The following is a 46,321-nucleotide window of genomic DNA, read 5'->3' as shown; positions in this document are numbered from 1 at the left end:
GGGACTGGGTTCCTGCCTTCGCAGGAACACAGCGCGCTTAATGTCCACAAATGGCCATATCCTGTCGTTGAGATGGGTTTCAGGCTGGCAGGAACATCTCCGGGTCGAGCATCATCAGGCTGTCGGCGCCGCCCTCTATCTTGCGGCGGAGCGAACCTGCGTCGGGCAGTACGCGTTCCGCGAAGAAGCGGGCCGTCACCAGCTTGGCTTCCAGGAATTTGCCGTCTCCGCCGCCTGCCGCCAGCTGGGCCGCAGCCGCCCTGGCCATGCGCAGCCACATCAGGCCGGTCGCGACGATGCCGAGGATGTGCATGTAATGATGCGCGCCCGCCCCGGCATTGTCCGGGTTCTTCATCCCATTCTGCATCAGCCACATGGTCGCCGCGCCGAGCTGGCCGCTTGCCTTTTCAAGGGCTTCGGCAATGGCTGCGAGCTTCTCGTCGCTCCTCGCCTGCGCGACTTCGTCCGCGACGATCCCGAGGAACGCCTGTAACGCGCGGCCGCCGTTCATGGGCAGCTTGCGGCCGACCAGATCCATCGCCTGCACGCCGTTGGTGCCTTCGTAGATCTGGGCGATGCGGGCGTCGCGGACATATTGTTCGACGCCATTTTCCCAGATGTAGCCATGGCCGCCGAACACCTGCTGGCACATCACCGCGACGTCGAAGCCCTTGTCGGTGCCATAGCCCTTCAGCACCGGGGTCAGCAGCTGGACGAGGTCGTCGGCGGCCTGCCGTTCCTCCTGCGTCGCGGCATGGAGGGCGAGGTCGACCTGGAGCGCGCCCCAGAGCATCAGCGCGCGCAGCCCTTCGGTCAGCGCCTTCGCCTCCATCAGCATGCGGCGGACATCGGGGTGGACGAACAGGGTGTCGGCCTTTTCCTGCGGCTCGGCCGGGCCGGTCAGGGCGCGGCCCTGACGGCGGTCATGGGCATAATGGGCGGCGTTCTGATAGGCGATCTCCGCCTGACCCAGCCCCTGCATGCCGACCCACATGCGCGCGGCGTTCATCATGATGAACATGGCGGCGAGGCCCTTATTCTCCTCCCCCACCAGCCAGCCGGTCGCGCCGTCATAGTTCATGACGCAGGTGGCGTTGCCGTGGATGCCCATCTTATGTTCGAGGGAGCCACAGGAAACGCTGTTGCGGTCGCCCAGCGAGCCGTCGTCGTTGACGATGAACTTGGGCACGACGAACAGCGAAATGCCCTTGCTGCTGTCCGGCGCGCCGGGTGTCTTGGCGAGGACGAGGTGGATGATGTTCTCGGCAAGGTCATGTTCGCCCGAGCTGATGAAGATCTTGGTCCCGCTGATCGCATAGCTGCCGTCGTCGCGCGGGGCCGCCTTGGTCTTGATGAGGCCAAGGTCGGTGCCGGCATGCGGTTCGGTCAGGTTCATCGTGCCGGTCCATTGGCCCGATACCATGTTGGGGACATATTTCCGCTTGAGTTCCTCGCTGCCCCTGGCGAGCAGGGCGGACACGGCGCCGCTGGTCAGGCCATGATACATTTCGAAGCTGTGATTGGAGGACAGCACATATTCGCCGACCGCCGCCGCCACGACATTGGGCAGGCCCTGGCCGCCATATTCGACCGGCGCGTGGAGGGTCGTCCAGCCGCCCTCGACATAGGTGTTGAAAGCCTGTTTGAAGCCGGTGGGGGTGGTGACGCTGCCGTCCGGGTTACGGGTGCAGCCCTCCCTGTCGCCCACGGCGTTCAGCGGAAAGAGCACTTCGGCGGCGAGCTTGCCGCCTTCGGTCAGGATCGCCTCGACCAGATCGGGCGTCGCATTTTCGAAGCCGGGCAGGTTGGCGTAGCGGTCCAGCCCCACGACATGGTCGAGCACGAAGCGGGTGTCGCGAACGGGGGCGCTGTAGCTGGGCATGATCTTCTCCGGGCGTTTCTGTTCTGGGGGGTTATTGGTCGAGCGCGGTCACGAACTGCAACAGTTCGGCGATGGCGGCGTCGATATCGTCCTTCTGGCGGGTGAGGAGGTCGATGCGCGCCTTGCATTTGGCGATGGTGACGCGGCGCTGTTCCTGATGGCCCTCGTCCGCATCGTAAAGGTCGATCATCTCGCGAATGTCGGAGAGGCTGAAGCCGACCCGCTTGCCCCGCAGAATCCAGGCGAGGCGGGCGCGGTCGCGGCGCGAATAGATGCGGGCAAGGCCCTGCCGTTCCGGCGCGATCAGCCCTTCATCCTCATAGAAGCGCAGGGCGCGGGCGGTGACGTCGAATTCTTCCGACAGGTCGGTGATGGTGTAGCTCTGCCGATCGCTATGGTCGGGGAGTTCGATGCCGGCGATGCTGGTGCGTTTGTCCATGGCGGTGATGTAGCGGCGCTTTACGTTTACGTCAAGGTTAGTGTGAAGCGTCCCGTCCCTTTGTCCTGGTGACAGGGCGGGCTGTCGCCGCTAAGGCTTGCCGCCATGATGGGGGCGGTCAGACAATCCGGAACGGCGAAGGGCCTGCAGGCTGCGCTGGCTCTGCTCGTGCTGGCGATGCAGCTGGTCGCGCCTTCGGGTTTCATGCCGGTGCGGACCGAGCGGGGCGTCGTGGTGACGCTTTGCACCGGGCAGGGTGCCGTCAATGTCGTGGTTGATCGGGGGCAGGCTCCCGGCAGGGACCAGCAGGACGATGGCATGGCGGGACAGCAGCATTGCCCCTTTGCCGCTTCGGTGCAGCCGCTGGTGCCGCCGCTGGTGCTGGCCGACTTGCCGCTTCTCGCCTGGCAGCTGGCCTTCGGGCCGATTGCCTTTGCGCTCAAGACCGGGTTGATCGCCCGGCTGGCCGCGCCGCCGCCGCCTTCCCTGGGGCCGCCCGTCATCTTCTGAAAATCCGCCGTTTTTCGTGCTTTTTCAGTAAGGTTGTCTTTTCATGTCCGTTTTTTCCGTTTCGCGCGGCGTTTCGCTGTGCGCGCTTGTCTGCTCGTTGTCCGCTCCCGCTCTGGCCGATGAGGCGGTGGAGCAGAGCCGCATCATCGTCACCGCCAGCCCTGTGGTCGAGGAGGTCGCGGCGAAGGTCGTTCGCACGCCCGGCGGGGTCGATGTCGTGTCCGCTGAGGCATTCGGCGACAGGCTGGCCGTGTCGTTGCGCGATGCGCTGAGCTTTTCGCCCGGCGTCTATACCCAGCCGCGCTTCGGGCAGGAGGTGCGGATTTCGATTCGCGGGTCGGGGCTGTCGCGCGGTTATCATATGCGCGGGCTGACGCTGTTGCAGGATGGCATTCCCATCAACATGGCCGACGACAATGGCGATTTTCAGGAGCTGGACCCGCAGGTTTTCCAGCATCTGGAGGTCTATCGCGGCGGCAACGCGCTGCGGCTGGGCGGATCGACGCTGGGCGGCGCGATCAATGCGGTGACGCCGACCGGGCGAACGGCTCCGGGGGTGGAGATGCGGGTCGATGGCGGGTCCTTCGATACGCTGCGGGGCAAGGCGGCCTTTGGCTATGCCGACGCGCGGGGGGATGCCTGGGCGGCGATCACCGCCGATCGCTCGGATGGCGATCGCGATCATGGGCGGCGCAGGGCGTTGCGTTTCAACGGCAATGTGGGATTGAAGCTCAGCGACCGGGTGGAGACGCGCTTCTACGCCAGCGTGCAGACGATCCGGCAGAAGCTGTCGGGGGCGCTGAATGAAAGCGATGCGCTGGACCATCCGGCCAAGGGCAATTTCACGGGCGATCAGGCGCGCAACATCGATTCGATCCGCTTGCAGAACCGGACCACGGTTCAACTGGATGGCGGGCAGCTGGCTTTTGGCGTCTATTATAACGCCAAGGCGCTGAACCATCCGATCTATCAGGTCGTGGATCAGAAATCGGAGGATCGCGGCATTTTCGCCAGTCTTGATCTGGCGGGGAAGCTGGGCGGGATGCCGGTCGAACTGACGCTTGGCACGCAGGCGCGCTTTGGGCGGGGCGATTTCCGGCAGTTCGTCAATCTGAACGGCAGGCCCGGCGCGCCGACCTCCCGCCAGAAGGCGCGGGCGCAGACGATCAACAGCTATGGCGAGGCGCGGATCGCGCCGGTTGCCGGGCTGTGGCTGATCGCGGGTGGCATCTACACCCATGGCGAGCGGCGGCTGGACAACCGCTTCGTTCCGGCGCGGAGCGGGGATGTGTCGTTCGATGCCTTCGCGCCCAAATTCGGGTTGTTGTTCGAGCCGGCGCAAGCGGTGCAATTCTATGCCAATTATAGCCGCTCGGTGGAACTGCCGGGCTTTATCGAACTGGGGCAGGCGCCCGCGGGCGGGGTTCCGGGCTTCACGCCCCTGAGCCCGCAGAAGGCATGGACGGCGGAGATCGGCACGCGCGGTACATTGGGCATCGCGCATTGGGATGTCAGCCTGTATCGCGCCGACCTGAAGGGCGAGATGCTGCAATATAATGTGGTGGCGGGGCTTTATCCGGCGGCGACCTTCAACGCCGACCGGACGCGGCATCAGGGGATAGAGGCGGGGCTGGACCTGACGCTGGCGCCCTGGGCGGTGCTGCGGCAGGTCTATCAATATAGCGATTTCCGCTTCCGTGATGACGCGCAGTTCGGGAACAACCGCCTGCCGGTGGTGCCGCGCCATTTCTATCGGGCGGAGCTGAAGCTGGGGACGGATCGGTTCAGCGTCTCGCCCGCCGTCGAATGGCTGCCGCAGGGGGCCTGGGTGGATTATGCCAACAGTAAGCGGGTGGGGGATTATGCCACGCTGAATCTGGGCGCGCGGGCAGAGGTGCGCAAGGGGCTGACGCTTTTCCTGGATGCGCGCAATCTGACGGGGGAGCGCGCGATCGGCGATATCAGCGCATTGGTTCGCTACGTGCCGGACAATCCGGCGACTGTGCCGAATGAAGGCAGCGTCGCCTTTTATCCGATCGAACGCCGCGCTTTCTACGGCGGGGTGCGCGCCCGGTTCTAACGGGGGCTGGAGCCGACTCGGTAATAGGTCTAGGGGCAGGCGGATGTTGCGTCTTTCCGGATTGAAGCTGCCCCTCGACCATCCCGCCGAGGCGATGCCCGCCGCCATTTGCGAGCGCCTTGGCATCGCGCCGCAGGAATTGCTGGGCTATGTCGTCGCGCGCCGGGGCAATGACGCCCGGCGGAAAAATGCGATCCAGCTTGTCTATACCGTCGATGTCGAGGTGACGGATGAGGCGGGGGTGCTGGCGCGCTTCATGCATGATCATGACGTCCGCCCGCGCCCGGACACGGACTACAGGTTCGTGACGAAGGCGGCGCCGGGCTGGTCGGGCAGGCGGCCGGTCGTGATCGGGGCGGGCCCCTGCGGGCTGTTCGCAGGACTGATCCTTGCGCAGATGGGATTCCGCCCGATCATCCTCGATCGCGGCAAGGTGGTGCGGGAACGGACCAAGGATACATGGGGCCTCTGGCGCCGCGCCGAACTCAATCCCGACAGCAATGTGCAGTTCGGTGAGGGCGGGGCGGGGACCTTTTCCGACGGCAAGCTGTATTGCCGGGTGAAGGACCCGCGTTTCCTGGGTCGCAAGGTCCTGGAGGAATTCGTCGCGGCCGGCGCGCCCGAGGATATCCTGACCGAAGCGCATCCGCATATCGGCACTTTCCGCCTTGTGTCGATGGTGGAAGCGATGCGGCGGCAGATCGAGGGATTGGGCGGCGAATATCGCTGGCAGCATCGGGTCGATGAGCTGGAGCTGGAGCGGCAGGCCGACGGCACGCGGAAGGTGCGCGGCCTGCATCTGGCGGACGGAGGGTTCATCGAGACGGATCATGTCGTCATGGCGGTGGGCCACAGCGCCCGCCCGACCTTCGAGATGCTCCACCGGCGTGGCGTGCATATCGAGGCCAAGCCCTTTTCCATCGGCGTGCGGATCGAGCATCCGCAAAGCTGGATCGACCGGGCGCGCTACGGCAATTGCGCGGGGCATCCGGTGCTGGGGGCGGCGGCCTATAGCCTTGCCCATCATTGCGGCAATGGCCGGACGGTCTACAGTTTCTGCATGTGTCCCGGCGGGCGCGTGGTGGCGGCCACTTCGGAAGAGGGCCGCGTCGTCACCAACGGCATGAGCCAATATTCGCGGGCCGAGTTCAACGCCAATTCAGGCCTCGTCGTCGGCATCGATCCGGAGCGGGACTATCCGGGCGGGCCGCTGGCGGGGATCGAGTTGCAGCGGCATTGGGAGTCCATGGCCTTTGTCGCGGGCGGATCGACCTATCATGCGCCGGGGCAGAAAGTGGGGGATTTCCTGGCCGGTCGGGCTTCGACCGCGCTGGGGGATGTCATTCCTTCCTACCAGCCGGGCGTCACCATGACCGACCTGTCGCGCTGCCTGCCCGAATTCGTGCTGGAGGCGTTTCACGAGGCGATCCCGGTTTTCGGACGGCAGATCGCCAATTACGATCATCCCGACGCGGTGATGACGGGGGTGGAGACGCGCACATCCTCCCCGATCCGCATCACGCGGGGGAAGGATTGCCAGAGCATCAATATCGCGGGTCTTTATCCCGCCGGGGAAGGGGCGGGCTATGCCGGCGGCATCCTTTCCGCCGCGATCGATGGCATCAAGGTTGCCGAGGCGGTGGGCCTGAGCATCGCGGCGGGCTGATTCCTGCGGAATCCGAGTCGATGGCCCCCCTGTCGCGGGGGCGCATTGCAAAACATAATGATCAAAGCGGTTTGGGAAAGGGCGTTGGCACAGCGTCGAAATACTGCGTCAAATTGGGACGAGATGGCCGATTTTGGAATATTGTGTATGTTGATGAGATCATTGTTCTATATTGATTACTCAATTTGTCATCTTTGTAATATATAACAGCTGCCGCTTTTCGGCCGGCCAGATGCCGCCGCAGCCGCTCCAACGATAAATCGATATCCTTAGCAGAGGAGGCTCCTATGCAAGCCAAGCCCTTGATTTTGGCGCTTTGCTCATCCCTGCTGCTGTCAACAGGGGTTAGTGCCAGGCAGCAAGGCCACCAATTGACCGTCATTGCTTCGCCTGAAAAGGAAATGACCTATGAGAGATGGCAGGATCGGACCGCGAACCGGCTGACCAGCAGCATCCGCCGCAGCGCCAGTCTTGATTCCGACCATGGCGCGACCGGCTTTGCCCGGATCGAGTTCCGCCTGAATGAAGAAGGCCGGCCCCAGGCCATCGCTCTGGCCCAACCCTCATCCTCGCGCGCGATCGACCGGATATCGATGCGGGCGGTCAAGGCCATGGGCCGGTTGACGCCGTTGCCGCCGCAAATCGGCGCGGCTTCGAAGTTCGAGGCCTGGATCATCGTCGCCAACGATGCCTGGCAGCGGGACGACATGCTGAACGAGCTGCGCACGGACCATCGGGCGCGGACCGTGGCACAGGCGGAGGGCGAACAGTCTGTTCTGATTGCGTCGCGCTGAATGCCGCCCCTCCCCCGGATGGCGTGGTGCGATGCGGAGTCTGGAAGGACGGCCGGGTTGGCGACAAGATGCGGCGCGGGTTGGCCGGCACGCATCCGCCCCTTTTCGTTCTTCCAGCTTCCGCTTCCGCTCAATGGACATGGACGGCAGTATAGGGGAGCTGGAAATAGTTGAGTCCGCTGCCTATGGCGCGGCCCAGGCGCGAGCGGCTGTCGCGGAAGAACAGTTGCTTGACGTTGAGGCCGACGCCGAAGAAGATGTCGCGTTCCGGCCTTATGCCTGCGGCGCGCTCGGCATTGGTGAAATTCTTGCCGCGATAGCCGATCTGTAGTTCGATGAAGCGCAGGGGACTGTCGCGCAGCCCCTGAAAGCCAGCCAGTTCGAGCGACAGCAGGAAGCGTTGCTGCTCATAATGGCGCTTGCCCTTGAAGGTGTAGACCTGTGAATTGGGCATCATCAGCAGACGGAAATCCAGCTTCTCCTCCAGCCCCGGCACGGTGTGGCGGAGTACTGAAAAGGTCGCGCCGCCGGTGTTGAAAATGACGTCCTGAACCGAAAAGCCGCTGTCCTTCTTGTGCGCGTCCCACATCTCGCCATAGAGCATCAGTCCTATGGAGAGCAGCCCCGCCGGCGCCGCCGCCCGGGCCCGGTCCTGGGTCTTGCGCGCCATCCGCGCGCCCAGAAATTCAGCGAACAGATAGGCGTTGAAGGCATGGGTCAGCTTGTCGATGCCCAGATTGTTGGTGTTCCGGCCGAACCAGCCCTCATCCTTGAAATGGAAATGGGTCGTGCCGTCCGTCCAATAGGCTTGGGTCGCGGTGATATAGGCGAAAAGGCCGATCGTTTCCCATTTGGCGGCGCCGATGCGGCTGCCTAGGGAGGCGTAGCGCCGTTCCCTGTCCGCATCGGGTGGCAGCGGGCCCTGCGCATCGACCGGCCCCTGCACCGCCTCCTGCGCTGCGCCATCGTCGGGCGGTGACGGAGATGTCATCGTGGTCAGATCGAAGCTGGTGGCCAGGAAGGCGGGTGGGTTGGGATCATCGGGACGGATGCCCCGATCACCGCCGCTCTGGGCGACCGCAGGGGCAAAGCCGATGCACAGGAACAGGGCGGGCAGGAGGATGGTCCATGCAGGGCGCATTATTTGTTCCCACTAAACCACGCCCATTTCGTGAATACGCATGAGCCGTTGATTTAACGGAACAATTTAATGCTGACGGATAGTTCAGGGCAATGAGCCCAAAATGGGTAATGAGCGCCCATTAATATTTATATCATCAGTGAAATCGTGATCTGCATCAAGATAGGGGCATTTGCCGCTTCTGTCCTGGGTCCGGCCGCGAGGCCGCATCGCCGAGGGATGAGGCGCGGAAGAGAGCCTTCCGGCCGCGCCTGCCTTGCCAAATGATCGGTAAATATATCCAACGTTATATACTGATGGATGGGGATTTTATTCCTTTGTACCAAAGCGATACATGACTATCGACTATGGTTAAATCTATTGAAAGATGTATTGCTAATAGGCGAATATACGACTCGTGGAACAAGTTTTCTGATTGAGAACTGCAGCGTGGCGGGGGGCTATGCGGAGGGTATTTCGTCATCTTCCAGAATGCGCTGTCGCGCTTTCCTCTATATTGGGGCTGTTCTCTGTCGAGACGGGAGCGCAGACGCTGACCATCACCGCGACCGGGCAAATCCCCGCGTCATGCGGTCTTGGTTCCGGCAGCGGGTTCATCAATGCCAATCTGGATGCCAACGGCTCCCTGAGCGCGACCGCGACCGTCAACTGCAATACGAAATATCTGCTGCGGGCCACCTCTGCCAATGGTGGGCTGAAAACCGCGACCCTGGCACCTTCGGCCAGCTTTTCCAGCAAGCTGGATTATCAGTTCGACATTTCGGTGCCGCTCGATAATTCCAGCGGATCGGTGAGCGGCGGCTGCGTGGCGAGCAAGCTGACCGCTGGCGGTTCGGATTGCGCTCTTTCGCCGGCGGGCGCGGGGCTTTCGTCGGTGAACGGCACGTCCACCGGGAAGACGGCGACGCTGGGGATCAGCTGGATGCTGCCCGGCGCCACGCATCTGGTCGCGGGTAGCTATGCCGACACCATCACCATTTCGATCGCGGCGCAGCCATGACCAGGATCATGCGCGGCGCGCGGACAACTGAGACAGAAGGCGGACCCGGCCACCCGGCATGCCGCAGCCTGTGCCGGGAGCGGGGGGAGTTCCGTTCCCACAACCCTGAAGTGCGAAAGGAACCTTCCATGATGAAGAAATTGCTTATGGGGGCGGTTGCCCTTGCCGCGATGCAGGCGGTGCCCGTGCTGGCGCAAACCGGTCAGGCGCAGTCGGTGCAGATCGACGTCACCGGCACCGTCGGGTCGAAATGCTCGACCTTCAGCCTTGATCCGATCTCCTTCACGGCGATCAGCACCAGCAATTCGAGCGGCTTCGCCACGGGTGGCGACACGTCGAGCCCCGCGACCGCCAGCGTCTGGTGCAACAAGGCCGGCGCCCAAGTCAGCTATGAACATGTCGCGATGAAAGCGAACACCGTCACCACCAGCAACGCGGCCTTCACCGATACCGTGGATTTCACCCCGACAGTGAAGTTGGGCACGACCACCATCGCATCCGGCGGGACCACGGTGGGCATCGTCGCCGATACGCTGACCGTCAGCGCCACCACCAACGCCACCACCGCGATCCCAGTGGCGGACAGCTATACCGGCACCATCAAGGTCACATTGACGCCGGGCGTCTGATAGAGTGAAGGGTCGCACCAGGGGATCTGGAAACATGCGCGTTCTGACGGCAATCTGTGTCTTGTTTCCTGCCTGCGCCGGAGCCATTCCGGCGCAGGCCGCTCCTGCGTCCGCGACCGCGCAGGTGAAGGGCGTGATCAAGGGGAAGTGTGCCCTGCCGTCGGCGGCGCCGATCACCTTCTCCACCGTCGTCCCTGCCAATGGCAAGCTTGATCCGGCGCTCGCCAATCTGAGCTGGACGATATCGGGCCTTGCCTGCAATGCCGGGTCGGCCATTTCCATTTCGGCACGCTCGCTGCGGCTCAATGCGCCGCGCGGCAGCCTGACGCCGTCGCAATCGCAGGCGGTGAACTATACCGCCACCGCTTCGGGCTGGTCCCCCGGCGCGGCGACCGTGACGACCGGCGACACCACGTCGCTGGGCACCACCGCTCTCTATACCGGCGTGGCGCAATCGCAGGCCGCGCCGAAATCAGGGACCATTATCATATCCGTAAGCAACTTCACCGTATCCACGAACAAGGGCAGTTCGGCGAACAGCGCAAAGCCGGTGGATGGCGCGTATAGCGCGACGATCATCCTCAACCTGGCGCCGTCGATCTAGGGCCGGAATAGGGGGAGGGGCATGACCATGACGAACGGATGCAGGATGAAACTGGCGGCCCTGGCACTGGCGACGAGCAGCGCGCTTGCGATCCCGGCGCGCGCCACCACCGTTTCGCCCGTGGTCGTCGATCTGCAGTCGGCGGGACGGGGCGTCGTCGCCAATGTCAGCGTCAACAACACCGGCGCCAGCCCGCTGCCGATGGAAGTGCTGATCCAGCCGTTGAAGGCGGGGCCGGAAGGCTTCAGCCCCGCTGGTCCCGATGATGAGAACCTGATCGTCGTGCCGCCCAGCACGATCATCCCCGCGGGCCAGACCCAGACGTTCCGCGTCCAATGGGCGGGCGATCCGGCGTTGGCGGAGAGCCGCCATTATTATGTCGGCTTCAACCAGCTGCCCGTGAAGCTGCCGGAGGGCCAGTCGGCGGTGCAGATCGTCTATAATTTTCAGGTGCTGGTGAACATCGCCTCCCCGGCTGGCAAGCCTGCGCTTTCCATCCAGTCGGTTTCCATCGGCGATCATGAGGGCAAGCCCGCGCCCGTGCTGCATGTGCAGAATGACGGCGACGCTTATGGCTATCTGAGCCAGCATCGTATCGCGATCAGCGAGAAGGATGCGGGCGGCAAGGAGATATTCTCCCGCACCATGAGCGGCGCGGAGTTTCAGCAGCTGGTCGGCTATGGCCTTGTCGCCGCGCATCAGAAGCGGACGCTGACCATCCCGGTCGAGCTGCCTTCGAAGAGCGGACAGGTCACGGCCACCATGCTGGAAGAGCGGCAAAGGTGAGCCGGTGCCGCGGATCGGCGCGCGCGGGTTGCTGCGCAGGACTGCACTGCTTGCCGTGGCGATGGGCCTGAACCGGGAAGCCCATGGCGCCACGCCGGTCATGCCGTTGCAGGCGGCGCTGGATGCCGCGCCCGCGACCGGACAGGGCGCCGTGCCCACGCCCCCCCCGGTGGAACGGCAACGGATCAATCCGACGCGCCGGACGCTGCGCTTCGTCGTTCCGCTGACGGACGGCCCCACCTATCTGGGCGATGTCGACCTGGCGGTTTCCCCCAATGACGATCTGTCGGTCGCGGCCCCGCGTTTCCTGCAATTGCTGGAACCGCTGCTGACGGACGCCGCGCTGGAACCGCTTCGTCAGGCGGCGGCCCGATCACCCGATCTGGACGGGGCGGTGCTGGGCAAGCAGGGCATCGTGCTGGTCTATGACAGCCAGCGGCTTGCCCTCTACATCGTCATTCCGGTCGGCGCCCGCCGTCCCCGCAACCTGACGTTGCGCGGTGCCAGCGGCGAGCGCGCGGTCACGCTCGAACCGGCGCATCTGTCCGGCTATGTCAACATCCGCGCCTCGGCCGATGCCGTCTATGACGGACCCGAGGCGGGCCTGCTGGCGCCCATAGCCGGGGTCGAGGGCGCGGTGCGACTGGGCGGTCTGGTCGCGGAAGGGGAGGGCTATGCCTCGGCCCGTAGCGGCGAACCGGCCTTTCGCCGTGCCGGTTCCCGCCTGCTTTATGACGATCTGCGTCACGACATGCGCTGGATCGCGGGCGATCTGCAACCGACGGTGCGCGCCTTTCAGTCCACGCCGCCGCTGGCTGGCCTGTCGGTCAGCCGTCTCTACAGCCAATTGCAACCCCAGCGGGAAGTCCGCTCCAGCGGCGCGCAGAGCTTCACCATCGCCGCGCCCGGTACGGTCGAGACTTTCGTCAACGGCCGCTCGGTCGAGCGTCGCCGGATGCAGCCGGGCACCTATTCTCTGTCCGATTTCCCGTTGGCGGACGGCGCCAATGACGTGCAACTGGTGATAGAGGATGACACCGGCGCGCGCCGCACCATCGATTTCAGCCTGTTTTCGGACCGCTCGCTGCTGGAGCCGGGGCTGACCGAGTTCGCGCTGAACGGCGGCGTGCTGTCCCGTCCGACGCGCGCGGGCCTGGACTATTCCGGGCATGCCGTCGCATCGGGCTTCATTCGCAGGGGGCTGTCGCAGCAATGGACGGCGGGCCTCAATGCGCAGGGCGATGCGCGGGCGCAGCAGGCGGGGCTGGAAATGCTGTTCGGGTCGCGGCTGGGCCTGATCGGGCTGGACCTTGCCGCTTCCCGCCGGAGGGATGGCCGCAGGGGCGTGGCGGCGGCGGCCACCTATCAGATATTGAAGCAGGGGCAGGACGGTTTCCGGTCGCAATCGTTGCGCGCCGCGGTCGAATATCGCAGCAGGAACTTCGCCATCGTCAGCGATTATGCGCTGACGCCGCAGTCGTCGCGCCGATTGCAGATGTCCTTGTCCTACAATAATAATTTCGGACGTGATCGCTATTTCGGGGCGGATATCCGCTATACCCGGCAGGATTCCACCCGGCCGCAGGATTTCAGCATGCGCGGCCTGTTCGGCGTCGCCCTGACGGTTTCGACCCGGCTGGACGGGCAGGCGGAATATCACCGTTTCGACCGCCGCGATGTCGCGCTGGTGCGAATCGGTGTCATCCACCGCTTCGGCCAGCGGGGACAGGCGAGGGCGGAACTGACTTCGCGTGGGCAGGTGCAGGCGTCCTGGCAGGATTCCGGCGGGCAGGGCGTGGGCGCATGGTCGCTGTCGGCGGATGTCGATCGCACCGGCATGGGGTCCACCGCCAATCTGGGTGCGACCTATCTCGCCAATCGCGCGGAGATCGGCCTGAGCCATATCGCCGCCTGGCAGGATGCGGGCCAGACGCTCGACCAGCGCAGTTCGCTGCGCGTGGGCACGTCGATCGCCTTTGCCGATGGGGTGTTCGCGGTCGGGCGGCCGATCACCGACAGTTTCCTGATCGGGACGCCGCATGCCAGCCTGAAGGACAAGCAGCTACGGCTCGACCCGCAGCAGCAGGGTGAAACCGCGCGTTCCGGGCGGCTGGGGCCGGGGCTGGTCCCGGACCTCAGCCCCTATTCCGACCGCACCGTCACCTATGATGTGCCGGATGCGCCGAGCGGCTATGATCTGGGGCAAGGCAATGTCCAGATTCGCGCGCCGCACCGGTCGGGTTATCGCATGGTGGTGGGCTCGGATTATCATCTGCTCGTCTTCGGCAAGCTGATCGATGCGCGGGGGGAGCCGATTTCGCTGCTCGCGGGAAAGGCGACCGACCTTGGCAATCCGAAGCGGGAGCCGGTGACGATCTTCACGGGGCGCAACGGCAAGTTCGGCATGCAGGGGATGCGGCCCGGCCGGTGGCGCATCGAAATGCCCACGGAGCCGCCGACGATTTTCGAGTTCGACGTGGGCGAGGGCACGAACGACGTGTTTCAGCTTGGCGAGGTCCGGGCGCTGGAAATGGGTGGAGGACGGAAATGAGGGGGAATTGGGGACGGCTTGCGGCCGGGGGGCTGGCGCTTTGCTGGGCGCAGGGGGCGATGGCATGTGGGGCCGGCGACGTGACGGTAAGCTTTTCGCCTACCACGGTGGCCGTGGCGAGTTGGAGTCCGTTTCCCAATGGTTCGCAGATGACTGCTCAGACCACCGTGACTGTCACGCGGACTGGCAGCAGCAATATCCGGTCCGCCCGGTTGATGATCCTGGATAGCGAGGCGACATCTCCATTGCGGGTTGGCACATTGAATGGCTTTCCGGGGCCGATCTATTCCTTGACGGGTGGTAATGTCTTCCAATCGCCAACGTCTTCGACGCCGACTGCGGGCAACAGCCTCCCCTTCACTTATACATCGAATTCCAATTCGAATGTACAGAATGCAACGACCACGCTGACCATCCCAATTAACACCGCTGGTGATGATTTCACACCCGGAACCTATAGTCAGACAACTACCTATTTCGTCCAATGCTATAATAATTCAGGTAGTTTTGTGGGCGGCGGCTCCACGGGCGCAGGTCCGACATTGAACGTCACCGTGCCCAACCTGTTGCAGGTAATCACCGCCGGGCCGCAGACGATCAATTTCGGCAGTTTCACGACGACGACGCAAAGCCTCGCCATTTCGCTCAAGAGTACTGGTGCGGTGAACGCCAATGTCTCGACGCAGAACGGCAATCAGATGGTGCTGACCGGCGCACCGAGCCCCGTGCCAACCAATTCGACCATCCCCTACAGCATGACCTTCGATGGGCAGAATGTTCCCGCGGCCGGGGTTTCGCTGGCCAATCTGGCCCGCGCCGGCGTCGGCGGCGGCAACAAGTCCCTGGTGCTGACGCTGCCGGCGTTGCCCTCCGGCAAGTTGGCCGGGACGTACAAGGATATCATCACGCTCACGCTAACACCCGGTTCGTGAATTAAAATCCCCGCTCGTTTCGTTCTCACCATGGAATGGCCGGGATCAGCGTGAAGCAGGGAACAGTCACGCCGACACGTCCGTTGCAGGAGCGAGGCGATGATGGGGAAGAGGACATGATCTGTAACGTGGGCGCCGCGTTTATCATCGCGGGGTTGAGAAAATGATTGCCGCCCTGTTTTTTGCGTCCGCCCTCACGGTGGTCGATGGGGACATGCTGCGCGTCAATGGCGAGCGCATCCGCCTGCTGGGCATCGAGGCGCCGGATGTCGCGGGCCGTTGCCGCAAGAGGAAGACCTGCGCGCCCGCCAATCCCCGGCACAGCAAGGAGAGCCTGAAGCGCTCGCTGCGCGATCCCATCACCATTGTTCCCGTGGCGCGCGATTCCCAGGGGCGGACCGTCGCCATCGTCTATGCGGGGGGCCTCAACATGTCTTGCGAGCAGTTGCGCAAGGGCATGGCCGTTTACAGGCCCGCATGGGACATGGGGCGTCGTCTCGCCAGGGAATGCCGCTTTGCATCGAAGCGATAGGGGATGAGGGCCGGTGTCCCGGCCCTTATCCATGTCAGCCGATGAGCTTGTCCGCGATCGTCCTCGGCGCGCCCTTCAGCAGAATGCCCTCCGCCATGCTGGAGCCCAGCACGACAAAGGCATTGCCGTCGGACGGGAGGACAGCCCTGACGGTTTCGGAATTGACGTAGACCGTCTTCCTGTCGGGCGTTTCGAAGGGGACCAGCTTGGCCATCATCCCACCTCCATATCAAGGGCCTGATCGGTGGGCAGCTCGCGGGCGATCAGCGCGTTGCGCAATTGCTGTTTTTCCGCTTCGACCCTTTTGGCGGCTTCTTCCGGCGTCAGCTTCGCCGTGCCCCAGTAATCGCCGTGATTGGTGCCCTTGCCCGCTTTGCCGAGGGTGGCATCGATCTGATGCGCATTGACCAGCGTGGGGCCAGCCTTGAAGTGGCGGCGGGTGCTGCCGATCGATTCGGGAATGACGCTGTAGCCCGGACCCCAGTTGATGGAGGACGGACAGCGCTTCGTCCGGCCTGAGCGGCTGTTCTTGCATCGGATGTGCGCCTGTTCGCGGGTCTGGAACGCGGCATAGAGTGGGGCGCGAATCTCGCCGATTTCAGCGAAGCGGCCGCGGATGACCTTGTTCCGGGCGTTGGTGCGCTCGGCAAGGGTACCGCCCGCCGTTCCGCTGGTGATGTAATATTTATGCGCGTCGGCCACGGCCTGAATATAAGGATTGGGATCGAAAGCAGGCACGGGGGACGAAGATGGATAACCCCCCTGCCCAAAGGCAGCCGCTGCAGTCGACAGGCACAAGCCGGCGATGATCATTTTCAACAAATGCATTCATTCCCTCCAGTTCATTTCGCGACCGTTCCGTCGTTTCGAAGAGTTCGGGAAGAAAAGCAATGATTTATCGGGCCGGGATGGAGCTATTGTCGCGCGCCGATGCAGGGAGAGCGGCTCAAGACCGGAATTGTCGGCCAGCCTTTTCTGTATGGGCTCATTTCAACTCGAACGGCACTCTGAGCGTGGTGCGAAGATCTGCCGCGTCGTCGGTCGCGCCGATCTCAACGATCCAGTCGAGCGTGGTGCGCTGCGTGGCGCGATAGCTGATGCCGAACAGCAGGCGACCGATCTGAAGGTCGCGGGTCTTGCTGGTGATCGGCGCGCCCAATGTCTCGATGCCATTGGTGATGCTGATGGGGCGGATTCGGCTCTTCGTCGCGAACTGCCAGCTATGGGCATAGGCAAAGCTCATCGACAGCCGCGGGTTGAGCGACAGGCCAAGGCCGATCGTCGCGCTGGGCGCTCCGCCCGGTTCGACCCGGTCGATCTGGGCATCGCCGATGCGCGTATCGACATTGCGGCCAAAGTTGAACGTATAGCCAAAGACGCCGAACAGAGTCGCCGGATCGCTGGGCATCAGCAGCGTCAGGCTGGGTTGAACGGCCCAGAAACCCGATCCGGTCGCTGATTTTTCCGCATTGCCCAGCGCATCGCGCGGCAGGCCGAAGGGGTCGGACCCGGTCGGCGTAATCAACTGGAGCCCGGCGACCATATAGGGCCAGCCATGACGGGCATCCGCAATCTGATAGCGCGCCTGCAATTCGATATCGCCCAGCCCCGATCCATGGGTGGAGGTGTCGATGGTGCCCGCGCCCGATTGCGGGGGATTCTGGACCAGCGGCACCAGCACGGCGGTATCCCGGCGATAGACCCAGGGCAGGCGCGCCGATAGTTCGAGCCGGTTGGTCAGGCCGAAGCGCGTGGTCGCAGCCGCCGTCATGATATCCTGATGGCTTTCATTGATGTCGAACACGCCGACCAGCACCGACTGCGGGATTTCGATGCCGCGAAAGACGAAGCGGTTGCGGTCCGAGCGGATATATTCGACCGTCGGTTCGATCACGAGGCGGCCGGGACGCGACAATATTCCCCCCTGATCGGCCAGAACGGCGACATGCGGCGTGGTGTCGCTGTCGGGCGGCTTGACCCCAACCTCTGGCGCGGGCGGTTGATTGCCGACAAACTGGCTGCCCTCGACCAGCGGCAGCAGCGGCGCGGTCATCGGCAGCCCCTCGGCCCGCATCCGGTCGAGCAGCGCATCCTCCAGCCGGTTGAGACGCTGCTTCTGGGCATCGAGCGCGCGCTGCTGCGCGTCCACGGCGCCCCGTTCCTCGGCGATCTGGCGCCGCAACAGGAGCAGATCGGCCGTTTGCGGGTCTGGTGGCAGAGGGTCGGCCCGCGCCGCCACGGGGACCGCCATAAGATCAAGGGTCATGAGCCAAAAGCATCCGCGCCGCATCTCAATAGCCTCCCCTTGCTGCGGCTCCGGCCAGCAGGCTATCCAGGCGGAGCATCATGGCGCTGGTCGGTATGGCCGAATGGCGGATATCCAGGTCGACTGTGACCATGGTGTCGATCACCCGGTCGCTGGCCGTATTGGTCACCAGTGCGCCCGTCACCGTGCCGATCATCTGCTGCAATTCCAAGCCGTTGCCTGCAAGCACGACTGTCGATTGGGTGTCGGACTGCACCAGATGCACCGCGCCCCAAGGCGTGTCGACCGCTGGGCCATTGGGAAGGATGGCGATCGGTTGCCCATTGCTCGCGCCCGGGGTGGACGGAGCGTCCTGCGTGATGCGGATCAGGGACGTTCCGTTGGGGCCGGGGACCAGAAGCTCGGTCACTGAAGCATGCCGTTCCATACCCCCTCCCGTGTAGATCGCCAGATGCGCGCTATCATCGATGGTCAGCACGGTGCTCAGCGCAGGACGACCATCGATCATCGTCTCGATCATGATGCCAAGGCCGATGTCCATGCCGTTGGGCAGCAGGAAACCGCCCCGGATCGCATCCAGCTCGCCATCGGCGGCCATCCGCGCACCCCCGAACGGATCGGCCTGCGCCATCGCCGGTGCGCCGCAAAGAAGGGCCATGGTGCCTAGCAGGAGAGTCCATCCACGCATCGCCGCTCCCCGCTACATTTCGACCGGAAAAGGCGGGGCGCGGACCAGCGCGAGCGCCTGGATACTGACAGGCTCCATTGCCATCGTCGCCCGGCTGCGCGCGACCAGCGCCCATTCGGCCTCCCGGCCGAAACTGTGCTTTCCCCGGTCGACCGCGTCGACCAGCGCGAAGAGGATGCCGTTCCACATGGATTTGAAGCTGCCAACGTCGATCAGGCGGATGCCGAGCGAGGGATCGCCCACCAGCACCTTCCCGCCCTCCACACCCTTGATGACCACAAAATGGCGGTAGCCCCGCACATCGATCAGGGCGATGCCGGGGACGCGGGTGCGAGCGACCTCGTCCAGCGTGACGACATAGCCTTCCGCCCGGATGCCGCGTGCATTGAGATAGCGTTTCATGTCGAGCAGCGAGAAGCCGAGGCGGCGGATCTGTTCCCGATCGCCATTTTGCCACATGCCCATGAACACGGACTGCTCGCTGGCGGCGCCGTCATAATGATAGCGCAGCAGGGTAGCGAGCGCGGCCGACCCACAGCTGAAATCGTAGCGTTGGCGCACCACCGTCAGGAAGCGCCGCTCAGCCATGCTGTGGACCGGTACGGCATAATCGCCGCCGGTCAGCGCCAGCGTGCGGCCGGGGGCATCGATCATCGCGGGGCCGCAACCCCCCAGCAACATCGCCGCGCCGAGGGCTGTTGTCCTATGGCTGAATGGCGACATTGACCGTCATCGAGCTGTTGATGGCGACATTGTTGCCGGTGTTGATGTTGAACAGCGCCAGCCCGTTGAAATTGTCGAGCGCGCCATTGCCCAGATTGACCGTGCCGGTGGTGAAATCGCCGGTGATGCTGTTGCCCTGAACCGTGCCGGTGCTGGTGATCGTCGTGCTTTGTTCGACCAGCCGCATATCGGCCATGCCGCGCGTTTCCGCCAGGATCGTGTCATCGACCGGCTGGGCGCGGGCGGGGACGGCGGCAAGGCCATGGAGCAAGGCGACCCCTATCGTCGCCGCGGCAAAGCGGTTCACGGCCCTTCTCCCTTTTCCCGGCGCAGACAGAAAAACCGGCCGCCTCAAGGGGGATGAGGCGGCCGGCGCGCATGTTATGGGGTCAGCGTCAAAGTGCCGACCGATGCGCTCACGTTCACGCTCGCATTTTGCGAGGCGTAGAAGCCGGTGTTGACGTTCATCGCGTTCAGGCCCGCGAAGTTGGAGAAGGCGCCATTGTCGAAATCGGCGTCCCATCCCATCAGCTGCGATCCTGCGCCCGCGCCGCCGGCACCGGCTGTGCCGCCGCTGCCGCCTGCGCCACCGGAACCGCCCGCGCCGCCAGTTGTGGCGCCGCCATTGCCGCCAGAGCCACCGCCCGAACCCGAACCGCCAGACCCGCCGGAACCGGCCGGTGCCCAGTTGTTCAGATAGACCTCACCGCCCGTCACCGTGGCGGCCAGATTGGTCGGCGTGGTCATGGTCGTATAGGTATAGGTGGCCGTGCCGCCATTGTTCGCAGAGCCGGCGCCGCTCGAATCGCTGTTGTTCGAGCTGTCGGTCCAGGTGGAATTGTCGGTCGCGGTGGTGGTGGTGGTGGCGGTGTTGCTCCAGGTTACCGTCGATCCGTTATTGGCGTTGATGCCGGCGGCCTGGCCGTCTCCATCCTGGGCCAGGACCGGCGTTGTCAGCGCAAGGGCACCGAAGGCAACGCTTAAATAAAGGAAGCGCTTCATGACATCTCCTCCAAGCTTGTCGGGCGGCCACCGATGTCGCAGCTGTTCCAGAGCGGGAGTTTTCGGGTGCACGGCGAAATCGTGACGGCTCGTTTATAAACCGCCGATCGGCGGGAAATTAGCCCCAGACGGGAACTCGCCTTGTCCCCAAATGCGGTAAATCGTCACCCCCATATGCGGGGCAAGCTCAACTGATATGGACAAGGCCGCTGAGGATCGCGCGGACCAGGTCGGCCTGGCGATGGGTGCCTGTCTTGGCAAAGACCTGTTTCAGATAGGCGCGCGCGGTCTGCGTCTGGATGTGCATGCGGTTGGCGGCATCGTCGATCGTCGCGCCTCCGACGAGGTGCATTGCAAGAGTGGATTCTGTCGCGGTCAAGCCATGCGCCCTGCACAGTGCGTTGACCATCGCTTGCGAGTCCCGGCCGGGGTCAATCAGATAGAGCGCCACGGCCGGCTTCCCCCACAGGTTTTGCTGGCTCCCCAGCGATGCCACCACGGCGATCAGAGGCTGGGTTCGCGCGCGATGCAGCAGCAGCAGGTGAAAGCTGTTGCCCCCTCCTGTATCATGGCGGATCGCGGATTGGAGCCGGATCGCATCTTCATAATCGGTCGCCGCGATGGCGTGACCGACGCGCCGAATTCCCTCGCCGCAATCCAGCATCTTTTGCGCCCGCGCATTGGCGAAGCAGGGCAAGCCATCAGCATCCAGCAGAATGATGCCGAAATCGAACCGGTCGATCGCCTGCGCCAGCCCGTCACGCTGGGCCTGTTCATGTTCCGCACGCCAGAGCAGGGCGAGGAATGGTTCAACCCAGTTCCTGATGTTTCCGGACACTTGCTCGTCCCAGCTATGCCATCCATCCTTGAAGCAGCAGGCTGTCAACGCAATCGCGCGTAGCGGGGCAACGCGGCACATGAAGGTTATGCGCGCCATCCCTTCGTTGTCGTGCGGCGCGGCGTGTGGCCATTTCACCAATTTGCGCCAACCATTGCCGTTTGATTCCGGCGATGCCGCCAGATCCCGGTCAACCGATGCTGCCATCGCTGCGGCAAGGCTGTGCGACATGTTCAGGGACGTCAGTATGCGCGGCGGATCGCCATCGGGACCATGCAATGTCAAAATACCCATCGAACTGTCCAACTCGCTCGCGACCTGAGCCAGCAGGGCTTCTGTCTGCGCACCGTTTCGATGCGGGGCCGCAATCTGATCCACGATTCAACCCTCCAATCGACTCGTTCTGATGCCGACGAGGAAAACTATCGGGAGGTCCGCTGAAATGCAGAGTTCATTTGGCTAGTTCGCTGACTTTTGCGGCTTAACCTTGGGTGAAGATGCGTAGAAAGCAGCGCGGATCAGGCTGATGCCGTCGGTTGATCGATGTATTTTCAACTACTGACTTACTCAAAAATACGGGGACAACGCGCGGGCCGCGACCGATTTTCGTGAGCGATCAGCACGCTCGAAACAATGTTGTTGCATCAATGCGCTAGTGGATTGATTTTGACATTTGCGTCCCGCCATCCGGATAGCACGGTAGCAAATGTCAGAATCGGACCACTAGGCACTGACTGATTTCGATCAGCACGATTTTGCGGAACCGCCGAAGCCGTTTGGAGCTTCGTTCATAGTGCCGATCGGCATATATGAGAGGACGCAAAATGGCAGAGCAGAACCAAGGCATGGGCAGCCAACAAGGCGGTCAGCAAAATCAAAATCCGGGTCAGCAGAACCAACAGGACGCCGGGCGCACCCAGCAGGGTGGACAGGGCGATAATGATGGACAGCGCGAGCGGAAGCCTGGCCAGCAAAATCAACAGGACGATCAGAAGCGTCAACAGGGCGGCGGGCAGCAGGAGCGCCGGGACGATCAGGGCGGCCAGCAGCGTTAGAGCGGTTTTCGATCTGATTGGATCAGATCGCCGCTCTAAAACCCCCTTGTTTGCCGCGATTTCTTAACCAGCGATCGATTCCGATCGCTTGGAAATCGCTCTAATCCCGCTTTCGACTGAACACGAAGGATGGGCCGTCACGAAGAGGCGGCCCATTTTCCATGCCACTCTGCTGTCGGCGGGCACTGCGGGCTCCCCGATTTGCGGAACCGCAGCGTCGACCCGCGCGTAATAAGAAGGCCCACCTCTGGTTTACCTGTTCGCGAAGGGGCGGGGCGCCGTTCTGACAGGATAAAAACCATGTCGCTCACGGGCCTGACAGCTATCATCGTTCTCATCGCCGCCGCGTTGCTGGGCGCGCTGCTTTATGCGCTGCACAGAGGCCGGTTGGGCCGCAACGCCGCATTGCTGGGCGCCATCGTCATTCTGGCGTGCGCATCGGTCGTGCTCATCTATCCGTCTGTCCTCACCACGACGCATGCCGGATAGATGCCGTGGACATGCCCGTGGATCAGTACCGTTGTTCCGCTGATGATTAAGGGCAGGCGGTGGGGGAATGAACAAGCCCCGCGCCGAGAAGGGGGCGGCGCGGGGCTTTTCGATCAAGGGGGATCGAGAACGCCAGCGTAACGTCTGATGCGGTGATTCGCCTATCTAACGGAGGTGATAATCCCGATTAGTTCATGCCGGGCCACGGGCCATCCATGTGCCATGGAGCCGCTGGGGCGCAGAAATGCGGGAAAAATGGCGAAAAAGCCTGGGATCAATTGCAACATGAAAACACCGCTGGCGCGGGGAGGTAAACAGCCAGTTACTGATTTTGCTTTGGAAATCTTGGATGCCCGACGAGGATTCGAACCTCGATTGACGGAGTCACGGTCCGCAAGATGATACGGTTTTCTGGCCGCATGTTGCATCCGTGTTGCAAGCGAGTGGTAGGGCGGGATTGTTGTTCAGGACGTCCCGCGAATGCTCCTTATTGCAGTTGTACAAATTTCTGTACATATTGATGTGCAAAGGAGAACGTCATGGACGTGGTAACATATTCGGATGCTCGCGCTAATCTGAAGGGCGTGATGGACCGCGTAATCGAGGACCGCATTCAGGTGGTCGTCACCCGGCAAAAGGCGGAAGCTGTCGTCATGGTGTCGCTGTCAGACTGGAACGCGATGGAAGAAACTTTGCACCTGCTTTCGACCCCGGCCAATGCCAGTCGTCTGAGGGCCTCTATCGGTCAACTGGAAGCCGATGAGGGTACGGAGCGGAAATTGCATCAGGCATGAAGATCGTCTTTTCCGATCAGGCTTGGGAAGATTACCAGCACTGGGTGAATAATGACCTCAACACACTGGAACGGCTGAATGGCCTGATCGAGCAATGCAGGCGCACCCCTTTCAAGGGCACCGGAAAGCCGGAGCCGCTGAGGGGCGATTTGCAAGGTTGGTGGTCGCGCCGGATAAACCAGGCTGATCGGCTGGTGTATCGCGTTGAGGGGAGCGGTGCGGCGCAAGGATTGGAAATCGCGCAATGCCGCTTCCATTACGACTAGCTGATGCGGATGCAGGCCCGCTGCGAGCTGGGCAAGGCGGAGCATGAAGCCGATCTGGCGGTGCGGAGCCTGATCGCAGTTTGATTGATGGCAGCGCCGCCCTCACATGTGCCAATGTTTTGAGGCAGCCGGCGCTGCGCCAGGCGATACCGTCATGCGGATAGGGTAAAAAGGGCCAGCTACCGATTCGACGTGGAGAGGACATGGTCCGCACATTCACCCGCGAAGAATTCTATGACCTCGTCTGGTCGAAGCCGATGACGCATCCCTCGATCGGATTGATCTGCCCCCTGCTGGGTGGCCCAGAGACTATGATAGCCTGGACCACGAAAGGGACGATGAATGCCGAGCAAGAAGCACAAGCCGGAAGAGATTATCGGCAAGCGGCGTGAAGTTGAGATCGTGCTGGCGCAGGGGGCCTCGACTGCGGCTTGTCGGAATGCCGCGTCTTCTGCGGCCGCTTGGCTATTCACTTGGCGGGTGAGGCCGGGGTCGATGGCAGAGATGCCAACATTCACGTTGGACAGCCCACCGAGCCGCTGTGCGCGCTTGTCGCGCCGCAGATCGTCGCGCGCCAGGCGGGCCGCTGCATCGGTCGCGCGAGCGGCGGCGATGGTAAGGCGCTTCGATAGCGTGCGTGCCACAATGCGAGCATTATGAATCAGCCGGGACTCGCGCGCAAGAGTCTAAGAAGACCCTGTTTTCTGCGGATTTCTCTCGCTCGTGGCTACATATTTGCCGAGCTGAGCGCCCTGCCGATGGGCTGGATTGCTTCGATCCAGTTGACCGCGATTGCTTCGGCGCCGGTGCGGATGCCTTCCACGGCAACATGGGTTTGCAGAAGATGGCCGACATTCTTGAGCCAGCCCACCTCCCAGAGCGCGCCGTTACGCGCTTGGACATAGAGGCTGACCGCACCCGCGACCAACACACCCTCGAGGCGAAAGTATGAACCGATATTCATATGGCGCAGATAAGCCGATCTCGATGACAACGCCATGACCGGTCCCGCAGCGCGTGCGATTAAGCGGATAGAATGAGCCTGGCCCATACGGAGGCGATAGAAGGCTAGATCTTCTGCGGCGGGTCGGCCGGGACCGGTGGATCGCGGCGGATGAATGAGGCCGCCGGGCGGATTTGGCTGTAGCCCCAAATGTCGGCTGCCGGCTCAGTCGACCTGCGGTCGTATGTGCGGGGCGGAACGGGTTTGGGCCATCCCATCCGTGCGTGGTATGATGGCAGCACTGGAATCTGAGCAGTCAGGAGGACAGCATGACGGTTTCAAGCGCTATGCGAAGCTGGAGCGACGTCGTAACCGTCACGCCTCGGGAGACGGTGTGGCACGTCGTTGAACTGCTCGCTGACAAGCGCATCGGCGCGGTCCCGGTGTTGGACGGGGAACGGATCATCGGGGTCATGTCAGAACGTGATTTGATCTGCGCACTTCGAATCCATGGCCCGGTGATGATGGAATGGACGATCGATAGGGTGATGACCTCACCCGCGCTCACCGTCGCCTCGGATACGACGGTCCTTGTCGCGCTGTCTATGATGACACGGCGCCGCGTTCGTCATCTCCCGGTGGTGGAAGGTGATCGGGTGATTGGGTTCGTGTCGATTGGCGATCTTGTAAAATCACGGCTTGACCAGATCGAGCAAGAAGCTGGTGCGATGCGCGCCTACATCCAAGGCGACTACGAACGGCACATTAACCCCTAGCTGGACGGACATCCGAGGGCGCTGTCTGCTAGGGTATGTGGGGCTTCAGCCGATGCCTCTGGTTTCAGGAAGGAGCGAAAGCCGAGGCGCGCGAGGAATCCTCCCGGGCCGTCCCGCTTTGGTACAGGTTCCCTCTCATCCTTTCAGGGGCTATTGAACGGGCACGCGATCGGCGCAGGCTCAGTTCACGGCCCCGGCTGCCAGCGACTCAGCTGAGCGGGGGAAACCCGTCGGGGTCGACCATCCTCGCGCTGCAAATCTCCAGCCATCGATACGCTGGGCCTTTTGTCCGTGACACGACCGCCATGAGCAGATTTGTCCCGTCGGCCTGGAGTGGTAGGCTGGGCAAATGTTGGTGGACACCCGAGCCTGATCCATGCGCCTGCCCGACCTCTCATTCCCCGATTGGATCGAGCACGCCTTCAGCCATGAGGTGCGTCTACATGGCAACGGGTGGTTCTTCGATATGGACGCGCCTTGGTGGGACCCGGCGCCCGGTGTCGCTGTCGACTATCTAACCCGCCTATTTGCTGACCCGCTGCCCGCGCTCCAATGGTTCAGCGATGCGCAGATTGCCCAAGGGCTGACCTATCTCATGAACACGTCGGCGTCGGGCGATAGTGGCTGGCTCTATAGCCGGGAGGTTCCCGCCGCTGAGCGCCAGCACTGCATCGAGGCCATCGCGATCCTGTTCGAGCAGATATTCGCCCCGCGCGCCGCGCCGGTGCTGAGCCACATTGATGAGCCGGGCGGTAATGCGCTGAACATACCCTGCTATATGTGGTTCGATGTCATGCCGTCCGTGGCGCTGGCGGATGATCCCGACAAGGAAAGCCTGCACCGCGCGCTGCTGGGCACAATGGAGCGTATATTGAAGCTGGAGAACATCGCATGCCAGGAAGCGGCGCTGCATGGCCTTGGGCATTTGGCCTCTGCCTATCCCGATGAGGCGGTCGTGACCGTCGATCGCTATTTGAACAGCGGCGGGGATAAGCGGCCGGAACTGGCTGCCTATGCCCGCGCTGCCCGTTGCGGATGTGTCCAGTAGGCGGCGCGTTCGCCCGGACAACGCCTGTCACCTGCTTCCTAAATCAGCAGCGGCTCTTGCTGCCGACCTCCTTGCCAATCAGGGCGCCAGCACCTGCGCCGATGATGGTGCCAGGCAAGCGGTCCCCGCGGGTGTCAACCGCGCGGCCGAGCAGCGCACCTGCGCCAGCTCCGATAATAGCGCCCGTGGTGCCGCTGGTGCGGCAACCGCTCCGGTAATAGCGCGGGCGGTCATCCCGATAATAGCCGCGGTCACGATAGCGGCGCTGGTAGTAGCGGCCGTCATCGTCGTCATGGTGCTTATACCAGCCCCGGTGCCATCCATTGTCCGCGATTGCGACCGACGGCACCGCTGCGCCCAAAATGGCGGCGAGGCTCAATGCCAATGTGATCTTCTTCCCCATGACCATCTCCCCGATGTGTCAGGCGGTCATGGGTCGCGCGGCGTGGCTGTTCGCTGAATGGCCGATTTACCCAACGTTCATGTGAGGAACGATCCAGCTTATGCGCTGACGAAGATGGTGGGGCGGGGCTTGGGTCGATATGCCGGAATGAACCTTACGCAATTCTGGGATTTTGTCAGTTGCTGATCGCTCAAAACATAGGCGCCATCGGGGTTTTGAAGAACTGACCGAAAAATGGTGACGCAAAGATAAAGTCAGACCTCACTTCAGATTACCGATTTTCAGGCATGAATTCGCAAGGGCCGACATGCCGGGATAGATGGGCCTTGTCGTTTGGCGGGGAGGGTGACTGAGCCATTGGGTCGCGCGAAGTCAGGATCTAGGCTGGCAATCTTTGGGCGAACGAGACGTTTCAATTTTCTGGCGCGAACGCTGCGAGATCTCCGGGTCGGCGTAGCATCTTATCAACCTCGCTGGCGTGGACCTCCTCGGCATAGATCATCTGCCGCGCATATTCCTCCAGCGCGACCGATCGTCCTTCGACCAGCGCCATCAACTCGCGGTAGAGCGCCAATGCGCGCCTTTCGGCTTCCAGCGATTCCCGCAGGATCGTGGCGATGTCCGTCGTAAGGCTGTCGAGCAGCGGGCCGATCCCCAGAGAGGGATAATCGCCGAGCATCGTGATCATTTCCCCGGCCTGCTGAGCGTGCAGCAGGGACTCGTCGGCCTGCGTGCGTAGCTAGGAGATGATCGGGATGCGACCGAAGCCGAAGACCAAAAAGGAATAGTGGGTGTAGCGGACAACCCCTGCCAGTTCCTGCTCAAGGATGCGGTTGAGGACGGCTACGGTGGCGGACCTGTCGATGTTTTGCATCGCTAATCCTTTCGGCTTTGGGCCCCGCGCCACCATACGCTTGATTGTGACGCGCGTATACTCTGTCCGTGAGAGCGATTAGGGAGCGTTGCCCCCGTGAGCGCGGCATGAGATAATGCGCTGATCCATGATGGAGTGCTGTCATGTCACAAGAGCCGCGCCAGCCTGACCCCCGCGAGATGACCAATGAGGAATTGTGCCACGCCTGGGAGGCCGTGAACGATCACGACAACCGAACGCCAGATGATCAGGCGATCCTTGACGAGATGGAGCGTCGACACATCGCATATTAGAGCAGCGGAGGCTCCGGCGGCAGCCCAGTTCGCCCCACCGCTCGCAATTCCGCCGCGCATCCGACAGCCCGCTGAGCACCCCGATCACCATCGCCAGCTCGATACAGAGGATTTGCGATGCCGAAACTTGAGCGGGGCACATATGGCTAGCCCGCGATGATGCGCCTTGACCACGGCTGCCGCATATCTGGAAATGTCGACTGCCGCCTTTTAGCGCGAGGTCTTCACAGGCGTTATGCCTGATCCTGTCCGTTTTGGAGGGAAGGATGCGTGGAGCAAGAAGCAGATTGATGAGGCAATTGATCAGCTGGGCAACGTGAAGCCGCGTAGCGACTGGCGAAGCCGCCCCCGCCTGTACGCGGGTCAGTACCGTCCCTCCACTGATGATTGAAGGATAGGCCGAAGGAGAATGAATAAGCCCCGCGCCGAGAAGGGGGCAGCGCGGGGCTTTTCGGTCAAGGGGGATCGAGAACGCCAGCGTAACGTCCAGCGCCGCGATTCGCCTATCTGGCGATGGTGATAATCCCGATTAGTTCGTTCCTCGCCATGTTGCATCCGTTGCATGAAGCCGCCGGGAGTGCCCGGAATTTCTTGGAAAATGGCGGAATTGCGTGGAATTTCTCTGCAACGTGAAATCGCGCAATGTGCAGCGATCTAGGCAGGATAAGTTACTGATTTATTTTGGAAAGTCTGGATGCCCGACGAGGATTCGAACCTCGATTGACGGAGTCAGAGTCCGTAGTCTTACCTTTAGACGATCGGGCATCAGCAGCAGGCCAGTGGTTCACCGGAGACGCGCAGATAGGCGGGGATTCGGGATTGGTCAAGAGGCTTTGCGGCAGGGTTTCGTCCAGAATTTTTCTTGAGAAAGCGATGGGCAAAAAGAAAGCCCGCCGGACTTCGCTGTCGCATCCGGCGGGTTCTTCATCATGGCCGTTCGGGCCATGAAGGGCTGGGAGCCGCTTCCCGAGATAGGAAGCGGCTCCCTTTATTTCAAATCGCTCAATCCATGTCCTCGGTGGTGAAATCCTCACCCTGGACGGCACCCAGCGGATCGTCGCCAATTGCGGCTTCCGGACCCTGACGCAGTTCTGCGGCATGTTCTTCGGCAGCGGTCTTGGGCGCGATCAGGTCGACCTGGCTGGAGGCGCGCAGCGCGGCCCGCATCGCCGCGTCACGCGACGAGGCGGCAACGCGCATGCGGTTCATGCCGGCGCCGGTGCCCGCCGGGATGAGACGGCCAACGATGACGTTTTCCTTCAGGCCCACCAGCGTGTCCTTCTTGCCCTGAACCGCCGCTTCCGTGAGGACGCGGGTGGTTTCCTGGAAAGAGGCCGCCGAGATGAACGAGCGGGTCTGGAGCGAGGCCTTGGTGATGCCGAGCAGCACCGGCTTGCCAGCGGCGGGCGCGAAACCCGGCTGGAGCTTGGCGTTGATCTCGTCCATTTCCTCGCGGTCAATCTGCTCGCCCACCAGCAGCGTGGTGTCGCCGGACTCGATGATCTCGACCTTTTGCAGCATCTGACGAACGATCGTTTCGATGTGCTTGTCGTTGATCTTCACGCCCTGCAAGCGATAGACTTCCTGGATTTCCGCGACCAGATATTCGGCCAGCGGCTCGATGCCGAGTACTTCCAGAATGTCGTGCGGGTCGGGCGAACCACCGATCAGGTTGTCGCCGCGCTTGACATAGTCGCCTTCCTGAACGTCGATCACCTTGCTCTTGGGGATCAGATATTCGACCGGCTCGCCGCCATCCTCGGGATTAATGGCGATCTTGCGCTTCGCCTTGTAATCCTTGAGGAACTGGACGCGGCCCGACACCTTGGCAATGATCGCATTGTCCTTGGGCTTGCGGGCTTCGAACAGTTCGGCGACGCGCGGCAGACCGCCGGTGATGTCGCGGGTCTTCGCCGCTTCGCGGGAGACACGCGCCAGCACGTCACCGGCCTGCACCTGCGCCCCGTCATCGACCGACAGGGTGGCGCCGACCGCCAGCATATAGCGCGCGGCTTCGCCCGAATTGTCGTCCAGCAGGGTCAGGCGCGGACGCAGATCCTCCTTGGTACGGGCAGCACCGCGATGCTCGATGACGACGCGCTGGGCGATGCCGGTCGCTTCGTCGGTCTGTTCGGTCAGCGTCTTGTTGTCGATCAGGTCGACATATTTCACGATGCCCGGCTTCTCCGTGATCACCGGCATGGTGAACGGGTCCCACTCAGCGAAGCGGTCGCCCTTCTTCACGGTGTCGCCATCTGCGAACAGGATGGTGGCGCCGTAGGGCAGGCGGTGCGTTTCGCGCTCGCGGCCTTCGGAGTCGATGATCGCGATCTCGCCGTTGCGGGCGAGCGACAGCCGACGACCGTTCTTGTCGGTGATGGTCGGCATGTCGCGCAGTTCGATCGTGCCGTCCGCCATCGATTCCAGGTTCGACGTTTCGTTGAAGTTCGCCGCGCCGCCGATGTGGAAGGTACGCATGGTGAGCTGGGTGCCCGGTTCACCGATGGACTGCGCCGCGATGACGCCGACGGCTTCACCAATATTGACCGGCGTACCACGGGCGAGGTCACGGCCGTAGCACTTGCCGCACACGCCCATCCGGCTTTCGCAGATCAGCGGGCTGCGGATTTTGACGGCCTGCGTGCCGATCGCCTCGATCTGGGTGATCATCGCTTCATCGAGCAGGGTGCCGATCGGGATGACGATGCTGCCATCCTTGCTGTCGACAATATCCTGCGCCGTGGTGCGGCCCAGGATACGCTCGCCAAGCGAGGCGATGACCGAACCGCCCTGGACGATGGCCTTCATCTCCAACGCCTTTTCGGTGCCGCAATCTTCCTCGACGATGGTGCAGTCCTGCGACACGTCGACCAGACGGCGGGTCAGGTAACCCGAGTTCGCCGTCTTGAGCGCCGTATCGGCCAGACCCTTACGCGCACCGTGCGTCGAGTTGAAATACTCGAGAACGGTCAGGCCTTCCTTGAAGTTCGAGATGATCGGCGTTTCGATGATCTCGCCCGACGGCTTGGCCATCAGGCCGCGCATGCCGGCGAGCTGCTTCATCTGGGCCTGCGAACCACGGGCACCGGAGTGCGCCATCATGTAGATCGAGTTGATCTGGGCCATGCGGCCGGTCTGCGGGTCCTTGGGCTGGGCGCGGATCTCGTCCATCATGGCGTTCGCGACCTGGTCGCCGCAGCGGCTCCAGGCGTCGATCACCTTGTTGTACTTTTCCTGCTGGGTGATCAGGCCGTCCTGATATTGCTGCTCATAGTCGGCCACCAGCGCCTTGGTTTCGTCGACCATCGCGGTCTTCGAATCCGGGATCACCATGTCGTCCTTGCCGAACGAAATGCCAGCCTGGAACGCGTGGCGGAAGCCCAGCGCCATGATGGCGTCGGCGAACAGCACCGTGTCCTTCTGGCCGGTGTGACGATAGACCTGGTCGATGACGTCCCCGATTTCCTTCTTGGTGAGAAGGCGGTTGACGACGTCGAAGGGCACCTTGTGCGACTTCGGCAGGCATTCGCCCAGCAGCATGCGGCCCGGGGTCGTCTCGAAGCGCTTCATATACTGCTGACCGGCTTCGTCGGTCTGCGGCACGCGGCTGATGATCTTCGAGTGCAGGGTCACGGCCTTGGCATAGAGGGCCTGATGGACCTCCTGCATGTCGGCCAGCAGCATGCCTTCGCCCGGCTCGCCTTCGCGCTCCATGGACAGGTAATAGATGCCCAGCACCATGTCCTGCGAGGGAACGATGATCGGCTTGCCGTTCGCGGGGCTCAGGATGTTGTTGGTCGACATCATCAGCACGCGCGCTTCCAGCTGGGCTTCCAGCGAGAGCGGAACGTGGACGGCCATCTGGTCACCGTCGAAGTCGGCGTTGAAGGCCGAGCAGACGAGCGGGTGCAGCTGGATCGCCTTGCCTTCGATCAACACGGGTTCGAACGCCTGAATGCCGAGGCGGTGGAGCGTCGGCGCGCGGTTCAGCATGACCGGGTGCTCGCGGATCACCTCGTCCAGAATGTCCCAGACTTCCTTGCGCTCCTTCTCGACCCACTTCTTGGCCTGCTTCAGGGTCATGGACAGACCCTTGGCGTCGAGGCGGGCGTAGATGAAGGGCTTGAACAGTTCGAGCGCCATCTTCTTAGGGAGCCCGCACTGGTGCAGCTTGAGTTCCGGGCCGGTAACAATGACCGAACGGCCCGAATAGTCGACGCGCTTGCCGAGCAGGTTCTGACGGAAGCGGCCCTGCTTGCCCTTGAGCATGTCGGACAGTGACTTGAGCGGACGCTTGTTCGCGCCGGTGATGACGCGGCCGCGACGGCCATTGTCGAACAGGGCGTCGACGGCTTCCTGCAACATGCGCTTTTCGTTGCGGACGATGATGTCCGGCGCGCGCAGTTCCATCAGCCGCTTCAGGCGGTTGTTGCGGTTGATGACGCGACGATAAAGGTCGTTCAGGTCCGAGGTCGCGAAACGGCCGCCGTCCAGCGGCACCAGCGGACGCAGTTCCGGCGGGATGACGGGCACGACGTCGAGGATCATCCACTCCGGACGGTTGCCCGATTCCAGGAAGCTTTCGACGACTTTGAGGCGTTTGATGATCTTCTTGGGCTTGAGTTCCGACTTGGTGACGGCCAGCTCGTCCAGCAGCGCCTGCTTCTCGCCTTCCAGGTCGAGATCCATCAGCATCTGCTTGACCGCTTCGGCGCCGATGCCGGCCGAGAAGGCGTCTTCGCCATATTCGTCCTGCGCGTCGAGCAGTTCGTCTTCGGTCAGAAGCTGGAACTTTTCGAGCGGGGTCAGGCCCGGCTCGGTGACGATGTAGGATTCGAAATAAAGGACGCGCTCCAGCTGCTTCAGCTGCATGTCGAGCAGCAGGCCGATGCGCGAGGGCAGCGACTTCAGGAACCAGATGTGCGCGACGGGCGCGGCCAGTTCGATATGGCCCATCCGTTCGCGGCGGACCTTCGACACCGTGACTTCGACACCGCACTTCTCGCAGACGATGCCCTTATACTTCATGCGCTTATACTTGCCGCACAGGCACTCATAGTCCTTGATCGGACCGAAGATGCGGGCGCAGAACAGGCCGTCACGCTCAGGCTTGAACGTGCGGTAGTTGATGGTTTCCGGCTTCTTGATCTCGCCGAAGGACCAGCTGCGGATGCGCTCGGGAGAGGCGAGGCCAATCTGGATCTGGTCGAAGGTTTCCGGCTTTTGGATCGGATTGGCGAAGTTCGTCAGTTCGTTCATATCTCAAGTCCCTCTAGAGGGTAAAATTCTGGGGCGAAGGAGGGGGAGGGGCACTGTCTTCGGGAGACAGCGCCCGGCAACCCTTATTCCGCCGCCTGCGCGAAGCCGTCGTCGTCCTCGACCTCGTCCATCGCGGCGAGTTCGACGTTGAGGCCCAGCGAGCGCATTTCCTTAACCAGCACGTTGAAGCTTTCGGGAATGCCGGCCTCGAACGTGTCGTCGCCCTTGACGATCGCCTCATAGACCTTGGTGCGGCCGACCACGTCGTCCGACTTCACCGTCAGCATTTCCTGCAGCGTATAGGCGGCGCCATAGGCCTGGAGCGCCCACACCTCCATTTCACCGAAGCGCTGGCCACCGAACTGCGCCTTGCCGCCCAGCGGCTGCTGGGTGACAAGGCTGTAGGGGCCGATCGAACGCGCGTGGATCTTGTCGTCGACCAGGTGGTGCAGCTTCAACATGTAGATGATGCCGACAGTCACCTTGCGGTCGAAACGGTCGCCTGTGCGGCCATCGTATAGGTCCGACTGACCCGAGGAGTGCAGCCCCGCCAGCTCCAGCATCGCCGACACGTCGGCTTCGCGGGCGCCGTCGAACACCGGGGTCGCCATCGGCACGCCACGTGCAAGATGCTCGGCAAGGTCGACGATCTGTTCGGCTGTGCGGCCGTTGATCTGATCGGCATATTGCGGCCCATAGGTTTCCAGCAGGCGGGTCTTGACCGCGTCCGGCATCTCGCCTCCTCGCGCGTTCGGATTGGCTTCACGCCAGTCCTCCAGCGCATGCTTGAGCTGCTGGCCAAGGCCACGGGCAGCCCAGCCCAGATGCGTTTCGAAGATCTGACCGACGTTCATGCGCGACGGCACGCCCAGCGGGTTCAGCACGATGTCGACATGGGTGCCATCCTCCAGGAACGGCATGTCCTCGATCGGCAGGATGCGCGAGATGACGCCCTTGTTACCGTGACGGCCGGCCATCTTGTCGCCCGGCTGCAGCTTGCGCTTCACCGCGACGAAGACCTTGACCATCTTCAGCACGCCCGGCGGCAGCTCGTCGCCGCGTTGCAGCTTGTCGACGCGATCCTCGAACTTCTCGACGATCAGCTTCACCGCTTCGTCATATTGCGCCTTGACGGCTTCGATTCCGGCCTGGCGGGTGTCGTCCGCGACCGCGAACTTCCACCATTCATGCCGTTCGACTTCGGCCAGCAGGGCCTCGTCAATCTCTATGCCCTTCTTGATGCCCTTCGGCGCTGCCGCAGCCGTCTGGCCGATCAGCATTTCCTGGAGGCGGTTGAAGGTCGCGCGGTTGAGGATGGCGCGTTCGTCCTCGCGGTCCTTGGCGAGGCGGTCGATTTCCTCCCGCTCGATCGCCATGGCGCGCTCGTCCTTGTCGATGCCGTGGCGGTTGAAGACGCGGACTTCCACGACCGTACCGGCGACGCCCGGCGGCAGACGCAGCGAGGTGTCGCGCACGTCGCTCGCCTTTTCACCGAAGATCGCGCGGAGCAGCTTTTCTTCCGGGGTCATCGGCGATTCACCCTTGGGGGTGATCTTGCCGACCAATATATCGCCCGGCTCCACTTCGGCGCCGATGTACACGATGCCCGCTTCGTCGAGGTTGCGCAGCGCTTCCTCGCCGACGTTGGGGATGTCGCGGGTGATGTCTTCCGGCCCCAGCTTGGTGTCGCGGGCCATGACCTCGAACTCCTCGATATGGATCGAGGTGAAGACGTCATCCTTCACGATCCGCTCGGAGATCAGGATGGAGTCCTCGTAATTGTAGCCATTCCAGGGCATGAACGCGACCAGCGTGTTGCGGCCCAGCGCCAGCTCGCCGAACTCGGTCGACGGGCCATCGGCGATCACGTCGCCCGCTTCGATCAGGTCGCCTACCTTCACCAGCGGGCGCTGGTTGATGCAGGTGTCCTGGTTGGAGCGCTGGAACTTCTGGAGCGTGTAGATATCCACGCCCGACTGGCCCGGCGCGATGTCGCCGGTGGCGCGGATGACGATACGGGTCGCATCGACCTGATCGACGATGCCCGCCCGCTTGGACGCGACGGCAGCGCCAGAATCCCGGGCGACCGTGCCTTCCATGCCGGTGCCGACGAACGGCGCCTCGGCGCTGACCAGCGGCACGGCCTGACGCTGCATGTTCGATCCCATGAGCGCGCGGTTGGCGTCATCGTTTTCCAGGAACGGGATCAGCGAGGCCGCGACCGACACCAGCTGCTTGGGGCTGACGTCCATCAGGGTGATGTGGTCCTTGGGCGCCATCAGGAATTCGCCCGCTTCGCGCGCCGAGATCAGGTCTTCGGCCAGCGTGCCATCGGCGCTCAGTTCGGCGTTCGCCTGCGCAATGGTGTGCTTGGCTTCTTCCATCGCCGACAGATAGACGACCTCATTGGTCACCTTGGTGTCGATCACCTTGCGATAGGGCGTCTCGATGAAGCCATATTTGTTGACGCGGCTGAAGGTCGCGAGGCTGTTGATCAGACCGATGTTCGGGCCTTCCGGCGTTTCGATCGGGCAGATACGGCCATAGTGGGTCGGGTGAACGTCGCGGACTTCGAAGCCTGCGCGCTCGCGCGTCAGACCGCCCGGCCCAAGTGCCGACACGCGGCGCTTGTGGGTGACTTCCGACAGCGGGTTTGTCTGGTCCATGAACTGCGACAGCTGCGAGGAGCCGAAGAATTCACGCACGGCTGCCACGGCGGGCTTGGCGTTGATGAGATCGTTCGGCATCACGGTCGACACGTCGACCGACGACATGCGCTCCTTGACCGCGCGCTCCATGCGGAGAAGCCCGACGCGATACTGGTTCTCCAGCAGCTCGCCCACCGAACGGACGCGGCGGTTGCCGAGATTGTCGATGTCGTCGATCTCGCCCTTGCCGTCCTTCAGGTTCACCAGTTCCTTGACCACGGCGAGGATGTCCTCGACGCGCAGGGTGGTGACGGTGTCCTCGGCATCGAGGTCGAGGCGCATGTTGAGCTTCACGCGGCCCACGGCCGAGAGGTCATAGCGCTCCGGATCGAAGAAGAGGCCGGCGAACAGCGCTTCGGCGGTTTCCTTCGTCGGCGGTTCGCCGGGGCGCATCACGCGATAGATGTCGGACAGCGCCTGGTCGCGTTCCTCCGCCTTGTCGGCTTTCAGCGTGTTGCGGATCCAGGGGCCGGTGGTGACATGGTCGATGTCCAGCAGTTCCAGACGATCGATGCCCGCGCGATCGAGCTTTTCGAGATTTTCCGGCGACACTTCGTCACCCGCCTCGATGTAGATCTCACCGGTGCTCTCGTTGATGAGGTCATAGGCGCTGTAGCGGCCATAGACTTCCTCGGTCGGGATCAGCAGCGTTTCCAGCCCGTCCTTCTCCGCCTTGTTGGCGGCGCGCGGCGAGATTTTATGACCGGCGGCGAACACGACTTCGCCCGACTTGGCGTCGACAATGTCGAAGGCCGGCTTCTGGCCGCGCCATGCTTCGGCGGTGTAGGGAATCTGCCAGCCGCCTTCGCCACGAACGAAAGTGACCTTGTTGTAGAAATAGCCGAGCATATCCTCGGGCGTCAGGCCCAGCGCATAGAGCAGCGCGGTGACCGGCAGCTTGCGCTTGCGGTCGATGCGGACGTTGACGATGTCCTTGGCGTCGAATTCGAAGTCGAGCCACGAACCACGGTAAGGGATCACGCGGGCGGCGAACAGATACTTGCCCGACGAATGGGTCTTGCCCCGGTCATGGTCGAACAGCACGCCCGGCGAGCGGTGCATCTGCGACACGATGACGCGCTCGGTTCCGTTGACGATGAAGGTGCCGTTGCCGGTCATGAGCGGCATGTCGCCCATGTAGACGTCCTGCTCCTTGATATCGAGCACGGAGCGGGTTTCGGTGTCCTGATCCACCTCGAACACGATCAGGCGCAGCGTGACGCGCATCGGCGCCGCATAGGTGATGCCGCGCTGACGGCATTCCTCTACGTCATATTTCGGCTCTTCCAGCTCATAATGGACGAAGTCCATCTCGGCGGTGCCGGCGAAATCGCGGATGGGGAAGACCGAGCGCAGGGTCTTTTCGAGGCCCGACACATAGCCGATCTTCGGGTCGGAGCGCAGGAACTGCTCATAGCTCTCCCGCTGGACTTCGATCAGGTTCGGCATCTGCACCACTTCGTGGATGTCGCCGAATACCTTTCTGATGCGCTTCTTCGCGCCGGTATTGCTGATCGTGGGGAGAGCTTTGGTCGCCATTGCGGTTCCTGCCTGTAGTTCGTCGAATTTTTTCGCATCGCAGCGAAAATTCAGCCTGACGTGAGCGGTTTCGGGGGTGATTCGCCCCGCTGCCGCCACGCAAAAAAGTGCGGGCCGGGACTGTCCGATCCGCACTGTCAGCATGTTGTAACCCGCCGTTTTCGCCCCATTCCGCCGGTTTCGCGCGCTAATCGAAGCCGGTCCCCGGGCGATCCAGGGGACGGTCCCCGCCTTGCCCGAAGGCGCCGCGCGGACCGGATTTGAATGCCCCATATAGGCCCGCCGCCCGGTTTTGTGAAGGGGGTAGGGCGGTTGATCCAGTTTAGTTGCCGGGCTGGGTCGTTGCTGTAGAGAGATGGAATGATTCTGTCGCCTTTCAATCCCTTCCAATAGTGATCGCATGAGGGGGAAGGCATGGTTTCTTGGCGTGGCGCTCGCGGGGTTCGTGGTCCCGGCCCATGCAGGGGACCCTGCTCTGATCGTCACCGCCCGGCGCGTCGCGGAGGTGGAGGACAGGGTGCCGATCAGCCTCATTCGCGTGGACCGCGACGATCTGGCGCGGCGAGGCATCGACACGCTGGGTGATCTGGCCGGGGTGGTGCCCAATCTCAGCATACCGACCGTCGGCGCCTTCGGGGCGCAGCAGCCGATCCTGCGTGGCGTCTTTTCGCCCATCGGCGCATCCACCGTCGGCCTCTATGTCGATGATGTGCCGGTGCAGATCCGGTCGCTGGAGGTGGCGGGCAATCCCGATCTGCGGCGGTTCGATCTGGACCGGGTAGAGGTGCTGCGCGGGCCGCAGGGAACGCTGTTCGGCGCGGATTCCATGGGCGGCACGATCCGTTATCTGACCCGTCAGCCCCGATATGACGGCCTGGATGCAGAGGTCAGCGGCGAGGTGGCGGCGGTCAAGGCCGGTGGCCTTGCGCGCGAAGTGCAGGCGGCTCTGGGCAGTGCCATCCTGCCGGGCAGGATCGGCGCGCGGGTGAGCGGCTATTATCGTCGGGATGCGGGCGTCATCGACCGTGTCGATCCGGTCAGCGGGTCGCGGATCGTGGAGGATGTCGACCATGTCGCGACCCTTGGCCTGCGGGTCGCGGCCAAGGCGGCGCTGGGCGACCGGTGGGAGATTGTCCCCGCGCTGTTTTATCAGAAGACGGCGCGGGCCGACCTGCCCTTTTATGAAAGCAGCCTTGGACCCTTTCGCCAGTCCGCCAGCCTGCATCAGCCCGGCCGTGACCGGTTCCTGCTGCCCAGCCTGGTCGCGCGGCTGCATCTGGACGGTGCGACGCTGACCAGCGTGACCGCCTGGCTGGATCGCCGGAACCGCCAGATCGTCGATTATTCCGGCTTCTTTGGCGAAATCGTGCTGGGCGGGGCGGTGCCCGGCATTCGCACGCCGGGGGGCAGCTATAGCCGCACCACCGTTGCGCAGCGCAATTTCACGCAGGAAGTGCGTCTGGCGTCCGATGCGGATGGGCCGGTTCGCTGGTTGATTGGGGGCTTTTACAGCCAGTCGCGAATCATCATGGAACAACGGGTGGTGGAGCCGGGCATCACGGACCTCGCCCAATCGCAACTGGGCCTGTCGATCGAGGAGATTTTCGGCCTGCCGCTGCTGCCCGGCGGGCAAAGCTACCACAGCCGGCAGACGATTCGCGAGCGCACGGTGGCGGCCTTCGGGCAGGCGGCATGGGTGCTGGCGCCCCGCTGGGAGGCGACGGCGGGCCTGCGCGTCTCTCATAATCCGTTGCGTTTCCGCCTGATGTCGGAGGGGCCTTTCGCCGGTGGCAGCAACGCCATCGGCCCGAAGCGGCAGGACGATACGCCCGTCACGCCCTATGCCAGCCTGTCCTGGCGGCCGGCGCGCGATAGTCTGGTCTATCTGAGCGCGGGCAAGGGCTTTCGCAGCGGCGGCACCAATGGCGCGGTTCCGGCGGGGAGTTGCGCTGCCGATCTGTCCGTGCTGGGGCGCATGGCCGCGCCGGACAGCTATGGGTCGGATTCGCTCTGGAGCTATGAGGCGGGCGTGAAGGCGGGATTGCCGGCGCGGGGGCTGCACCTGTCGATTGCCGTTTTCCGCATCGACTGGCGGCATATCCAGCAGTCGATCACCTTGCCCAATTGCGGCTTTTCCTATGTCGACAATCTGGGGTCGGCGCGCAATCAGGGCGTGGAACTGGCTGTGCAGGCGAAGCCGTTGCGCGGGCTAACGCTGGATTTTGGGCTTGGCTTTGTCGATGCGCGCTTTCGCAAGGATGTCGGACAGCCCAGGGCGGACGGGGTGGGGAGTATCGTCGCGGTGGGGGACCGGGTGCCTTATGTGCCGCGCTGGACGGGGGCGCTGGCTGCGGAATATGGTTTTGGGCTACCGGGGCGGCTGGACGGCTTCCTTCGGTCGGAATGGCGGCATGCGGGCGGTTATCGCCGTGCACCCTCGGTGCAATCCGTCGCCTATGATCCGCGCGTCCATGTCGGGGCGGGGAGCGATTTGCTGCAACTGCGGGTCGGACTTGGACGCGATGGCTGGGAGCTTTCGCTGTTCGCCGATAATCTGCTGGACGGCCGGGCGGTGCTGTATCGCAATGCCGATCTGGTGCCGGTCACGGGATCGCCCTTGCGTGAAATGGCGCAGCGGCCGCGCACGATCGGCCTGTCAGCCAGTCTTGGCCTCTAAAGGCCGCACCCCGACGATCAATGGCGCGGCGAGGAGAGCCAGCCCGGCATAAGTCAGCACCGGCAGGCCGTAGCCGTCGCCCCATACGCGCATCTGATCCGTCAGCGCCGGGGCCAGGGCGCCGATCAGGCTGATGATCGCGGTGTTGAGGCCGAGCAACCGGGAAAAGGCAGAGGGCTCTACGACATCGGCCAGCAGCATCGATCCCGACTGGCCGGGCAATGCGCTGGCCACGCCCCAGATCAGGACGAAGGCCGCTATCCCTGCCATGCCCATTGCCTGCGGGCTGAGCAGGGCGACCGTCCCCAGCGCCAGCAGCAGCGCGGTCGCGATCAGCATGGGCCGGGCGCCGATCCGATCCGCCAGCATCCCGCCCAGAAGCAACGCGGGCAAGCCGAGCAGATTGGCGATGCTGTACGCGGCGACCGCGCCCGACTGCGTCATGCCCTGCGCCATCAACCCGTCGACCGCCGCGAACAGCACGCCATTGATCGCGAGCTGCAACAGGGTGCTGGCGAGGATGAGCCGACAGACATTGGCGGTGGGCCGGAAGCCCGGCCCATCCTTCCGTGCCTGCGCGTCGATCCGTCCGTTCGGCACGAGCAGGACCAGCGGCGAGCAGGCCAGCGCCATCGCCACGGCGCAAAGCAGCATGGCCGCGCGCCAGTCCCAGATCGCCATGGCTCCCCCGACAAAGGGCGGTACCACAGCCCCAGCCAACACCGCCGCGCCCAGAAAGATCGCCAGCGCCATGCCGCGCCCTGTTCCATGATGCCGGGTGATGATCGCGATGCCGGGCACGATGGTCGACGCGCCGACGCCCAGGCCACAGGCCGCCATGGCCGCCGTCAGGCCGAGAAGATCCCGCGCCCCGGCGGCGATCCCGAACCCGATGGCGCTCAGCGCGATGCCGGTCAGCAGCACGGGTCGCGCTCCGGCCCGGTCGAGCGCCCAGCCGACGGCGAGGCTGGCAAGGCTCATGGTCAATAGAAAAGCGGTGGCGGCGCTGCCCGCCCGCCCGCCGAAATCGGCCGCCAGAGCGGGCAGGAAGACGCCGAACGACATCAGCGTGCAACCCTGGATCAACAGGGTGATTGCCGAAAGCGCGAGAACATCGTTCGTCAGGGCAAGGGAAGCGCGGCGGAACACAAGGGCAGCCTTATCGGTTTTTTCCGCGATTTGAACCGGCTGATGTCCGATTTGTGCAATGCGGCAAGAGGCGGGCGCGTATATTCGGTCCGGGCAGATGGGGAGGTTGGGGCAGGCTGTGATCCGTACGGAGGAAATCTACGACGCGGCGACCGATGATGCGGTGTTCGACCAGCTGGCATCCACGCTGGCCGAGGCGATCGGCGCGCGATCGGGAGTTCTGCATTGGGGCCTGGCACCCAATCACGTCGCGGAGATTTCCTATTCCGGCTATTTTTCCGATGCGCAGATGGCGCTTTACGACCAGGAATTCCACGACGACGACATTTGGGGCGGGGCGCTGGACCGGGCTGAAACGACCAACCGCATATGGAATATCGAAGCTTTCGTGCCGACCCAGGCCTATGAAGGCAGCAGGATTTATAATGAGTGGATCAGGGGCATGGGCGACGACACCTTTCGTTGTCTGGGCGGGGTGATCCGGAGGGACGGCACGGCAGGGCATATCGGCCTGCATCGCGGCCGCACGCAAAAGCCCTTCAGCGAGGACGACGTGCAGGCGATGCAGGACAGCATCGGTCATATCGGCCGCATGTTCGCGATCCGCAGCAAGCTTGATCGCGCGCAGCATCATGGCCGATCGCTGCATGCGACGCTTGATCTGGTGGGGCATGCCGTCTTCACCATGCGGGCCGATGGGGTGCTGATCGACTGCAACCGCCCGGCCGATGCGCTGCTGCGCCGCGCCGACGCGCTGACCTTGCGTCAGCGGCAGTTGAAGGCGTGTGATCCGCGCGATGATGAAGCCTTGCAAACCGCGCTCAGGGCGGCGTCGGCGCGGCAGGGCGGTCAGGCGGGCGCGATCTTCATCCATCGCGAGCAGGGCCTGCCCTATGTTCTGTCGATTGCATCGGTACGGGTTGGCATGGACCGGCAGATCGTCGCCATCGCCACCGATCCGGCCGCCCGCGACCCTAGCCTCGCCAGTCGCATCCGGACGCTGTACGGCCTTACCCGGGCGGAGGCGGAAGTGGCCGAAGCCCTGTGTGCCGGCCGCGGGCTGGAGGAATTGTCGCAGGAACGCGGCGTGGCGCTCAACACGGTGCGCACCCAGATCAAGAACATCTATGCGAAGCTGGATTGCAGCCGTCAGTCGGAACTGGTCGCCCGCATCGGCGCTTTGCCCCGCCTTGGTGCCGGCGAGGAGGAATAGATTTCCGCCTTATGGCTTGACCGGCGGCGCCATCACCTTGGGTGGCGGCATGGGCGGAGTGATCTTCACCACCTCGAACCGCTCCTTGCGCCGGACCCCCGCCAGCTCCGGCGGGGCAGCGGGAGGCGGGGCGGCCGTTGCCGCCGCCGGAACCCGCTGGCGCATGCATTCTTCCCTGTTGCCACGAGGGGTCTGGACGCAGTTCCACAGCGACCGCTGCAAGCCCGTCGCGCTGTTGTGGATATAGGCGAAGGCCATGCTTTCCATCTGGTCGCCCGACAACGGCAGGCCGGCCGGCGCATGGCCCGCCCGCCACGCCATGATGCGGCATTCAGGCCGCCCCGCGCAGAAGGTCTGGGCCAGCGTCGGCCAACCGTCGGGCGAAGCGGTACGGCTCAGCTCGACGAGAAAACTCTTCGCCCCCGGCGCGATGGCAATCAGGCGTACGCCGGCCATCATCTGGCCCAGGGACTCCGCCCCGATCATCTGCTGGGGCCTGGCGGCGAGGTCCGTCACCGTACCGCCGGCAAGGACGAGCGGCGACAGGCCAGAAGCCATGTCCGGTCCACCCTGATGCGCAGCGGACAGGCGCGCGATGCGCTCCACCAGCGGTTCGCCATTTTCCCCCGTCCGGCGGAAGGCGGGCGGCGTTCCCCACCAGCCCCGCCACCGGAAGAAGAGATGCGTGCCGACGGCGGCGATCTTGTCCAGGCTGCCGCTCCAATAGGGCACGACCCAGTCGGTATGATAATGGGTGGCATAGCCGACCGGCTTGTAGACCTTGCCCGACAGGGCGGATCTGGCGATTTCCTGCGCCCTTTGCCACGCCGCCTGCGTCGGAGAGCGGGCAAGGGCGCCATCGCAGGTGAAGGTGAACTGGCAGCCGGTCGCCCGTTCCTGCCCCTGAAAGACGACGCCGCAGACCGTCTTGGGAAAGGCGGGATGGCGCACCCGGTTCAGCACCACCTGCGCCACCGCCCGTTCGCCCACGGTATCGTCGCCGGCCTCATAGATCTGGGCGGCCGCCAGGCAGTCCGTGGCGCGGGCCAGGTCGATAGGCGAGCCTGAGAAGAGGAAGGGGCGTGCCGCTGGATTGGGCAGGCGCGACAGGGGAATGGTCGCATTGAGCGATCGTGCCTGATCCCGGTCCAGCGCATAGAGCTCGACCGGCGCGACGAGGGGAGGCGGGGTCGTCGGGCGCTTGAGCCGGGCGGCGGCGATGGCGTCCAGACGTGGCCTGCCGGTCGGCGCGCGCGCTTCCCAGGCGGCGACAAGAGCAGGCAGGCCGACGAACAGCACAAGCCAAATGAGCCACATCGAACGATGCGGCCGGCCGGTGGAGGTTGCGTCGGTCATGCCCGGTTCGGAATCGCCTTATTCGGGCAGGAAATCGGGCACCGACAGATAGCGTTCGCCGGTGTCATAGTTGAAACCCAGAACGCGGCTGCCCGGCGGGAGTTCCTTCAGCTTCTGGGCGATGGCGGCGAGCGTCGCGCCCGAGGAGATGCCGACGAGCATGCCTTCCTCGCTGGCGGCGCGGCGCGCATAATCCTTGGCGTCGGCGGGATCGACCTGGATCACGCCGTCCAGCAGCCGGGTATGGAGGTTCGCCGGGATGAAGCCCGCGCCAATGCCCTGGATCGGGTGCGGGCCGGGCTGGCCGCCACTGATCACATGGGACAGGGTCGGTTCGACCGCATAGACCTTGAGGTTCGGCCAGAGTTTCTTCAGCACTTCCGCCGCGCCGGTGATATGGCCGCCGGTGCCGACGCCGGTGATCAGCACGTCCACGGGCGAGTCGGCGAAATCCGTCGCGATCTCCTGCGCGGTGGTGCGGACATGGACGTCGATATTGGCAGGGTTTTCGAACTGCTGCGGCATCCAGCTGCCTGGAGTCTGGTCGATCAGTTCCAGCGCGCGCTCGATCGCGCCCTTCATGCCCTTTTCACGTGGCGTCAGGTCGAAACTGGCGCCATAGGCCAGCATCAGGCGCCGTCGCTCCAGACTCATGCTTTCGGGCATGACGAGGATGAGCCTGTATCCCTTGACCGCAGCAACCATGGCCAGGCCCACGCCGGTATTGCCCGAAGTGGGTTCGATGATGGTGCCCCCCGGTTTCAGGTCGCCGGATGCCTCCGCCGCCTCGATCATGGCAAGGGCGATGCGGTCCTTGATCGATCCGCCGGGATTCGCCCGTTCGGATTTGATCCAGACTTCCGCGTCCCCAAACAGCCGGTTGACGCGAATATGCGGCGTGTTGCCGATGGTTTCCAGGATATTGGATGCCTTCATTGCGCTTTCTCCTGCATTGGCTCGGCCGCCCTTGTCTTGGGTGGGTCGAAGGTACGGGCAAGACGCAGCTCTGGAAAGAGCCGAGCCCAGATTAGGGTTATGACGATGGCGCCGACGCCGCCACCGATCACCGCCGCGACCGGCCCGACCAGGGCGGCAAGGAAGCCGGATTCGGCCTCGCCCAGTTCGTTCGAGGCGGAAATGGTGAGCTGCGACAGGCTGGACACGCGACCGCGCATCTCGTCAGGCGTGTGGAGCTGGATCAGCGACTGGCGGACATAGACCGACACCATGTCCGCCGATCCCAGCAGGATCAGGGCGCCAATGCCGATTTCGGGCGCCATGTCGCGGGGCAGGAAGGCGGTGGAACCGAAGATGATCGTCGCGATGCCGAACAGGATGACGGCGCCGAGCATTTTCAGGCCCACTTCGGTCTTCATCGGGCGGAAGGAGAAGAAGAGGGCGGTGATGCCCGCCCCGATGCCGGGGGAGGCGGCGAGATGGCCAAGGCCCGCCGATCCCACATGCAGTATGTCCCGCGCATAGACAGGCAGCAGCGCCGTCGCGCCTGCCAGCAGCACCGCGAACAGATCGAGCGTGATGGTCGCCAGCACCAGCCGGTTGGTCCGCACATAGGTGAGGCCGTCGATCATCTGGCGCACCGGATGGCGGCTGGTGTCGCGCGGCGGCTGGGCCACGGGACCGATCAGCAGCATGCAGGCGAGGGCGACCGCGAACAGCCCCGATGCCAGCGCATAGGCGCCCCAGGGCTGGATCGCATAGGCATAGCCGCCCAGCGCCGGGCCGGCGATCATGCCCGCCTGCCAGACCACGCTGGAGATCGCGATGGCGTTGGGCAGCACTTCGCGCGGCACCAGATTGGGGGCGAGCGCGCTGTAGGCCGGGCCGTTGAAGGCGCGGGCAATGCCGACGATGGCGGCGATGCCGAAGATCAGCGGCAGGCTGACGAAGCCTTCATAAGTGGCGAGGGCCAGGGTGCCCGATGCCAGCACCAGCAGCAGCAGGGTGAAGCGCGTGATCCTGCGCCGGTCGAAATGGTCCGCGACCCATCCGGTCACCGGCGTCAGGAAGAAAAGGGGCAGGAACTGGGCGAGGCCGATCAGGCCCAGCTGAGCCGAGGCGCCTGCCGTGCCCATGGTTTCGCGCGCGACATTATAGGCCTGCCACGCCAGCACGATCATCATGCTGTACTGCGCGAGCACGGCTGTCAGCCGTCCCAACAGATAAGCCCGGAAATTGCCGAAGCTTAAGGGATGGCGGGGCGGGGAGGGGCTGCGCATGATGTCCTCTTAGCGTCTGCACAATGAATGTCGCAACCGCGTCGGTAGAGAAAGGGCGCAGCAATATTTGGGGCGATGATGGTCTGGCTTTTGGCGGGATTGGAGAAGTCTGGGGAGGGCGGCGTCCATACCCGCAGATTGACCTACATCGTGTTCCTGCGAAGGCAGGAACCCAGTCC

Annotated in this window: 40 protein-coding genes, 1 tRNA gene and 1 pseudogene; 20 read left to right on the top strand and 22 right to left on the bottom strand. The window is 63.5% G+C overall.

Translation table 11 applies throughout. The annotated features are described in order from the left end of the window. Positions 1-79 precede the first annotated feature (79 nt). Positions 80-1,882 (bottom strand): acyl-CoA dehydrogenase C-terminal domain-containing protein, encoded by a 1,803-nt coding sequence (locus RUH75_RS13705; protein ID WP_313806843.1) that lies wholly within the window; start codon positions 1,880-1,882, stop codon positions 80-82. A 31-nt stretch (positions 1,883-1,913) separates the two neighbouring features. Beyond that, positions 1,914-2,321: a MerR family DNA-binding transcriptional regulator gene (locus RUH75_RS13700; RefSeq protein WP_313806841.1), complete on the bottom strand. Its 408-nt coding sequence runs from the start codon at positions 2,319-2,321 to the stop codon at positions 1,914-1,916. A gap of 105 nt (positions 2,322-2,426) precedes the next feature. Between RUH75_RS13700 and RUH75_RS13695 the strand changes: the two genes are divergently transcribed. From RUH75_RS13695 to RUH75_RS13680, 4 genes are all read left to right on the top strand, one after another. After that, positions 2,427-2,831 carry a DUF2946 family protein gene (locus RUH75_RS13695; RefSeq protein ID WP_313806839.1) on the top strand — a complete coding sequence of 135 codons (405 nt, stop codon included), beginning with the start codon at positions 2,427-2,429 and terminating at the stop codon, positions 2,829-2,831. 43 nt (positions 2,832-2,874) lie between these two features. Continuing rightward, entirely contained in the window at positions 2,875-4,911 is a 2,037-nt protein-coding gene (locus tag RUH75_RS13690; protein WP_313806837.1) for a TonB-dependent receptor, read from the top strand. A gap of 43 nt (positions 4,912-4,954) precedes the next feature. Further along, positions 4,955-6,577: an NAD(P)/FAD-dependent oxidoreductase gene (locus RUH75_RS13685; RefSeq protein ID WP_313806835.1), complete on the top strand. Its 1,623-nt coding sequence runs from the start codon at positions 4,955-4,957 to the stop codon at positions 6,575-6,577. A gap of 401 nt (positions 6,578-6,978) precedes the next feature. Continuing rightward, positions 6,979-7,371 (top strand): energy transducer TonB, encoded by a 393-nt coding sequence (locus tag RUH75_RS13680; RefSeq protein ID WP_313806833.1) that lies wholly within the window; start codon positions 6,979-6,981, stop codon positions 7,369-7,371. A 130-nt stretch (positions 7,372-7,501) separates the two neighbouring features. Here RUH75_RS13680 and RUH75_RS13675 read toward each other — a convergent pair whose 3' ends face one another. Then, positions 7,502-8,512, bottom strand: a complete 1,011-nt coding sequence (locus RUH75_RS13675; protein ID WP_313806831.1) for a DUF2279 domain-containing protein — start codon at positions 8,510-8,512, stop codon at positions 7,502-7,504. Between the two features lie 496 nt (positions 8,513-9,008). Between RUH75_RS13675 and RUH75_RS13670 the strand changes: the two genes are divergently transcribed. The 7 genes from RUH75_RS13670 to RUH75_RS13640 all read left to right on the top strand — a co-directional run bounded on the left by RUH75_RS13670 (position 9,009) and on the right by RUH75_RS13640 (position 15,546). Beyond that, positions 9,009-9,512 (top strand): hypothetical protein, encoded by a 504-nt coding sequence (locus RUH75_RS13670; protein ID WP_313806829.1) that lies wholly within the window; start codon positions 9,009-9,011, stop codon positions 9,510-9,512. Positions 9,513-9,640: 128 nt separating this feature from the next. After that, positions 9,641-10,141 carry a hypothetical protein gene (locus RUH75_RS13665; protein WP_313806828.1) on the top strand — a complete coding sequence of 167 codons (501 nt, stop codon included), beginning with the start codon at positions 9,641-9,643 and terminating at the stop codon, positions 10,139-10,141. Positions 10,142-10,175: 34 nt separating this feature from the next. Beyond that, the gene (locus RUH75_RS13660; protein ID WP_313806826.1) at positions 10,176-10,745 is read left to right on the top strand and encodes a hypothetical protein; all 570 of its coding nucleotides are present in this window, start codon (positions 10,176-10,178) and stop codon (positions 10,743-10,745) included. Positions 10,746-10,790: 45 nt separating this feature from the next. After that, positions 10,791-11,531, top strand: a complete 741-nt coding sequence (locus tag RUH75_RS13655) for a fimbria/pilus periplasmic chaperone (protein WP_313806824.1) — start codon at positions 10,791-10,793, stop codon at positions 11,529-11,531. Positions 11,532-11,535: 4 nt separating this feature from the next. Beyond that, the gene (locus RUH75_RS13650) at positions 11,536-14,082 is read left to right on the top strand and encodes a fimbria/pilus outer membrane usher protein (protein ID WP_313806822.1); all 2,547 of its coding nucleotides are present in this window, start codon (positions 11,536-11,538) and stop codon (positions 14,080-14,082) included. After that, on the top strand, positions 14,079-15,014 hold the full coding sequence (locus RUH75_RS13645; RefSeq protein ID WP_313806820.1) for a hypothetical protein: 936 nt from the start codon (positions 14,079-14,081) through the stop codon (positions 15,012-15,014). Before RUH75_RS13650 ends, RUH75_RS13645 begins: the two co-directional genes overlap by 4 nt. A 163-nt stretch (positions 15,015-15,177) precedes the next feature. Beyond that, positions 15,178-15,546 (top strand): thermonuclease family protein, encoded by a 369-nt coding sequence (locus RUH75_RS13640; protein WP_313806818.1) that lies wholly within the window; start codon positions 15,178-15,180, stop codon positions 15,544-15,546. 34 nt (positions 15,547-15,580) lie between these two features. Here the strand turns inward: RUH75_RS13640 and RUH75_RS13635 are convergent, their stop codons facing one another. The 8 genes from RUH75_RS13635 to RUH75_RS13600 form a co-directional block, all read right to left on the bottom strand. Beyond that, positions 15,581-15,760, bottom strand: coding sequence for a hypothetical protein (locus RUH75_RS13635; protein ID WP_313806816.1), 180 nt, complete (start codon positions 15,758-15,760; stop codon positions 15,581-15,583). Continuing rightward, positions 15,760-16,374 (bottom strand): hypothetical protein, encoded by a 615-nt coding sequence (locus RUH75_RS13630; protein WP_313806814.1) that lies wholly within the window; start codon positions 16,372-16,374, stop codon positions 15,760-15,762. Before RUH75_RS13630 ends, RUH75_RS13635 begins: the two co-directional genes overlap by 1 nt. Positions 16,375-16,531: 157 nt before the next feature. Continuing rightward, positions 16,532-17,812 (bottom strand): transporter, encoded by a 1,281-nt coding sequence (locus RUH75_RS13625; RefSeq protein WP_313806812.1) that lies wholly within the window; start codon positions 17,810-17,812, stop codon positions 16,532-16,534. Positions 17,813-17,837: 25 nt separating this feature from the next. Further along, positions 17,838-18,500, bottom strand: a complete 663-nt coding sequence (locus tag RUH75_RS13620; RefSeq protein ID WP_313806809.1) for a hypothetical protein — start codon at positions 18,498-18,500, stop codon at positions 17,838-17,840. A gap of 12 nt (positions 18,501-18,512) precedes the next feature. Continuing rightward, complete coding sequence (locus RUH75_RS13615; protein ID WP_313806807.1) at positions 18,513-19,223, bottom strand: C39 family peptidase; 711 nt, start codon at positions 19,221-19,223, stop codon at positions 18,513-18,515. After that, positions 19,204-19,530, bottom strand: coding sequence for a hypothetical protein (locus RUH75_RS13610; RefSeq protein ID WP_313806805.1), 327 nt, complete (start codon positions 19,528-19,530; stop codon positions 19,204-19,206). The genes RUH75_RS13615 and RUH75_RS13610 overlap by 20 nt, the downstream gene beginning before the upstream one ends. A gap of 74 nt (positions 19,531-19,604) precedes the next feature. After that, positions 19,605-20,225: a hypothetical protein gene (locus tag RUH75_RS13605; RefSeq protein WP_313806803.1), complete on the bottom strand. Its 621-nt coding sequence runs from the start codon at positions 20,223-20,225 to the stop codon at positions 19,605-19,607. Between the two features lie 187 nt (positions 20,226-20,412). Continuing rightward, positions 20,413-21,441 carry a hypothetical protein gene (locus tag RUH75_RS13600; protein WP_313806801.1) on the bottom strand — a complete coding sequence of 343 codons (1,029 nt, stop codon included), beginning with the start codon at positions 21,439-21,441 and terminating at the stop codon, positions 20,413-20,415. Positions 21,442-21,887: 446 nt separating this feature from the next. Between RUH75_RS13600 and RUH75_RS13595 the strand changes: the two genes are divergently transcribed. The 5 genes from RUH75_RS13595 (at position 21,888) to RUH75_RS13575 (ending at position 24,059) form a co-directional block, all read left to right on the top strand. Further along, positions 21,888-22,118 carry a hypothetical protein gene (locus RUH75_RS13595; protein WP_313806798.1) on the top strand — a complete coding sequence of 77 codons (231 nt, stop codon included), beginning with the start codon at positions 21,888-21,890 and terminating at the stop codon, positions 22,116-22,118. A 300-nt stretch (positions 22,119-22,418) separates the two neighbouring features. Then, positions 22,419-22,607 (top strand): hypothetical protein, encoded by a 189-nt coding sequence (locus RUH75_RS13590; RefSeq protein ID WP_313806795.1) that lies wholly within the window; start codon positions 22,419-22,421, stop codon positions 22,605-22,607. A 539-nt stretch (positions 22,608-23,146) separates the two neighbouring features. Continuing rightward, on the top strand, positions 23,147-23,401 hold the full coding sequence (locus tag RUH75_RS13585; protein WP_313806792.1) for a type II toxin-antitoxin system prevent-host-death family antitoxin: 255 nt from the start codon (positions 23,147-23,149) through the stop codon (positions 23,399-23,401). Further along, positions 23,398-23,667 carry a Txe/YoeB family addiction module toxin gene (locus RUH75_RS13580; RefSeq protein WP_313806790.1) on the top strand — a complete coding sequence of 90 codons (270 nt, stop codon included), beginning with the start codon at positions 23,398-23,400 and terminating at the stop codon, positions 23,665-23,667. The genes RUH75_RS13585 and RUH75_RS13580 overlap by 4 nt, the downstream gene beginning before the upstream one ends. Before the next feature lie 203 nt (positions 23,668-23,870). Beyond that, complete coding sequence (locus tag RUH75_RS13575; protein WP_313806845.1) at positions 23,871-24,059, top strand: hypothetical protein; 189 nt, start codon at positions 23,871-23,873, stop codon at positions 24,057-24,059. A 335-nt stretch (positions 24,060-24,394) separates the two neighbouring features. On the opposite strand, the gene RUH75_RS13570 is transcribed toward RUH75_RS13575, so the two are convergent. Next, positions 24,395-24,631 carry a DUF5818 domain-containing protein gene (locus RUH75_RS13570; protein WP_313806788.1) on the bottom strand — a complete coding sequence of 79 codons (237 nt, stop codon included), beginning with the start codon at positions 24,629-24,631 and terminating at the stop codon, positions 24,395-24,397. A 308-nt stretch (positions 24,632-24,939) separates the two neighbouring features. Here RUH75_RS13570 and RUH75_RS13565 point away from each other — a divergent pair, with 308 nt between their 5' ends. Together RUH75_RS13565 and RUH75_RS13560 are read left to right on the top strand one after the other, a co-directional pair. Further along, positions 24,940-25,386: a CBS domain-containing protein gene (locus RUH75_RS13565; RefSeq protein WP_313806786.1), complete on the top strand. Its 447-nt coding sequence runs from the start codon at positions 24,940-24,942 to the stop codon at positions 25,384-25,386. A 376-nt stretch (positions 25,387-25,762) separates the two neighbouring features. Next, positions 25,763-26,434, top strand: a complete 672-nt coding sequence (locus RUH75_RS13560) for a hypothetical protein (RefSeq protein ID WP_313806782.1) — start codon at positions 25,763-25,765, stop codon at positions 26,432-26,434. Positions 26,435-26,477: 43 nt separating this feature from the next. Here RUH75_RS13560 and RUH75_RS13555 read toward each other — a convergent pair whose 3' ends face one another. The 6 genes and pseudogenes from RUH75_RS13555 to rpoB form a co-directional block, all read right to left on the bottom strand. Then, positions 26,478-26,837 carry a glycine zipper 2TM domain-containing protein gene (locus RUH75_RS13555; protein ID WP_313806780.1) on the bottom strand — a complete coding sequence of 120 codons (360 nt, stop codon included), beginning with the start codon at positions 26,835-26,837 and terminating at the stop codon, positions 26,478-26,480. 412 nt (positions 26,838-27,249) lie between these two features. Then, a pseudogene (locus tag RUH75_RS13550) lies at positions 27,250-27,564 on the bottom strand (ferritin-like domain-containing protein); the annotation flags it as partial. A gap of 12 nt (positions 27,565-27,576) precedes the next feature. After that, a complete protein-coding gene (locus RUH75_RS13545; protein WP_313806778.1) occupies positions 27,577-27,711 on the bottom strand; it encodes a hypothetical protein in 135 nt (44 codons plus the stop codon). A 984-nt stretch (positions 27,712-28,695) separates the two neighbouring features. Next, positions 28,696-28,769: transfer RNA gene (locus RUH75_RS13540), tRNA-Gln, on the bottom strand. Positions 28,770-29,006: 237 nt separating this feature from the next. After that, complete coding sequence (gene rpoC / locus RUH75_RS13535; RefSeq protein ID WP_313806775.1) at positions 29,007-33,263, bottom strand: DNA-directed RNA polymerase subunit beta'; 4,257 nt, start codon at positions 33,261-33,263, stop codon at positions 29,007-29,009. A gap of 83 nt (positions 33,264-33,346) precedes the next feature. Beyond that, positions 33,347-37,510 (bottom strand): DNA-directed RNA polymerase subunit beta, encoded by a 4,164-nt coding sequence (gene rpoB / locus RUH75_RS13530; protein ID WP_313806773.1) that lies wholly within the window; start codon positions 37,508-37,510, stop codon positions 33,347-33,349. A 400-nt stretch (positions 37,511-37,910) separates the two neighbouring features. Between rpoB and RUH75_RS13525 the strand changes: the two genes are divergently transcribed. Continuing rightward, a complete protein-coding gene (locus tag RUH75_RS13525; RefSeq protein WP_313806772.1) occupies positions 37,911-40,187 on the top strand; it encodes a TonB-dependent receptor domain-containing protein in 2,277 nt (758 codons plus the stop codon). On the opposite strand, the gene RUH75_RS13520 is transcribed toward RUH75_RS13525, so the two are convergent. Continuing rightward, complete coding sequence (locus RUH75_RS13520) at positions 40,167-41,336, bottom strand: MFS transporter (protein WP_313806770.1); 1,170 nt, start codon at positions 41,334-41,336, stop codon at positions 40,167-40,169. The two genes, RUH75_RS13525 and RUH75_RS13520, sit on opposite strands and share 21 nt — an antisense overlap. Positions 41,337-41,454: 118 nt before the next feature. On the opposite strand from RUH75_RS13520, the gene RUH75_RS13515 reads away from it, so the two are divergent. Beyond that, entirely contained in the window at positions 41,455-42,549 is a 1,095-nt protein-coding gene (locus RUH75_RS13515; RefSeq protein WP_313806768.1) for a helix-turn-helix transcriptional regulator, read from the top strand. A 9-nt stretch (positions 42,550-42,558) separates the two neighbouring features. Here RUH75_RS13515 and RUH75_RS13510 read toward each other — a convergent pair whose 3' ends face one another. From RUH75_RS13510 to RUH75_RS13500, 3 genes are read right to left on the bottom strand one after another with little or no spacing between them, the layout of a single operon-like run. Then, a complete protein-coding gene (locus RUH75_RS13510) occupies positions 42,559-43,905 on the bottom strand; it encodes a cell wall hydrolase (RefSeq protein ID WP_313806765.1) in 1,347 nt (448 codons plus the stop codon). Positions 43,906-43,923: 18 nt separating this feature from the next. Then, on the bottom strand, positions 43,924-44,841 hold the full coding sequence (cysK, locus tag RUH75_RS13505) for a cysteine synthase A (protein ID WP_313806763.1): 918 nt from the start codon (positions 44,839-44,841) through the stop codon (positions 43,924-43,926). Continuing rightward, entirely contained in the window at positions 44,838-46,142 is a 1,305-nt protein-coding gene (locus tag RUH75_RS13500; protein ID WP_313806761.1) for an MFS transporter, read from the bottom strand. Before RUH75_RS13500 ends, cysK begins: the two co-directional genes overlap by 4 nt. Positions 46,143-46,321 lie beyond the last annotated feature (179 nt).

The sequence above is a fragment of the Sphingobium sp. genome (assembly GCF_032153725.1).
GTDB lineage: Bacteria > Pseudomonadota > Alphaproteobacteria > Sphingomonadales > Sphingomonadaceae > Sphingobium.
Note: the sequence above shows the minus strand (reverse complement) of the source record. Positions and strands in the feature narration are given on the sequence as shown.

Coding starts and splice junctions, on each gene's coding strand:
- RUH75_RS13585 (WP_313806792.1), top strand. CDS start 23,147: ATGGACGTGGTAACATATTCGGATGCTCGCGCTAATCTGAAGGGCGTG.
- RUH75_RS13640 (WP_313806818.1), top strand. CDS start 15,178: ATGATTGCCGCCCTGTTTTTTGCGTCCGCCCTCACGGTGGTCGATGGG.
- rpoC (WP_313806775.1), bottom strand. CDS start 33,263: ATGAACGAACTGACGAACTTCGCCAATCCGATCCAAAAGCCGGAAACC.
- RUH75_RS13570 (WP_313806788.1), bottom strand. CDS start 24,631: ATGAATATCGGTTCATACTTTCGCCTCGAGGGTGTGTTGGTCGCGGGT.
- RUH75_RS13545 (WP_313806778.1), bottom strand. CDS start 27,711: ATGCAAAACATCGACAGGTCCGCCACCGTAGCCGTCCTCAACCGCATC.
- RUH75_RS13695 (WP_313806839.1), top strand. CDS start 2,427: ATGATGGGGGCGGTCAGACAATCCGGAACGGCGAAGGGCCTGCAGGCT.
- RUH75_RS13565 (WP_313806786.1), top strand. CDS start 24,940: ATGACGGTTTCAAGCGCTATGCGAAGCTGGAGCGACGTCGTAACCGTC.
- RUH75_RS13660 (WP_313806826.1), top strand. CDS start 10,176: ATGCGCGTTCTGACGGCAATCTGTGTCTTGTTTCCTGCCTGCGCCGGA.
- RUH75_RS13685 (WP_313806835.1), top strand. CDS start 4,955: ATGTTGCGTCTTTCCGGATTGAAGCTGCCCCTCGACCATCCCGCCGAG.
- RUH75_RS13675 (WP_313806831.1), bottom strand. CDS start 8,512: ATGCGCCCTGCATGGACCATCCTCCTGCCCGCCCTGTTCCTGTGCATC.
- RUH75_RS13635 (WP_313806816.1), bottom strand. CDS start 15,760: ATGGCCAAGCTGGTCCCCTTCGAAACGCCCGACAGGAAGACGGTCTAC.
- RUH75_RS13620 (WP_313806809.1), bottom strand. CDS start 18,500: ATGCGTGGATGGACTCTCCTGCTAGGCACCATGGCCCTTCTTTGCGGC.
- RUH75_RS13655 (WP_313806824.1), top strand. CDS start 10,791: ATGAAACTGGCGGCCCTGGCACTGGCGACGAGCAGCGCGCTTGCGATC.
- RUH75_RS13500 (WP_313806761.1), bottom strand. CDS start 46,142: ATGCGCAGCCCCTCCCCGCCCCGCCATCCCTTAAGCTTCGGCAATTTC.
- RUH75_RS13680 (WP_313806833.1), top strand. CDS start 6,979: ATGACCTATGAGAGATGGCAGGATCGGACCGCGAACCGGCTGACCAGC.
- RUH75_RS13615 (WP_313806807.1), bottom strand. CDS start 19,223: ATGTCGCCATTCAGCCATAGGACAACAGCCCTCGGCGCGGCGATGTTG.
- RUH75_RS13555 (WP_313806780.1), bottom strand. CDS start 26,837: ATGGGGAAGAAGATCACATTGGCATTGAGCCTCGCCGCCATTTTGGGC.
- RUH75_RS13580 (WP_313806790.1), top strand. CDS start 23,398: ATGAAGATCGTCTTTTCCGATCAGGCTTGGGAAGATTACCAGCACTGG.
- RUH75_RS13665 (WP_313806828.1), top strand. CDS start 9,641: ATGATGAAGAAATTGCTTATGGGGGCGGTTGCCCTTGCCGCGATGCAG.
- RUH75_RS13630 (WP_313806814.1), bottom strand. CDS start 16,374: ATGCATTTGTTGAAAATGATCATCGCCGGCTTGTGCCTGTCGACTGCA.
- RUH75_RS13575 (WP_313806845.1), top strand. CDS start 23,871: ATGGTCCGCACATTCACCCGCGAAGAATTCTATGACCTCGTCTGGTCG.
- RUH75_RS13510 (WP_313806765.1), bottom strand. CDS start 43,905: ATGACCGACGCAACCTCCACCGGCCGGCCGCATCGTTCGATGTGGCTC.
- RUH75_RS13590 (WP_313806795.1), top strand. CDS start 22,419: ATGTCGCTCACGGGCCTGACAGCTATCATCGTTCTCATCGCCGCCGCG.
- RUH75_RS13705 (WP_313806843.1), bottom strand. CDS start 1,882: ATGCCCAGCTACAGCGCCCCCGTTCGCGACACCCGCTTCGTGCTCGAC.
- RUH75_RS13690 (WP_313806837.1), top strand. CDS start 2,875: ATGTCCGTTTTTTCCGTTTCGCGCGGCGTTTCGCTGTGCGCGCTTGTC.
- RUH75_RS13700 (WP_313806841.1), bottom strand. CDS start 2,321: ATGGACAAACGCACCAGCATCGCCGGCATCGAACTCCCCGACCATAGC.
- rpoB (WP_313806773.1), bottom strand. CDS start 37,510: ATGGCGACCAAAGCTCTCCCCACGATCAGCAATACCGGCGCGAAGAAG.
- RUH75_RS13595 (WP_313806798.1), top strand. CDS start 21,888: ATGGCAGAGCAGAACCAAGGCATGGGCAGCCAACAAGGCGGTCAGCAA.
- RUH75_RS13625 (WP_313806812.1), bottom strand. CDS start 17,812: ATGACCCTTGATCTTATGGCGGTCCCCGTGGCGGCGCGGGCCGACCCT.
- RUH75_RS13645 (WP_313806820.1), top strand. CDS start 14,079: ATGAGGGGGAATTGGGGACGGCTTGCGGCCGGGGGGCTGGCGCTTTGC.
- RUH75_RS13605 (WP_313806803.1), bottom strand. CDS start 20,225: ATGAAGCGCTTCCTTTATTTAAGCGTTGCCTTCGGTGCCCTTGCGCTG.
- RUH75_RS13560 (WP_313806782.1), top strand. CDS start 25,763: ATGCGCCTGCCCGACCTCTCATTCCCCGATTGGATCGAGCACGCCTTC.
- RUH75_RS13525 (WP_313806772.1), top strand. CDS start 37,911: ATGAGGGGGAAGGCATGGTTTCTTGGCGTGGCGCTCGCGGGGTTCGTG.
- cysK (WP_313806763.1), bottom strand. CDS start 44,841: ATGAAGGCATCCAATATCCTGGAAACCATCGGCAACACGCCGCATATT.